The 57671-nt window shown below is 48.2% G+C and carries 53 protein-coding genes (2 of these 53 only partly in view); 18 read left to right on the forward strand and 35 right to left on the reverse strand.

Annotated features, from left to right (window positions below; all coding sequences use genetic code 11):
* From ACVA58_RS01235 to ACVA58_RS01250, 4 genes are all read left to right on the forward strand, one after another.
* Positions 1-186, forward strand: partial view of a hypothetical protein gene (locus tag ACVA58_RS01235; RefSeq protein ID WP_446508650.1) — the 3' portion only. Its footprint begins 54 nt before the window's first position; only the last 186 of its 240 coding nucleotides appear in the window; the start codon falls outside the window, past its left edge; it ends in the stop codon at positions 184-186.
* A gap of 102 nt (positions 187-288) precedes the next feature.
* On the forward strand, positions 289-1689 hold the full coding sequence (gene asnS / locus ACVA58_RS01240; protein WP_446508651.1) for an asparagine--tRNA ligase: 1401 nt from the start codon (positions 289-291) through the stop codon (positions 1687-1689).
* 269 nt (positions 1690-1958) lie between these two features.
* Positions 1959-2477, forward strand: a complete 519-nt coding sequence (locus ACVA58_RS01245) for a DUF2937 family protein (RefSeq protein WP_446508652.1) — start codon at positions 1959-1961, stop codon at positions 2475-2477.
* Between the two features lie 139 nt (positions 2478-2616).
* Entirely contained in the window at positions 2617-3195 is a 579-nt protein-coding gene (locus ACVA58_RS01250) for a hypothetical protein (RefSeq protein WP_446508653.1), read from the forward strand.
* Positions 3196-3295: 100 nt separating this feature from the next.
* Here ACVA58_RS01250 and ACVA58_RS01255 read toward each other — a convergent pair whose 3' ends face one another.
* Positions 3296-3766, reverse strand: a complete 471-nt coding sequence (locus tag ACVA58_RS01255; RefSeq protein WP_255040875.1) for a DUF1456 family protein — start codon at positions 3764-3766, stop codon at positions 3296-3298.
* 146 nt (positions 3767-3912) lie between these two features.
* Here ACVA58_RS01255 and ACVA58_RS01260 point away from each other — a divergent pair, with 146 nt between their 5' ends.
* Positions 3913-4134: a VF530 family protein gene (locus tag ACVA58_RS01260; RefSeq protein WP_107348391.1), complete on the forward strand. Its 222-nt coding sequence runs from the start codon at positions 3913-3915 to the stop codon at positions 4132-4134.
* Here ACVA58_RS01260 and thiE read toward each other — a convergent pair.
* From thiE to ACVA58_RS01275, 3 genes are all read right to left on the reverse strand, one after another.
* On the reverse strand, positions 4131-4754 hold the full coding sequence (thiE, locus tag ACVA58_RS01265; protein WP_446508654.1) for a thiamine phosphate synthase: 624 nt from the start codon (positions 4752-4754) through the stop codon (positions 4131-4133). The genes ACVA58_RS01260 and thiE overlap by 4 nt on opposite strands.
* A gap of 9 nt (positions 4755-4763) precedes the next feature.
* Positions 4764-5573, reverse strand: coding sequence for a hydroxyethylthiazole kinase (gene thiM / locus ACVA58_RS01270; RefSeq protein WP_446508655.1), 810 nt, complete (start codon positions 5571-5573; stop codon positions 4764-4766).
* Between the two features lie 97 nt (positions 5574-5670).
* Positions 5671-5865: a hypothetical protein gene (locus tag ACVA58_RS01275; RefSeq protein ID WP_446508656.1), complete on the reverse strand. Its 195-nt coding sequence runs from the start codon at positions 5863-5865 to the stop codon at positions 5671-5673.
* Positions 5866-6030: 165 nt separating this feature from the next.
* On the opposite strand from ACVA58_RS01275, the gene ACVA58_RS01280 reads away from it, so the two are divergent.
* Complete coding sequence (locus tag ACVA58_RS01280; RefSeq protein WP_446508657.1) at positions 6031-6780, forward strand: enoyl-CoA hydratase-related protein; 750 nt, start codon at positions 6031-6033, stop codon at positions 6778-6780.
* 91 nt (positions 6781-6871) lie between these two features.
* On the opposite strand, the gene ACVA58_RS01285 is transcribed toward ACVA58_RS01280, so the two are convergent.
* The gene (locus ACVA58_RS01285) at positions 6872-8218 is read right to left on the reverse strand and encodes an MFS transporter (protein WP_446508658.1); all 1347 of its coding nucleotides are present in this window, start codon (positions 8216-8218) and stop codon (positions 6872-6874) included.
* 589 nt (positions 8219-8807) lie between these two features.
* On the opposite strand from ACVA58_RS01285, the gene ACVA58_RS01290 reads away from it, so the two are divergent.
* Entirely contained in the window at positions 8808-9998 is a 1191-nt protein-coding gene (locus ACVA58_RS01290) for an amino acid aminotransferase (protein ID WP_446508659.1), read from the forward strand.
* Between the two features lie 83 nt (positions 9999-10081).
* Here the strand turns inward: ACVA58_RS01290 and ACVA58_RS01295 are convergent, their stop codons facing one another.
* Positions 10082-10387: a hypothetical protein gene (locus ACVA58_RS01295; protein ID WP_446508660.1), complete on the reverse strand. Its 306-nt coding sequence runs from the start codon at positions 10385-10387 to the stop codon at positions 10082-10084.
* A 305-nt stretch (positions 10388-10692) separates the two neighbouring features.
* The gene (locus ACVA58_RS01300) at positions 10693-11103 is read right to left on the reverse strand and encodes a MarR family transcriptional regulator (protein WP_446508661.1); all 411 of its coding nucleotides are present in this window, start codon (positions 11101-11103) and stop codon (positions 10693-10695) included.
* A gap of 406 nt (positions 11104-11509) precedes the next feature.
* Here ACVA58_RS01300 and ACVA58_RS01305 point away from each other — a divergent pair, with 406 nt between their 5' ends.
* Positions 11510-12184: a DUF2982 domain-containing protein gene (locus ACVA58_RS01305; protein WP_446508662.1), complete on the forward strand. Its 675-nt coding sequence runs from the start codon at positions 11510-11512 to the stop codon at positions 12182-12184.
* A 22-nt stretch (positions 12185-12206) separates the two neighbouring features.
* Here ACVA58_RS01305 and uhpC read toward each other — a convergent pair whose 3' ends face one another.
* The 11 genes from uhpC to ACVA58_RS01360 all read right to left on the reverse strand — a co-directional run bounded on the left by uhpC (position 12207) and on the right by ACVA58_RS01360 (position 26001).
* Positions 12207-13550, reverse strand: a complete 1344-nt coding sequence (gene uhpC / locus ACVA58_RS01310) for an MFS transporter family glucose-6-phosphate receptor UhpC (protein ID WP_446508981.1) — start codon at positions 13548-13550, stop codon at positions 12207-12209.
* Positions 13551-13601: 51 nt separating this feature from the next.
* Positions 13602-15128, reverse strand: a complete 1527-nt coding sequence (uhpB, locus tag ACVA58_RS01315) for a signal transduction histidine-protein kinase/phosphatase UhpB (protein WP_446508663.1) — start codon at positions 15126-15128, stop codon at positions 13602-13604.
* Positions 15128-15736: a transcriptional regulator UhpA gene (gene uhpA / locus ACVA58_RS01320; protein WP_446508664.1), complete on the reverse strand. Its 609-nt coding sequence runs from the start codon at positions 15734-15736 to the stop codon at positions 15128-15130. The genes uhpB and uhpA overlap by 1 nt, the downstream gene beginning before the upstream one ends.
* Positions 15737-15906: 170 nt before the next feature.
* Positions 15907-17307, reverse strand: a complete 1401-nt coding sequence (gene uhpT / locus ACVA58_RS01325; protein ID WP_446508665.1) for a hexose-6-phosphate:phosphate antiporter — start codon at positions 17305-17307, stop codon at positions 15907-15909.
* Positions 17308-17637: 330 nt separating this feature from the next.
* A complete protein-coding gene (locus tag ACVA58_RS01330; protein WP_446508666.1) occupies positions 17638-18291 on the reverse strand; it encodes an MBL fold metallo-hydrolase in 654 nt (217 codons plus the stop codon).
* Positions 18292-18477: 186 nt separating this feature from the next.
* Complete coding sequence (locus ACVA58_RS01335; protein ID WP_446508667.1) at positions 18478-19032, reverse strand: DUF882 domain-containing protein; 555 nt, start codon at positions 19030-19032, stop codon at positions 18478-18480.
* Between the two features lie 174 nt (positions 19033-19206).
* Positions 19207-20889, reverse strand: a complete 1683-nt coding sequence (locus tag ACVA58_RS01340; RefSeq protein ID WP_446508668.1) for a L,D-transpeptidase family protein — start codon at positions 20887-20889, stop codon at positions 19207-19209.
* A 193-nt stretch (positions 20890-21082) separates the two neighbouring features.
* Entirely contained in the window at positions 21083-22225 is a 1143-nt protein-coding gene (locus ACVA58_RS01345; RefSeq protein WP_446508669.1) for a DUF1513 domain-containing protein, read from the reverse strand.
* On the reverse strand, positions 22206-23213 hold the full coding sequence (locus ACVA58_RS01350) for an imelysin family protein (protein ID WP_446508670.1): 1008 nt from the start codon (positions 23211-23213) through the stop codon (positions 22206-22208). Before ACVA58_RS01350 ends, ACVA58_RS01345 begins: the two co-directional genes overlap by 20 nt.
* 10 nt (positions 23214-23223) lie before the next feature.
* Positions 23224-24657: a di-heme oxidoreductase family protein gene (locus ACVA58_RS01355; protein WP_446508671.1), complete on the reverse strand. Its 1434-nt coding sequence runs from the start codon at positions 24655-24657 to the stop codon at positions 23224-23226.
* 81 nt (positions 24658-24738) lie between these two features.
* The gene (locus tag ACVA58_RS01360) at positions 24739-26001 is read right to left on the reverse strand and encodes an imelysin family protein (protein WP_446508982.1); all 1263 of its coding nucleotides are present in this window, start codon (positions 25999-26001) and stop codon (positions 24739-24741) included.
* 235 nt (positions 26002-26236) lie between these two features.
* On the opposite strand from ACVA58_RS01360, the gene ACVA58_RS01365 reads away from it, so the two are divergent.
* Positions 26237-26728 carry a MarR family winged helix-turn-helix transcriptional regulator gene (locus ACVA58_RS01365; RefSeq protein WP_446508672.1) on the forward strand — a complete coding sequence of 164 codons (492 nt, stop codon included), beginning with the start codon at positions 26237-26239 and terminating at the stop codon, positions 26726-26728.
* Between the two features lie 22 nt (positions 26729-26750).
* On the forward strand, positions 26751-27596 hold the full coding sequence (locus ACVA58_RS01370) for a LysR family transcriptional regulator (RefSeq protein ID WP_446508673.1): 846 nt from the start codon (positions 26751-26753) through the stop codon (positions 27594-27596).
* Here the strand turns inward: ACVA58_RS01370 and ACVA58_RS01375 are convergent.
* Positions 27556-28326, reverse strand: coding sequence for a TSUP family transporter (locus tag ACVA58_RS01375; protein ID WP_446508674.1), 771 nt, complete (start codon positions 28324-28326; stop codon positions 27556-27558). The genes ACVA58_RS01370 and ACVA58_RS01375 overlap by 41 nt on opposite strands.
* Before the next feature lie 367 nt (positions 28327-28693).
* On the opposite strand from ACVA58_RS01375, the gene ACVA58_RS01380 reads away from it, so the two are divergent.
* A complete protein-coding gene (locus tag ACVA58_RS01380) occupies positions 28694-29995 on the forward strand; it encodes an anaerobic C4-dicarboxylate transporter (protein WP_446508675.1) in 1302 nt (433 codons plus the stop codon).
* Between the two features lie 85 nt (positions 29996-30080).
* Here the strand turns inward: ACVA58_RS01380 and ACVA58_RS01385 are convergent, their stop codons facing one another.
* Positions 30081-30971: a LysR substrate-binding domain-containing protein gene (locus ACVA58_RS01385; protein WP_446508676.1), complete on the reverse strand. Its 891-nt coding sequence runs from the start codon at positions 30969-30971 to the stop codon at positions 30081-30083.
* 206 nt (positions 30972-31177) lie between these two features.
* Here ACVA58_RS01385 and ACVA58_RS01390 point away from each other — a divergent pair, with 206 nt between their 5' ends.
* Positions 31178-31888, forward strand: a complete 711-nt coding sequence (locus ACVA58_RS01390) for an aspartate/glutamate racemase family protein (protein ID WP_446508677.1) — start codon at positions 31178-31180, stop codon at positions 31886-31888.
* A 15-nt stretch (positions 31889-31903) separates the two neighbouring features.
* On the opposite strand, the gene ACVA58_RS01395 is transcribed toward ACVA58_RS01390, so the two are convergent.
* Entirely contained in the window at positions 31904-32692 is a 789-nt protein-coding gene (locus ACVA58_RS01395; protein ID WP_446508678.1) for a TSUP family transporter, read from the reverse strand.
* Positions 32693-33228: 536 nt separating this feature from the next.
* Between ACVA58_RS01395 and ACVA58_RS01400 the strand changes: the two genes are divergently transcribed.
* From ACVA58_RS01400 to ACVA58_RS01410, 3 genes are read left to right on the forward strand one after another with little or no spacing between them, the layout of a single operon-like run.
* Positions 33229-33948: a (Fe-S)-binding protein gene (locus ACVA58_RS01400; RefSeq protein WP_446508679.1), complete on the forward strand. Its 720-nt coding sequence runs from the start codon at positions 33229-33231 to the stop codon at positions 33946-33948.
* 13 nt (positions 33949-33961) lie between these two features.
* Positions 33962-35386, forward strand: a complete 1425-nt coding sequence (locus ACVA58_RS01405) for a LutB/LldF family L-lactate oxidation iron-sulfur protein (RefSeq protein WP_446508680.1) — start codon at positions 33962-33964, stop codon at positions 35384-35386.
* A gap of 2 nt (positions 35387-35388) precedes the next feature.
* A complete protein-coding gene (locus tag ACVA58_RS01410; protein ID WP_446508681.1) occupies positions 35389-36132 on the forward strand; it encodes a LutC/YkgG family protein in 744 nt (247 codons plus the stop codon).
* Positions 36133-36142: 10 nt separating this feature from the next.
* On the opposite strand, the gene ACVA58_RS01415 is transcribed toward ACVA58_RS01410, so the two are convergent.
* The 10 genes from ACVA58_RS01415 to cmoM form a co-directional block, all read right to left on the reverse strand.
* Complete coding sequence (locus ACVA58_RS01415) at positions 36143-36583, reverse strand: group II truncated hemoglobin (protein WP_446508682.1); 441 nt, start codon at positions 36581-36583, stop codon at positions 36143-36145.
* A 228-nt stretch (positions 36584-36811) separates the two neighbouring features.
* Positions 36812-39301, reverse strand: coding sequence for a trimethylamine-N-oxide reductase TorA (gene torA, locus ACVA58_RS01420; RefSeq protein WP_446508683.1), 2490 nt, complete (start codon positions 39299-39301; stop codon positions 36812-36814).
* 23 nt (positions 39302-39324) lie between these two features.
* Entirely contained in the window at positions 39325-40509 is a 1185-nt protein-coding gene (torC, locus tag ACVA58_RS01425) for a pentaheme c-type cytochrome TorC (RefSeq protein ID WP_446508684.1), read from the reverse strand.
* 60 nt (positions 40510-40569) lie between these two features.
* A complete protein-coding gene (torE, locus tag ACVA58_RS01430) occupies positions 40570-40743 on the reverse strand; it encodes a trimethylamine N-oxide reductase system protein TorE (protein ID WP_428651848.1) in 174 nt (57 codons plus the stop codon).
* A gap of 214 nt (positions 40744-40957) precedes the next feature.
* Entirely contained in the window at positions 40958-41743 is a 786-nt protein-coding gene (locus ACVA58_RS01435; RefSeq protein WP_446508685.1) for a tetratricopeptide repeat protein, read from the reverse strand.
* 348 nt (positions 41744-42091) lie between these two features.
* Complete coding sequence (locus ACVA58_RS01440; RefSeq protein WP_446508686.1) at positions 42092-43096, reverse strand: membrane lipoprotein lipid attachment site-containing protein; 1005 nt, start codon at positions 43094-43096, stop codon at positions 42092-42094.
* A 296-nt stretch (positions 43097-43392) separates the two neighbouring features.
* Positions 43393-47856, reverse strand: a complete 4464-nt coding sequence (gene mukB, locus ACVA58_RS01445; RefSeq protein ID WP_446508687.1) for a chromosome partition protein MukB — start codon at positions 47854-47856, stop codon at positions 43393-43395.
* Entirely contained in the window at positions 47856-48584 is a 729-nt protein-coding gene (gene mukE / locus ACVA58_RS01450; RefSeq protein WP_446508688.1) for a chromosome partition protein MukE, read from the reverse strand. Before mukE ends, mukB begins: the two co-directional genes overlap by 1 nt.
* Positions 48565-49887, reverse strand: coding sequence for a chromosome partition protein MukF (gene mukF, locus ACVA58_RS01455; protein WP_446508689.1), 1323 nt, complete (start codon positions 49885-49887; stop codon positions 48565-48567). Before mukF ends, mukE begins: the two co-directional genes overlap by 20 nt.
* A complete protein-coding gene (cmoM, locus tag ACVA58_RS01460) occupies positions 49884-50705 on the reverse strand; it encodes a tRNA uridine 5-oxyacetic acid(34) methyltransferase CmoM (RefSeq protein WP_446508690.1) in 822 nt (273 codons plus the stop codon). The genes mukF and cmoM overlap by 4 nt, the downstream gene beginning before the upstream one ends.
* 120 nt (positions 50706-50825) lie before the next feature.
* On the opposite strand from cmoM, the gene elyC reads away from it, so the two are divergent.
* The 3 genes from elyC (at position 50826) to ACVA58_RS01475 (ending at position 54434) form a co-directional block, all read left to right on the forward strand.
* Positions 50826-51617, forward strand: coding sequence for an envelope biogenesis factor ElyC (elyC, locus tag ACVA58_RS01465; protein WP_446508691.1), 792 nt, complete (start codon positions 50826-50828; stop codon positions 51615-51617).
* Positions 51618-51953: 336 nt separating this feature from the next.
* Positions 51954-53342 (forward strand): L-cystine transporter, encoded by a 1389-nt coding sequence (locus ACVA58_RS01470; RefSeq protein WP_446508692.1) that lies wholly within the window; start codon positions 51954-51956, stop codon positions 53340-53342.
* 216 nt (positions 53343-53558) lie between these two features.
* On the forward strand, positions 53559-54434 hold the full coding sequence (locus tag ACVA58_RS01475) for a DMT family transporter (RefSeq protein ID WP_446508693.1): 876 nt from the start codon (positions 53559-53561) through the stop codon (positions 54432-54434).
* A 77-nt stretch (positions 54435-54511) separates the two neighbouring features.
* Here the strand turns inward: ACVA58_RS01475 and kdsB are convergent, their stop codons facing one another.
* The 4 genes in view from kdsB to msbA are tightly spaced (each overlapping or abutting the next) and all read right to left on the reverse strand, a layout consistent with a single transcriptional unit that may run on beyond the window.
* Positions 54512-55258, reverse strand: a complete 747-nt coding sequence (gene kdsB / locus ACVA58_RS01480; RefSeq protein ID WP_446508694.1) for a 3-deoxy-manno-octulosonate cytidylyltransferase — start codon at positions 55256-55258, stop codon at positions 54512-54514.
* Positions 55258-55437 carry a Trm112 family protein gene (locus ACVA58_RS01485; RefSeq protein WP_107348429.1) on the reverse strand — a complete coding sequence of 60 codons (180 nt, stop codon included), beginning with the start codon at positions 55435-55437 and terminating at the stop codon, positions 55258-55260. Before ACVA58_RS01485 ends, kdsB begins: the two co-directional genes overlap by 1 nt.
* Positions 55418-56434 carry a tetraacyldisaccharide 4'-kinase gene (lpxK, locus tag ACVA58_RS01490; RefSeq protein WP_446508695.1) on the reverse strand — a complete coding sequence of 339 codons (1017 nt, stop codon included), beginning with the start codon at positions 56432-56434 and terminating at the stop codon, positions 55418-55420. The genes ACVA58_RS01485 and lpxK overlap by 20 nt, the downstream gene beginning before the upstream one ends.
* A protein-coding gene (gene msbA / locus ACVA58_RS01495) for a lipid A ABC transporter ATP-binding protein/permease MsbA (RefSeq protein ID WP_446508696.1) crosses the window boundary here: on the reverse strand, positions 56434-57671 show its 3' portion. The gene runs 520 nt beyond the window's last position; the window shows 1238 of its 1758 coding nt (coding positions 521-1758); its start codon lies beyond the right edge, outside the window — the gene reads right to left on this strand; its stop codon occupies positions 56434-56436. Before msbA ends, lpxK begins: the two co-directional genes overlap by 1 nt.

A 57671-nucleotide genomic window follows, 5' to 3' on the forward strand; every position in this document is an offset into this window, starting at 1 on the left:
AGCGCAAGCCAAGTATCATTGGCTGACAGGATCCGTTTAAAAGTCGACATCATCACCCAACACGCAGACGATACCGCTACTCATGCCCAGGCTTCGAAAGAAATTAGTGTAAATCTTGAGCACTTAGCAGAACAATTAGAGCGATTACTGCATCAATTTACCCTTTCAGGCAATAACAAGGGTTGATGCTAAACGTAAGACAGGTAATATGGTCTCCTTGGACTGTGTATTGGGGTAAAATACCCAGCAGTACACTAATAAAGTGCCTTAACGGAGAATAATTTACACATGACTTACGCGCCTGTAACAGACGTACTTAGCGGTAAGCTAGCGGTTGACAGTGAAGTCACTGTTCGCGGCTGGATCCGTTCACGTCGTGATTCCAAAGCTGGAATCTCTTTCCTTGCCATTTATGACGGCTCTTGTTTCGACCCGATTCAGGCCGTGGTCCCTAATGAGTTAAATAATTACCAGGAAGAAGTGCTTAAGCTGACAACTGGTTGCTCTGTTGAGGTCACAGGTAAGATTGTTGAATCACCAGCTAAAGGTCAGGATTTCGAACTAGCAGCAACCGACGTTAAAGTGGTTGGCTGGGTTGAAGATGCTGATACTTACCCAATGGCGAAAACTCGTCACTCTATCGAATACCTTCGTGAAGTGGCACACCTTCGCCCTCGCACCAATGTAATCGGTGCGGTTGCACGTGTTCGTAACTGCTTGTCTCAAGCAATTCACCGTTTTTACCACGAGCAAGGCTTCTTCTGGATGTCTGCACCACTGATCACTGCATCTGATGCAGAAGGTGCTGGTGAAATGTTCCGTGTTTCAACGCTGGATTTGGTGAACACACCAATGACAGACGCTGGTGAAGTAGACTTCGACAAAGACTTCTTTGGTAAAGAAACCTTCCTGACGGTTTCTGGCCAGCTGAACGCTGAAGCATACGCTTGTGCCCTTAGCAAGGTTTACACATTTGGCCCAACGTTCCGTGCTGAAAACTCGAACACTAGCCGTCACCTGGCTGAGTTCTGGATGGTTGAGCCGGAAGTTGCATTCGCTGATCTTGATGATGCAGCAAAGCTTGCAGAAGACATGCTGAAGTATGTATTCAAAGCTGTTCTTGAAGAGCGTCGTGATGATCTTGAGTTCTTCGCTCAACGCATCAACAAAGAAGCAATCTCTCGCCTAGAAAACTTCGTTGAGTCTGACTTCGCACAAGTTGACTACACCGACGCTATCCAGATCCTAAAAGATTCTGGCCGTGACTTCGAGTTCGACGTTGAGTGGGGCATCGACATGTCTTCTGAGCACGAACGCTACCTAGCTGAAGAACACTTCAAGGCACCGGTTGTTGTTAAGAACTACCCGAAAGACATCAAAGCGTTCTACATGCGTATGAACGAAGATGGCAAGACAGTTGCTGCAATGGACGTTCTTGCACCGGGTATCGGTGAGATCATCGGTGGTTCTCAGCGTGAAGAGCGCCTAGAGCTTCTAGACAAGCGCATGGTTGAAATGAACATCGACCCTGAGCACATGAACTGGTACCGCGATCTGCGCCGTTACGGTACTGTGCCACACGCTGGTTTCGGTCTGGGCTTCGAGCGTCTAGTCACTTACGTGACAGGTATGGCTAACATCCGTGATGTGATCCCATTCCCACGTGCACCACGCTCTGCTAACTTCTAACTTAGCGTTAGAAGTTAAACCTATTTCGATATAGGTAAACATACCCCACAGGACGAGCTTTATGCTCGTCCTGTTTGTTTTCAGCCTCATAGTAAACCCCCGCTCACTATCTCCTGCTTTTACTGCTCCATCAATCCCCAGCACTTTTGACAATCATCGAACATCGCTACGTCACAATACGCTATAAATAACATATTCAACGGCTTGGCTGCTTTTCTCAATACAGCAGATTGGTATAATTTCAGAGCAATTTACAGCAAGGAGTGCACATGTTTAAACGGATATTTGATAGGCTCATTTTCGGTGGGATCTTGATAGCAACGTTGCAAATACCGATGCTGGCTGACCATTACCTGCAGTACCTTTCCGGCTTTTATGATGCGACCAAACAGCAGGTTAGCAGCTACGAAGACAATGCTCGCCAGCACGGTTTTGACAGTGCCGAGAGTCTGATCAATGCACTGTTACAGGAAAAAAGCTCTATTGTCCGGGTCGATGCAGAACAAAAGCGTGACGTTCTCCAACGGCACCAGATACTTGAACAGGCGATGGCCACCCTTTCAAAAGGCCATCTGTACGAAAAAGCGCTTTATATGTTTAATCCTCTAAGGGGCGACGAACTTCAGCGGGTATTAATCCATTTCAAACCCGGAATTCCGGTTGATATGGAAAGTATTGCTATCTGTGTGGCCATTGCTTTTGGGCTCAACGCCGTGCTGTATTTACCCTTGATGTTATTTCAACGCCGTTGGAACAAAGCCTCTCGCCTAGCTTCGTCACATACCTAACTGCTGGTGAAAACAACAAATATGGGGTTAATGATACCAAGGAGGCACGAGCCAATAGACTTAGTTATTGGCTTCGCATAAGCTTATGCCAATCCGCTTGAACCTCTCAAGCCACAGCCAGATACCCAATGAGCCTACTATGATCAGAGATGTCACCCTAGCCCCTGCCAATCAATGGAAAAAACCCTTCGTTTCCGAGGTGGCTGAAATTATCAACCTGCTCAAAGAGTATGGTTACGATGGCGCTACCCTTGCACGATTAACGGGTCTACAAGAAAAAAAGCTCTCTGCCTGGATGTCTCGCTACAAGCGTGAACCTGAGAATATGTCTGATATCCCTTACCCTTGCTGGTGTTTCCTCGCCGCTCTGGTTGGCCGACCAAATATTCAAAATAATGGTCAACCGCTTGAAGTCGATGCAAGAAAAGTGATGCGTGCGTTCAAGCCAACCGCATTTAAAAGTAAAAGTGCTTTCGAGATGCCGACGGAAAAAGAGTTCAAACGTGTTATCGGTGACAACACTTTCACAGGCATCACAATCGACAGCCTGTGCGATACCTTCCAGTGGAAACCGGCCCAGCTAGCCGAGAGTATGACAAAAGGCACGCTGCCGTTCTTGAACTGGTGTCTGATCTTGATGCTATGCGGCTTCAATGTTCAGAAAATGCTGCTGAATCAGCATGACGGTGAAATTAGCCTAGATGAGCAAACCAGCTAACAAACATAAAAAAGGCTGCTCACTAGCAGCCTTTTTTTCATCGTTCAAAGCTTAACCAAATCAGGTTTAATCAAACTCGTCGATAGATTTAATATCAGAACTACTCAGCCGCTTCCGGGCGGAATTTATTCTGCACACCTAGCAAAAAGTTGCGCAGAATTTGATCTTTACACTCACGGTAATGCTTATTGTCTGGCTTTCTGAAGAAAGCGCTAAGTTCATGCTTGCTCAGATTGAAATCAGTACTCTCCATGATTTCAAGAATATCTTCCGCTTTATAGTTCAACGCAATACGGAGTTTCATGAAGATCATGTTATTGGTCAGACGCGACTCTGGCTCAGCCTGTGGGCCTTCTTTTTTGCCACGTTTTTCATTGATCAAGCCATTTAGAAAAATAGCTAATTCACGATCTGTGCATTTTTTAAATGCAGGATCGTCTTCTTTTTTCAACCAATCACTAACTTGCTCACGTGTCACCTCGTGTTCCGCTGCAGCAAAAATATTGATCATCGCTGAGTCGTTGAAGTCGAAGGTGTAGCGGATACGTCGCAAGATATCGTTATTGAGCACAATAAATCCTAAAAATAATGCAGCCTTGCCAATATGGCTCGCTGCGAAGTTCTTCTATAGTCTAACAGATATTAATCGTTGAAGATTCAATCGTGCACCCCAAGCTGGTATAGTGCCACTCCCAGATCAAACATGAAGCAGACTCAATGAACCAGCACCAACCAAACAACCCATTACACGGCCTAACCCTGCAAAACATCGTGCAAGAGCTCGTTGACCATTATGGCTGGGAAGAGCTTGGCAAAATCGTCAAAGTGCGTTGTTTCAACAGTGACCCGAGTATCAAGTCGAGCTTGAAGTTCCTACGCCGCACTGAATGGGCTAGAAAAGAAGTCGAGCAACTGTATCTCGATACCTTTATTATCTAGTTGCCTTCGCCGACCAGAGCCAATAACTGCTGGCACGCTTCCTTTGGCGAGTCAGCATGGCAAATAGCCGATACCAGCGCAATCCCATCGGCACCCGCTTCAATTACCGAGCGGATATTCTTCTGGTTAATCCCGCCAATAGCCACCAACGGCAGCTGGCTAAACTGCGCGGCTTTTGCCAGGCCATCTATCCCCCACGCATATACCGTATCGGTTTTGGTTGGCGTCGAAAAAATCGCACTTAAGCCTAGATAATCCACCGGCAGTTTTTGTGCCGATTCTAGCTGCTGTTCATTTTCTACCGACAAACCCAAAATTTTCTCATCACCAATCAAGCGACGTGCAATTTCTGCAGGCATATCTGACTGACCAAGATGTACACCATCTGCATCAACAGCCAAAGCAACATCCACCCGATCGTTGATGATCAGCGGGATCCCAGCCTGTTGCAGTAGTGTCTTGATCGATCGGGCACGCTGAATGAAAGCCCGGATATCACCATGCTTTTCACGCAGCTGAACCATAGTGACACCGCCAGAAATCGCTTCTTTAATCACAAACTCGAGCTGCTTGAGATCTTGATGCTCATCGGTGACTAGATACAATCGATAGTCATACATGGCAAGCCCCTAGCATTCTCGGATTTTCAAACGTGATCTCAGCGTGTCTTCATCAAGCTGAAAGATGGTATCCAGCAAGTTCATCTGCAGACTGCCTGGGCCAGCCGATTTTGCAGCCGCTAACTCACCGGCAACACCCAAAATAGCCGTAGCAGCCAAACCCGCATTAACACCGACTGCCGCAAATGCACCTGTCAGTGCGGTATGCGAACACCCCATTCCCGTTACAAATGGCATCATTTCATGTCCATTTTCCAGTACAATGACCTGCTTGTTATTCACGACATAATCAGTAGCACCGGAGATCACAACAGTACAGTTATAGTTTTTAACTAATGCTTTAGCAGCATTCACAGCAGCATCGCTGCTATCAAGGGCATCAACTCCCTTGCTCTGGGCCGACTCCCCCGCCAGTGCGATCACTTCAGAAGCATTAGCGCGAATAACCAAGTTATCTGCCAACGTTGCCAACTGACGGGAAGCTTCGGTACGAAGCTGGCTAGCCCCGCAACCAACCGGGTCAAGCACAACAGGTTTGCCATTGGCATTGGCTTGCTCGACGGCATACACCATGCGAGGCAACCACTGACTATCCAAGGTACCAATATTGATGACTAGGGCACCGGCAAAGCCCATCATTTCAGCCATTTCATCACGGCTATGGGCCATGATTGGCGATGCGCCAACCGCCAATAAAGCATTGGCGGTATTGTTCATCACTACATAGTTAGTCACATTGACAACCAAAGGCTTGTTCTCGCGTATCTTTGCCAGTGCATCGCAAACTTGCTGGACGAAATTTTCAGTATGGGTATCCAAAGCGGCATTCCTTTATCAAAATCATAACCACCAGATTATACCTAAGTTGTTACCCGCTATGGCCTAAAAGTCTGAAACAAAACATCATTAACTCAGGTTACAGTTTATTTATCGCCTCAATATCCTCTTCGGGCAATACAATGGCATCGGGAGCCATTACCTCCCCACTCGAATTGGTCTGGATTTCATCACCCGGTGACCAGTCATAACCACTCTCTGTTGATTGACACCCCACCAGAGTAATACCGGTGGATATATACAACACTAGCAACAAACGACAAAGCGCAGACATAGGTATTCCCTATTTTTATACAATTCGGTTAAATATAGCTGCTAATTGACCATTGCCTTCCCATCGTTGGATCTCACTTTTCGTGCTATAGATTGGCATCCCGCTAAACCTTGACCATGATTAATAGAAATACACAACTCCTCTTACCACTTAAGGAACGCTGAAATGGATATTCACATTACACACAACGGGCTGATTCTGGATATTCAACTTACTCGCCCAGAGGCCAAAAACTCCCTGAATCAAGCCATGTATCACACCTTGGCAGATACTATTATTCAAGGTAACAATTCCTCAGAAACTCGAGTTATTGTATTGCGGGGATTACCAGAGATCTTTTGTGGAGGAAATGACATGCAGGACTTTGTTGCTATTTCACAGGGCATGGCTGACTTTCATGGCGAGCGATTTATGAAATCACTGGTAGAGTGCGAAACACCGATCATTGCCTCTGTCTCAGGCCCTGCAATCGGTATCGGTACCACTATGTTGCAGTTTGTCGATGTTGTGTATTGCTCGCCATCCGCCGTATTCAAAACACCATTTGTGCAATTAGGGCTTTGTCCAGAGATGGCTTCAAGTACCGAGTTTTCCAAGCTAGTCGGCCCAAGAAAAGCCAAAGAAATGTTATTGTTAGGGGCACCTATGGCCGCCGAAGAGGCGCTGTCACTTGGCTTTGTCAGCCAAATCAGCAACACACCAGATGACGCCGCTCTTCAATGTGCCAAGCAAATTGCGCAACTCCCTCCCAAAGCGATGCAGATCAGTAAAAGCATGCTTGGGCAGCAAGATAAAGAACGTTTGTTGCGAACGATTGAAGATGAAAACATCGAACTTATAAAAAGGATTAGAAGTGAAGAGGCCAAGGAGGCGGTCAGTGCCTTTTTGGAAAAAAGGCCGGCTCAATTTAGCTAACTAAGTAGCTACTGGCTAATTACTCATCATGTCGAAATAAAAAGGCCAGCATTAAGCTGGCCTCTATATCGTTTCAGTTCACTATTTCAAGTTAAACGGTAACAGGTTTTACCGATACACCTTGTTCTATCTTATTAGGCTCATCTTCATCTTTCACAATACAAACGACTAGCCCGGCGAATATCATTGATACCCCTCCCAGAACAATCGCCATCATGGTATTACCATCAAACGCCCAGCGGGTGAAGAAGCCCAGAATACCAGCAGCCAAGATTTGTGGCAGTACAATAAAGAAGTTGAACACGCCCATATAAAAGCCCATTTTGTGTGCAGGTAATGCACCGGCAAGAATAGCGTATGGCATACAAAGAATACTTGCCCAAGCCAAACCAATACCGACCATATTCACCATAAGCATTGCTGGGTTGTCGATAAGAGAGATTGATGCAAGGCTCAAACCACCAATGATCAACGACAAACTATGAACAAACTTGCGGCTAGTACGTTGTGCCAACCATGGCAGGGCAAAGGCGGCCAGTGCCGAAATACCGTTGTAGGCGGCAAAACACAGTCCTACCCAGTCCGCCCCCTCGTTATATAAGGTTGTACTGGTATCTGTCGTTCCGAAAATTTGCGAGGTTACCGCTGAGGTGGTGTAAATCCACATTGCAAAGAGCGCAAACCAAGAAAAGAACTGTACCACTGCCAACTGCATCATAGTCTTAGGCATTGTCTTGATATCTGAAAAGATAGCTTTAAGACTAGCCTTTTCTTCCTGCTGTTCAGGCTCTGTATTATGAAAAGCAGCCAACTCTTTCGGCGAGTACTCTTTGGTTTTGAATACGGTCCAAAGGATAGATGCCACAAACACCAAAGCACCGCATAGGAATGAAATCTTCACTGAGGGCGGTACTTCACCTGCCGGTGCAGTATTGGCCACATTAAAGACATTACTCAGCAAGTAAGGCATTGCAGATGCGACCACGGAGCCAACACCGATAAAGAATGTCTGAACGGCAAAGCCTTGGGTACGTTGCTCGGAAGGAAGGTTGTCGGCCACCAAGGCACGAAACGGCTCCATTGAAATATTGATTGACGCATCCAAAATCCACAGCATACCAGCGGCAACCCACAGGTAGGGTGAATAAGGCATGATGATCAATGCCAATGATGAAGCAATGGCCCCACAGAGAAAATAAGGGCGACGGCGGCCGAGTATTGTCCACGTGCGGTCACTGAAGTAACCGATGATCGGCTGGACGAGCAAGCCGGTTAACGGTGCAGCTATCCAAAGGATCGGGATTTGATCAATGCTTGCTCCCAGAGTTTCAAAAATTCGGCTGACATTGGCATTTTGCAACCCGAAGCCAAATTGAATCCCCATAAAGCCGAAGCTCATATTCCATATCTGCCAAAACGTAAGGCGTGGCTTTTCCATTGAGTGTTCCCCGATAATTCCTGCTACAAAACTCATTGATACTGCAGCAGATTTACAACAACCGGACAAAACGGATGATCGTTTTTTTATTCAAACCCAGGTAACGTCAAAATATGAAGCTTTGAGATAACTTGGATATATTAGTATGTTTCTGAACTAACCAAGACGAAAACAGGATTTTTCTATGTTTACATTGCTAATTCAGACCGTGATCATCACATTTGACCGATTTCCATCGGGAAGCAATGCTATGACAACCCTACCCCTACCAACTGTGATCAGTTTCACATAGGGTCACACTTGCATATTTGATTTATAATAAAATTACGTTTTTAGATGAAATTTATACAGATTTCATGAGATTTGGCGCACAAAACACCAGTATTTTTTTGTCTTTTGTTGTAATTTTCTTGCAAACAACATTGATGAGACTTTGGCCATTTTGTTCAAATGTTAGTGAAAACTAGTAACAATTCACTGCTGTCATATTTTATTTGGCCAAGATGTTACAATTTCTTGTCAACCGCCAGCGATAAAAGGTATAAAGAACATATTAACTTTTTACCATTACCAGCATGGATGATTGACAATGTTTGAGAAAATTTCTGCTGCACCCGCCGACCCAATTCTTGGTCTAACTGAAGAATTTAAAAAAGACACCCGCCCTGAAAAAATCAATCTTGGTGTAGGTATCTATAAAAATGAATCAGGTAATACACCGGTTTTAGCTACAGTCAAAAAAGCAGAAGCGATTTTACTGGAAAAAGAAACCACCAAATCTTACCTAAGTATTCCTGGCACGGCAGAATACGGTCTAGCAGTACAGCAACTGCTGTTCGGTGCCGACTCGCCAATCATTTCATCCAAACGTGCACAAACAGCACAAGCCCCAGGTGGTACAGGTGCTCTTCGTCTGGCCGCTGAATTTATCAAGCGTCAGCTTGGTGAGGTGAAAGTCTGGATCAGTAACCCAACGTGGGCTAACCATAACGGTGTATTCACCGCTGCTGGTCTGGAGACAGTTCAATACAGCTACTACGATGCACAAAGCAAAGACATGGACTTTGATGCCGCGCTCGCTGATCTAGCCAATGCCGCACCTGGTGATATCGTGTTACTTCATGGTTGCTGTCACAACCCAACGGGTATCGACCCGCAAGCACCACAATGGCAACAACTAGCTGAGCTATGTAAAGAGAAACAACTACTGCCTATGTTTGACTTTGCCTACCAGGGCTTTGCCAAAGGGGTAGAAGAAGATGCTCAAGGACTTCGTATTTTTGCAGACCTGTGTGAAGAACTTCTTATCGCCAGCTCATTCTCGAAAAACTTCGGTCTGTACAACGAACGTGTCGGTGCGTTCACTCTTGTAGCTAAAGACAATGCTGAAGCAACGACAGCATTTAGCCAAGTGAAGAGTATTGCTCGCGTGATCTATTCCAATCCGCCAGCACACGGTGCCGCAATTGTGACCGAAATTTTGAACGATGCAGACCTCCGCGCAGAATGGGAAATTGAAGTGGCTGACATGCGCGACCGTATTCAGGAAATGCGCACGCTGTTTGTTCAGACCCTGAAAGATTTCGGCGTCAACGCTGACTTCAGCTTTATTGAACGCCAGAACGGTATGTTCTCTTTCTCTGGTCTGAATAAAGACCAAGTGAACCGCCTGAAAGACGACTTCGGTATTTATATCGTTGGCTCTGGCCGTATCAGTGTAGCCGGTATGACCAAAGCAAACATGCAGCCGTTATGTAAAGGTATTGCCGCGGTTCTTTAACCCTAGCCATAACCTCACACGCTGAGACTATAAACGGGCGCTTTTGCGCCCGTTTTTTTATACTGATGTTCAGTAATATCGATTTAACCTGACTTGTCTAACGGTAGCACGTTACAGAACAGCTCTCGTTCGTATTGATGCTCCAACTGTTCGCGCCAAGGTTTGTTCGACACGGGAACCAAATAGAAAGTCTCTCGCGATGTATCAGTGACAAATGCCATACCATGCTGCATGAGTTCATAATGGATGTCGTTGACAAATCCTAGCGAAAAGCTCTGGCGTCCTGTTAATTGATTGATGTCATCTCTTGTTAGACTCACGCCTTGCTCATCGTTAGCGAATCGAACGCGTAACCAATCGGCGAACTCTCTAGCACTTATCATTGTCATAAACTCGCCTCCGCATAACACATCTTGAAAACCAAGACGTTACTGATAGGTGTCTATTTATAATAAGTTATAGCAGAGATGAGACATAACGTCAGGAGAATGCAACACGTTTATCATTGAGATAGAAAATAACGCAAATTTGAGACAGTTTTACAAACGTTGCAGAGTGACAGTTTTAACGGAAAACCATGCGAATAAAAGGAGGGTTATACCCGCCCCTGACAAAATCAGGAACGGGCCTGGCTGCAATTTCAAAACAGTCAAGAATCGCCCTGCCTTAAGCAGCGCGCTTCGTCATTTTGAAATTAAAGTGCTTTGTAAAGCACCTTGTTGCCTGCCAGTTGGATGCGCTCAACCAAACCTTCTTCGGTCAGTTTTTTCAGCGCACCAGTGGCCCAAGAAGCCGCTTTTGTGTCTTCTTGGCCTGCTTCAAGACCAATACCTTTCGGATTGATGCCTTCAGCATTCTTAACAACAATATCTAGCACTTGCTGCTGCTTTGGAGTCAAAGACACTTTTACAGCAACCGGTGCCGCTGCTTTAACTGGCTTCTGCTCTTCAACAACAGGTTTCGCCGCTGGAGCAGCTTTTACTGTTTCTGCAGTTGGTGCTTTTTTCACAACAGCCTTAACTGCTGCTGGTTTTGCTTCAACTACAAGACCTTTAAGGCGTTTTTGTAGTTTCAGCTGAACTTTACGTTTGTGAGAGATTCTCATTAAATTTCCTACTCCGTTGCACTACTTTCAGTCACCACCATTCATCAACCTGAAAACATAACAGGCCGATACTTCCAGCGGGAAAAAGTAAGCGCGTGTTATACCAAGGATGTCAGAGAAATACCAGCAAACGGTTATTTCATCCGCAACAAAAGGTGATTTAACTCAAAAATAGGCGACTTCCTCTCATTTTTGATGTTTTACAACTGACAGAAAAAAACTCGAAATAAAAAGATGTTATAGAAAATTGCAGGGATATTTCTGCATCTTCGCCAAACATCTGGATAAAACCCCATATGCAATTAAAGGGTCATCAACAATGACGGAATATTAAAATGACAACTTCAGTGATCGTTTTGACCATTTCGACAATACTTAAGTTGATCAAAACAGATCGGTATTGGCTATGCGTTACAGTTTGAAAACACGGTATATCACCACAGGCATCACCCCATACCAGGCTAACCTGTTTATTGCAGGTATTGCGGGATTCGTTGTTGCCACACTTATTGGTTTAGTATTCCCCGCTGTGGCTCCACCTGTTGTCGCCATCTTGCTGATTGGCGCGTGCATTACGATGCTCATTGGGTACAAGTATTCACAAGGTCCAGAGCTGTCTTTCACCCTGACGTTTATGCATCTCCAGTTTCACAGCCATTGCGGTGGTTGGCTGGCTCGCTGGAAAAATATCGATACTATCTCCCAAGCCAGTATTGCCAAAGACGGCTGGCACCAGCCCATTCCTTGGGTTGGTGTTAAACTTAAAGACTACGAAGAATTTATTAAGGCAATTTGCCCTAGGGTCGCCACCAAGCTTCTCATCGATCAGCGGATCCTGTTAATCATGGCCCATAAAGGTATCGACAATCCACATTTCGAAATCGAAGACATCATGTTTGATGATAATCACTACATCACCCAATCGGGTAATGTGCTGAAGGGCTTACAAGCAATGCTGGCCAACCGGATGCGCTATAACCGTGAGCTCATTGGCTATGACTTCTTTATTTCAGAAGACTTCCTTGACCGCCCTGCTGCCGACTTTGCTGGCTTGGCACGGCGATATCTAGCAGCAAGCTAAGATAGGCCAGTACAGGCCAAATTTATGGTGTAGCACTTTCCGGCGTTGCCTGAGCTTTAAGGAAGGGTAACAACAGCAGCCCAATAACCCCGGCAGCGACAGAAATAACAACAAAGAATCCAGTCCAGTGGAAATACTCCATCACAAGAGCCAGTGGGTACCCTGCCAGCGCAGCGCCCATATAAGCAAACAAGCCGACAAAACCAGTCGCGGCCCCTACCGAATCTTTGTGCGAACATTCCGCCGCAGCCATGCCGATCAACATCTGTGGACCAAAGACAAAAAAGCCGATCGAGAAGAAACATCCTGATAGCAAGGCAAAGTTTTTAACTGGCATCAGCCACAACGCCGCAACTGACAAAAAGATCCCGATAGCGAAAATGACATTCATTGGCCCTCGGTTACCGCCGAATAAGCGATCCGAGCCCCAGCCTGCCACAAGCGAGCCAACAAAACCGCCAACTTCAAATAAAGACAGTGCCGTATTGGCCTGGATCAATCCATAACCCTGCTGCTCGCTCAAGTACAAGTTACCCCAGTCATTGATTGCAGTTCGTACCACGTACACCAGCACATAGCTAAAAGCCAGCAACCAAATATACTTATTGGTCAGTACATATTTACGTAGGATCTCTTTGGTACTCAAACCAAACCCTTCCCGCTCATGGGTCAGTTCGAGCCGGTCCTGACGCCACTCACCCACAGTAGGTAAGCCGAGAGTCGTCGGTTTATCCCGCAATCGCCAGCACAGTACCAATCCAATCACCACCGCAATAGCACCGGGAACAATAAAACCTAGCCGCCAGCTGTAGTGCAAGGTGAGGTAACCCACTAACAAGGGGATCAAAGCACCGCCAACATTATGGGCCGTGTTCCAAATAGACCACCAAAAGCCACGCTCAGAACGGGAGTACCATGTTGTCATCAGCTTCGAGCATGGTGGCCAACCCCAGCCTTGAAACCACGCGTTACAGACCCACAGTGTCATCAGCCACCACAGTGAATCAGCAAAACCGAACATAATATTCACCACACCGGTCGCCATCAGGCCGATACCCATAAAATAGCGAGGGTTAGAGCGGTCAGAGATCACGCCAGAGAGGAACTTCGAGGCACCGTAGGTAATGTAGAACAATGTGCCCATCATGCCGATATCGGACTTATCCAAGCCAAGATCCACCAACATGGTTGGCATGGCGTAATTGAAATTCTTGCGGGTAAAGTAAAATACCGCGTAACCGACATACATAGTTAGCATGATATGCAAACGCCAGTAACGATACTGCTCATCAACACGCTGGCCGCTGCCGGATAGCTCTGGGTTAACGACTGCCTCTGAGCTTAGTGAGGACTCTGAATTCCCCAGCACTTGCGTTTTCACTATAATGTCCTCACAACAATTCTTTCCAGCCCGTCTTTACAGAATGGGCAGTTGGATCGCGATGCAGGTGCCTTTATTTACTCCTGCAGTATGGCTGTCCACATTGATCGAGCCACCAAGAGCTTCAACCCGCTCTCGCATGCCCTGCAGACCAAAGCCATGGGAAGACATCTGCATCACCTGTTCGACACTAAACCCCCGACCATTATCGCGAACAGTCAGAGCGACCGATTCTGCATCCAACACAAAAATCAGCTCAAGCTGGCTGGCTTTCGCGTATTTGACCACATTGTTCATTGATTCCTGACAGAGGCGATACAGGGTCACACTCAGGGTATCGCTTAAATCATCGGGTTCATATCCGTTACAGTGCCAATCGATAGATGCTGAAATCCCCTGTGCCTCGCACTCCAAATCCCTTATCAGTTGCTCCAGGGAGTCGACCAACCCCATGTCATCAAGTGATTTCGGGCGCAAGCGGCTCAGCAAACCCTTGGTAGTGTCATAGATATTCAGTGATAAATTTTCAATCATGCCGGCACACCCCGCGCCCACAGGCGTGGTTTCTACCCGCTGGATAATAGAAGCCTGGGTGCGAATTGCCGTAATATTCTGGCCAATCTCATCATGGAGCTCACGGGCAACGTCACGCCGCACGGATTCTTCTGCTTTGACCAACTGACGAGATAAACTGTGATTGCGGTTGAGTTGTAGTCGCAGTTGCTGATTCAGCTCACGCTGACGTTGGATTCCCATCCCCAGCAAAATACCAGTCAGGCTTTGTGCCGACAGCGAAAGCAATAGGTCGGTCACTTCCAAGTTGCTACCTGTACTTCGGGCTGCGATCAACACCACACTATTGAGCAGAGTCCCCAACAAAGCCCCCTGCCAACCATAACGGAAAGCTAACAAAATGATCGGAATAGCCAAACAAAAAGGAGCGAAGCGGCGCATTTCATCCGGTAGACCTAACTGCAGAGCAATGCTGGCAATAAACAATCCAGCATAGAAAAAGATATGCCTCACTCGCAAGGCCACAGGGCGGGACACCAAGTCTACCGTCAACGGGATCCAGGCCTGCTGGAATAGATAACTCCAGATAAGATAGCAGCTCGGCACAAGCATCAGCCCGCCAGTAATACTGACTAACAGTACCATCCAACTGTGATCGCTAAACCAGCCTGATATAGCCACATTGAGCAGCGCTGCCAGGCCAATCACAGTGCCCATCACACATAATCGGCGAAGCTGGGTGCCATAATATTGGCCGTGTGCCACCCACAACAACGGCACACTGGCAATACTCGCGCACAGTGCTGAACCCCATAGGGGATTACCCACCTGCGGCGCCAATGCCAGCATCAAAGCCCACTCGGCGCCATATACTGCGCCCCAGTACTTTTTAGGGCAATGCAAGGCAATCCCCATTCGAAGTGCGAAAGGGAATAGGAAAACGGCCAATTCCGGGTCGAGGGTGAAATAGGAAGCAATGGCCCAGAGACAAAACCAAGCGCAGGCGATCAACAGCCACCCACCTAACGTGGTAAGGGCAAAATTGCGCACTACAACACCTCGGTATTGAAATGCTTGGCTAGCTCAACGTTGTTTTTTGCACCGAGTTTATCCATCGCATTCGCCCTATGGACATGGATGGTCTTGTGGCTCAGGCCGAGTTCGACCGCCACGGCTTTGACATCCAAGCCAGTCGCCAGCATTTCACCAATTTGACGCTCACGTTTGGTTAACTGGGACAGAGACGCGGACGATTTAGCGGTTGTTGCCAGCTTGATCGCAATATCCGGGGTGAGGTAACAGCCACCTGCAGCCGCCGTCCTGACGGCTTGAACCAGTTCATCAGGGCTACAGCGTTTGCTCAAGTATCCTCTGGCACCTGTCTGTAATGCTTTTTCCACCACAGCAGCGCTGTCGTGAACGCTAAGCATGATGCAGGCTATGCCCTCAGGAAGATCCGACAGTAACGACAAGCCGCTTTCATCCGGCATCGAGATATCGAGAATACAGACATTCGCCTGGCTACCCGGCAGACCTTGGCGGGCATCCTTGGCCGAGCCAAATTCACCCACCACATTGATGTCATCTTCCAACATCAGTAACTGTGCGAATCCAGAACGTACAATGATGTGATCATCAACCAAAGCAACGTTGATCATTTTTTATCCCCCAAGGCGAAAAAGAGGCATAAACTACCTGTTCGGCCCTTCTGAAACAAGGCTGAAATGTAATTAATCAAAAATAGTGATTTTGCAACTAAGCACTTATAAAAAGCAGGTATAAAAAAACTGCCCGCAGGCAGTTTTTTAAAAGCATCTCGTTATAGCGATCAAGCCATTTTTAGCTCAAGCTCTTTTTGCAGGCGCTTTTCACGGCGGATCTTCTTCTCTTCCGCAACGGCCACAAAGAGAAGTAAAACAATACAGATAGCGGCTGAGGTATCTAGGGCAGCAAATGTACCTTTCCAACCCGTCAGACCAAAGATTGGCGTACCATCTGCAATCATACCCAGACCCAGTTTCGCGAAGCTGTCACCAATCAGGTAAGCAAAAGTACCTTTAACACCATCAGCTACACTGATTGCTTTCTTAGGAACAAAACCAACCGCAGCAACACCAATCAGAAGCTGAGGACCGAACACCAAGAAGCCAAGTACAAACAGTGAACCTAGGTACATGTACTCGTTCGTTGCATGCTGGTAGAACTCAAGGGAGAAGATAATCAGTACCAAAGAGACACACGCTACGATTGCACGGCGGCCATTTGCCAAGTCAGACAGGTAACCCCACATCAGCGTCCCCACTAGAGCCCCCACTTCAAACAGGGTGAAACCTGAGATAGCGGTTTCTTTCGACAAGCCAAGCTCTTGGTAAGCGTATACGGTTGACCACTGGTCGATACCAATACGGACAACGTATAAGAAGATATTAGCGAAACATAATAGCCAAATAACTTTGTTCTTCAGTACGTATTCCATGAAGATTTCGCGTTTGGTCATCTGGTTTTCTTCAGCGACGATATCTTCTTCACTGATCTCTTCACCAAATAGCTCTTCTGCTTTACCCAGACCGTATGCTTCTGGTGAATCACTACCAAAGCGCAAACACATGAAACCCACTACCAAGGCAATGATCGACGGGAAGATGAACATACCAATCACATGCCCGTCGAACAGGTAGTTTGCACCGAACAATGCAACACCAGCAGCACCGGCACCACCTACGTTATGGGACATATTCCACAAACCTAGGTAGGTACCACGCTTGTTACGCGGCGTCCACTTCGTGATGGTTGAATAGCTCGATGGACCACCGGTACTTTGGAAGAAACCGCTCAGTGCATAGAAGCCTACCATCATGAACAGGCTGGCGCTTGAGCCGCCCAGACTGACACTAAAGCCCAACATTGCAATACCGGAAAGAATCAACATGAAAGGAAGAAACTGTTTGGTATTCTTTCCATCGGCATAATAAGAAACAACAGTTTTACCAATACCGTAGGTAATGGAGAAACCCAGACCGATCAGACCCAGATCTGTCATCGACAGGCCGTAGGTTGAGATCATGTCGTTCTGAGCAACGTTGAAGTTTTTACGAATCAGATACATGGTCATGTAACCGATAAATACAACCAAGTACGATTGCATAAACGGCTTGAACCACATTTTACGGCGTTCTTCTACAGGCAGATCCAACGTTGGCTTTCTGACCTGATCAAGAAGTTTAAGCATGTGTCACCCTCAATACTTTTTCGACGTTATTTACAGCGCAAGCTGTACGTTCTGATCTTCTTCTGCCGAATAGGGCCTGTTGAAACTTCAAAGCCTCTTTTGGGCATAAAGCTTCAACAGCCCCTACTCGCCAGATCAGCAAACAGAGCAAAAAGACCATTGGCAGGCATTGTAGGGAGACAAGTAGTGTGTGGCTTGAGAACCGGACTTAGGACAATTAGGAAAATTTCCTAATTCCAGTCCAGCGGAGGTAGAAACGTGAAAGTAGTCACAAAATTTAAATGGGAATAAAACAAAAACAGCCCAGATAAATCTGGGCTGTGAAAGACATTAGTACAGCGGCATTTCGTCGGCAACAAACGGGTTTGATGCACGCTCACGGCCAAAGGTCGAAAGCGGACCGTGACCCGGAACAAAGGTCACCTCATTACCTAATGGCCATAGCTTTCCCTTGATAGAATCAATCAAAGTCTGGTAATCGCCCTTAGGGAAATCGGTACGGCCAATACCGCCATTGAACAGCACATCACCGACAAACGCCACGTTTGCTTCATCGCTGTAAAGCACCACGTGACCAGGTGTGTGGCCAGGCGTATGCAGAACAGAGAGCGTTTGGTTACCCACTGTGACGGTATCGCCTTCTTCTAGCCACTGATCAGGATCAAACGCTTCAGTTAGCGGAAAACCAAACATTTCACTTTGGCGAGGTAAACCCTGTAGCCAGAATGCGTCTTCCTTATGCGGACCAATCACCGGAATATCCAACTCTTTTGCCAATGGTGCAGTGCCACCAACGTGGTCAAGGTGACCGTGAGTCAAGATCAGTTTGGTAACAGTCAACCCTAATTGCTGTGCTTTTTCTTTAAGAAGGTGAATATCACCTCCCGGATCAACCATTGCTGCTTCTTTAGTTTCATCACACCAGATGATCGAGCAGTTTTGCTGAAATGGGGTGACCGGCACAATTTCAAATTGAAGACTCATTGATTTTCCCTAGCGGTTTCAGTTCTTGCCGCAGGATAGCATATACATAAGTGACTTCAAATTGCAGGATTCAGCAGAGCAAAAATGGGAGTACAGAGACAGCAAAGCCGACAGCTACCAAGAGAGGGAGGCAGTGTCGGCTTTGTAATTATTCAGTTTGCTTCCAAGCGTATGCTGACAGGGTAATCACCCATTCCAGCGACGTACAGGACCCGTATCAATATGGACGAATCCGCTACGAGGATAATATCCTACACCACCGAGGCGCATTTCAAGTGCGGCATTACGGATCCGTGACAGAGAGACACCTTCTAGATTGAAGTCGATGGCCTGACCTTTCATATGATAGCTCTTTGTCGCAACACCGCCATTTTTCTGCAGCGCTTTATTGGTCGCTGGAGAACGGTAGCCTGAAATGACCCGTACCTGCCCTTTGTGGCCTAGACCAGCTTGGATCTCGGTGATCGCATCAAATAAACGGCGGTCCATATGCGCGACTTCATTACGCCTGAAGTCTCGGCAAATATGGTTAATTTTCTGTAATTCTTCTTTGACATATAACTTACCGTTGAAGTACTCGGTTTCGAGATCTTCACTGGTATGTATATTGTGCAACGATATCTGGCGAGCACTCCCTGCTTTATACGGACTTGCTACCGCCCAACTTGGCAATAAACATGCCCCAAGCGCTACTCCACCAGCAGCCAGTAACTGACGGCGCTTGTAATCAATTTCAGACATAACTCAACAACAACTAACTTCTTGCCTTTTTCAGGCTTTGTCACGCAACCCCAGCCGGGCTCCCTTAATGGAGAAGCAAGATAACGTTCAGATATTGTTCAGTCAAACCTTGAAATGACAAAAAAACGGCAGCTTTTTATCCAAAAGCTGCCTAATTATTGACGTAAAAGCATTTTATTCAGTGTAAAGAGATGTAAATAATTCTTGGTTTTGCGACATGGCGATAAACTTGTCATAGTCGTAAACATCGTTCCGATAGTTTACCAAGCCATCATTATCAACCCATGCGGTCTGGTAGATCACCTGTATTTTCACCTTATTGGACAGGCCAACTGTCTTGGTTTTCGTACGTGCCTTGAGCTGATTTACCCGCTGCTCCGTCACGCCAGAATGATTGAGTAAAATCATTGCTAAGTTTCCAGCCTGCTCTACCCTGACACACCCCGAACTGAATGCCCTCGTCTCTTTGGCGAACAGGCTCTTGGAAGGCGTGTCATGTAAATAAACGGCGTGATCATTGGGCATGTTGAACTTAAATCGACCCAGTGCATTTCTATTACCCGGTTTTTGCCGTAACCGGTATGGAAAAGATTTGGCATTAACGATACGCCAGTCAATAGTATGGATAGGGATCTGCTCAGAGCTTTGCCAGCTTCGGATCACCGCGAAACCATTGCGGTGCAAATACCCTCTGTCTCTTCGTGCCTTCGGTAAAATGTCCTTGCGCATTATCGACATAGGAACATTCCAGTACGGATTGAATACCACAGATGACACATTGGTTGTCATTAGCGGTGTTCTACGACTAGGCCGGCCAACAATCACTTTACTATCAAGTACATGCCTATCATTGAGCCACAGGCTTAACTCGTAATTAGGAATATTGACCACCAGCAGTGACGAGGCGTCCGAAGGCCATAACCGGGTACGCTGGGCATTAAGGGCTAGAACACGAATACGGGACTTAGGTGATATCGCCAGCCATTGACGTGTTTGCGGGCCAATTGCCCCATCGACTTTCAGCCCGTGACGGCGCTGGAAACTCTTCACTGCATTGGCTAGGTCTACGTTATAGGTTCGCACCCCTGCAGCACGGATCTGATCAGCTTCGAAGTCACGTAAATCCCCCAAAGTCTCCAATGTGGTGATAAGCGAATCCGGGTTTTTCAACCGAGTACCAAGTCGGATAATCCCTGGTTGATAGAACCCAGGCCAGTTATCGTTAGCTGCTGGCTCGAGTGCATCGATAGCCAATAACAAGCGGGTGTAGTTTTCGTCATCAGGTTTGAGGCTATTGACATAAAAACGCAATCGCTCGGTATCAATTGCATTGTACAACCGGGATAAGGTCGTTTCAGACGGCATTGGTAATTGGGGATCAACCCCTGCACCAAATAACCACCCTTTACCGTAAGATGGGATCCCCTCGACGTAACTCATATAGGCAAACAGCGTATCGGTAGCCAACAGATCATACTGCCGCCAGTCGTTTGCTTGTTTGTAATGCTGGAGAAGTGAATAGCGGCGGTTGAAATCACTACTGATATTCGACAGCACCACCATGCGTAGCTGCTGCTCGAAATCACTGGCAGTAAAGGTATCCTGCCACAGCGGAACAAAGCCAATACTCTGGTACAGGTCTGCCAGCTCATCAATATAACGAATGGCCGCTATATCGTTGGCAACTTCATGTACCCATTGACGGGCTTTCTTCTGCTGCAGGATATCATCGGAGAACTGCTGCTCCAGTTGATCTCTTGCAGATAATGGCTGTACCGGCCAGGCCTCTTCCTCAGCATGGTTCACCTGAGAGAAGACACACATTAGGACAAGCCCTACACGACTGAGCGTTAACATTACCAACTGACTCCTCATTGCCGTTATCATAATTATGGCAAGTTTGATCTATAACGGACTAAATTTAGCCGTCATTACCAGTTGGTAATGTTTCAAATCCTGACAGTTGTCAGGATATTTGACATATTTTGCTATATATAGGACAACAATCTACCAATTGTACTTAGATGGTTAAATTGCCGCCCCTTTCATTTCAGATAATATTCCAGTGGTTATCCCACATTACACGACTTTGCATCATGGTTACCTCCTTCGGAGGATTAATCGATAAAACTTTTCCTGCGCCCGAGCCAACTAACCATTTCCCGCTCTGGACACCGACCCCAGAAGCATCAACCAAAGGGCACAACTCAATCAGCTCACGACTGGCCTCATGCCAAATCCCATAACAATTACCGCGGGGAGAGGTTGCCAATAGATAGCCATCCAGACTAGCAATGCTGGCAATATAATGGTTGAAGCGCAGCCACTGCTCTTCTCTGGCCAACAACGATTTAAGCGTTTCACCCTCCCCCTTGCGATGGAGCGCCACTAGCGGAGCGGCATCGTCAGAAAGACCTCGATATTGTTGCCCGCAAGCGATCTCACCACTATCGGTCACACTCAAATGGCGAATGCTTAGCTGCTTATCGGCCAATACGGCCCTATCGACCTCTTCCCCGGTTATTCGGTCCAGATAGACAAGCGCGGGTTGCATGCTGTCTAGATTCAGCGGTGTCCGGCCGCGGGTGTGAACACCACCGACACCAATGGCCAACGTTTGATCATCAGCCAGTACCACTTCGTGTGGCCCGATCCCGAACCCACTAAACTCTGCAACCTTCTCAAGCCGTCCTGATACCAAGCTGCCCACCTCGTAGATTCCAATGATGCCTTGACTGGTTTGACGAACCCCTTCAGTGGCGTAGAGGTACTTGCCATCAGGGGAAAATACGCCATGCCCATAAAAATGGCGATTGGCAGGAGCAACGTAAAGCGGCCAAGCCCGACCTTGACGATAATCGAAGACCTGTAAATAGCTGCCCGGCCGACGACTAAATGCCGCCGCCAAGGATCCGTTCGGTTGCAGGGCCACCCCATGACCGCGATCAGGCAGCGGCATTTGATACAGCGCTGAGCCATCATCACGAGCAACTACCACACTGTAGCTACCAGTGGTTTGGCGGCTACAACCGATAATTGCAGCTTGCCCTGCATTGGCTGAATTGACGGCACTCGTACAGCCACCAAGCAAGGGACTTACCGCCACGATGGCAGACAAAGGCCGGAGAGCGACACCACCCAATGCGCCGAGTAACAACCGGCGCCGCGTTTGATCAGTCACCATCGGTTGCATTGAACCCCACTACGATACCCAACTCAGGAGCGACCTCGTCTTGCAGCGTTAGCTGGATATACTCCAGTCCATTAAAAATAGCGATCAGCTCACGGTAACCCTCACGACTTTTGAGCATGCTGGTCATTGAAGGTTCTTGGGGCCAAGCGGCCAGCAAATTGGTAAATTGGTCAACGAGGCGGTCAGCTGTTTCTGCATAGCCTTTGTGACGTAACAGCTGATCCAGACCGTGCCCACCAGCAAGATACAATTGCTGCATGGCGGCTACACTGGCCTTTAGGTTCACCATTGAGGTACCAGACCGCCATGACTCAGCCTGATAGGGCTTAGGGCTACCAGGCTGACCCATTGGTCGTTGCAACTTCTTAATGCTGTAATCAAGCTGATTGTTCAACGACCCAAGATACTCCCCTAGAGCAAGCTCAGGCGTCATGGCTTGCCATGGATTTTCTTGCCATGCCCTCACCAATGCATCACCGCTCTGTTTGATATGAGCCGTCACCGCCTCGGCCAACTGACAGCCTTCCGTTGACTGCAGTACTTGCGGGTTGTCATATAAAAACCATTCAGCAGCACCCAGCCCCTGAACCGCAACACTTTGGCTGGTAAGATCATCGGCTGCCCACGCATTATCCTGTTTCAACAACTGATCCAGCTTGCGCCCTGTGGTGTTTTTCTTATCTGGCCAAAATTGGATTTGCCAACTGAGCGCCAGCGCCGCTTCACTACCTTTTTCTCGACCTTGAAACGACATCCAGCTCTGCATGGTATGAATCCAAGCCTGCTGTACCGTTTCCAACGATGCGGTAACGTCTTTCTGGCACAGCGCAGTCATCGAAGTGTTCAGCCCACTCGCCGTAGCATAAAACTGATTGGCGGCGGCTAGGTGTTGCTGGTGAATGGTTTGACTCGTCTTGTTGGCATCACTGTTACAGCCAACCAACAGTGCTGTCGACAAGAACGCTAATGCAAAAGCACAATTATTCACACCACTCTCCTTATAATGAATGAAGAAAGGCAACCAATGCCTCTCGGTCTGACTTGGAAAGTGCGACGACCTGTTCACGGCTTTGCTGGGCTTCACCACCATGCCAAAGAATCGCTTCCATCACATTGCGGGCACGACCATCATGAAGCAAGTTGGTATGACCGTTAACTTCCTGGGTATACCCTAAACCCCATAGTGGTGCTGTTCGCCACTCTTGGCCATCGGCAAGGTATTCTCCGCGGCTGTCTGCCAACCCTTCCCCCATATCATGGAGTAGCAAATCGGTATAAGGATTAATTAACTGTTCAGATAATGCAGGGGAATCGGTCGTCGTCGCTGTTTTGATTTGAGTGACATGACAGCTTTGGCAGCCCACCTCGGCAAACAGCGCTTCACCTTTGATCACCTGTGGATCATTGACATTGCGACGAGCCGGCACGGCTAAATGACGAGAGTAGAACTCAACAAATGTCAGGACATTACGACTCACCTCTGGCTTACCACCATTAGGCAGTTCATCACATACCGATTGTAGCGACGAACAATTCTCGACCGGAAACAGTTCACTCGTCAGGCCAAGGTCGCCATTGAATGCCGCCGCATTCTGCTGCATCAAGCTTGGCTGCCCGGCTTTCCAGCCAAAACGTCCTACAGCAAATGTCTGTGCTTCGACATCCCAAACCCGATTGAGTTTTCCTGAAATACCTTTTGCTTCAGCTCGTTGCTCTTTGGCAATCTGCTCTAAGGTATGCTCAGGGATAAGCTCAAGTAAACCAAGGCCAATCATCGGTGGGGCTACCCGGGCTGACATCATCACTTGCGGATGCATTGGGCCATACTGCAAATCGGCAATCGATAATTGCGGCTGACGCAAGGTAACGACTTCACCATCAGCCATTTTTATCGATATCTCTTGATAAATAAGTTGGATTTGCCCTTCTGGCTTGGCGCCAGATAGTGAGAAGTCTTGTAACTGACCGCCATAAATCGGCTCAGGAATCACCCCGTTTTTAATAATGGCTTGCTTCTGCTCAGCGGTTTGGGCCGGAATACTCAAACGGACCAGCATCGACACCGCGTTGGTATCCCCATCTTGCGGCGGGTGGCCACGGCCATCTTTAATATGGCAGTTTTGGCAGCCATTAGTATTGAATAGCGGACCCAAGCCATCACGGGCATCGGTTGTTGCCGGCGCTTGTACCCAAGGGTTACGGAAAAAACTGTTACCGACGCTGAAATCTAACCGCTTTGAGAGAGGTAAGTTGGCCGCTGGAAGGGAAAAGGCATTGGCACCGTTTTTTCTGACGGTCGTCTCCCCACCAGATTTCATCGCCAGAATATCTTCTGCCGACAGAGGAGTCTCTTTCGTTTGGGCAAACACCGAAAAAGAGAATACGGTTGAGAGCAGCACTCCCGCTGCAAATATATTGAAGGACAACGTCATTTTCATCGCTCAAAGTATAATTATTATGATGACGAAAGGGCTCACCCGAGCCCTTTGTCTATGGTGATATGCGTTTCCACATTAGAACTGGTGATCAGCCGTATCAGGGTTAAGGTTGCTTACTCCGATAATTGACGCTGCCTGCTCGATGCTCTCGGTCTGCTTAACCAGTGCCATGATTGATTCGTTCACCAACGCGTTACCCGCCTGGTTACCCGCGGCGATAAGTTGATCAAACGCTTGATCTTGTTTCTCTGCAGATTCAACCAAGGTATAAACCTGACTACGAGCGCGATCGAACTCAGCCTGAATAGCCGCTGCCGCTTCTTTGTCTTTATTAGCGACGAGGTCATGGATGCTCGGACCTGATACCAAGGTGCCATTCACACGCTTGTAGGTACCGGTATAAACGTTGTAGATCCCCTGCTCGTTATAGTAGTGAGAGTTGTGGGTATTGTCCGAGAAGCAATCATGCTCATCTTCGGTAGAGTTTGCTTCCAGAGCCACTTTCATCCGCTCACCAGCCAGTTCACCAAGTGATAATGAGCCCATACCAAACAGCATCTTACGCAAACCGTTATCCGCCGAATCAGCCAACAACTCTGCACGATAATTATCGTCAACTTCCGCAGACCACTGCTGGGTCATCCAGCTCAAATCATTTTGCAGCAGTACCGATGCCGCTTTGAGGTATTCACGACGGCGCTCACAATGACCATTGGTGCACGCTTCACCATAAGCAAAATCAGTGTACTGCCGCTGACCGGCCCCCGATTTAGTACCGTTGAGATCTTGGCCCCACAACAAAAACTCAATCGCATGATAACCCGTCGCCACATTGGCTTCCGAGCCACCGATTTCGTTGAGTTCAGCCAATAACTCAGGCGTGATCTTAGCGGTATCAAGCTGTTGATTACCTACTTGAACAGACTTGCTGGCCACAATATTAGCCTTGGCACCTTCATTACCGAGTTCATACTGGTAATCATCCGCCACATAATCGATCAAGCCCTCATCAAGCGGCCATGCGTTAAGCTGACCTTCCCAATCATCAACAACCGAGTTACCAAAGCGAAACACCTCAGATTGCTGATAAGGCACACGCGCGGCCTTCCAAGCTATACGTGCCTTATCTAGGCTTTGTTGTGTAGGAGACGCAATAAACGCATCAATGGCTTTATCCAAGCCTTGCGCAGACGTTAGTGAGTCACTATATACACTGTGAGCGAGATCAGCATAGTGGGATACAACCTCTTGCTTGGAAACTGTCGTGGCGCTAACCATCGCTGGCGTTACCAAAAATGTAACCATAATTAAGTTACGAGGAAATTGAGTCTTCATTATATTTATTCATCCATGTGAAAGCTGTTTTATAACCACAAACAATAATACAAGTGATAATTATTATTGTTACGATAATGATAACTAAGTTTGTAACTGAATGTAAATTTTTTTTATTAAGCGACACATTGCATCTATATCCAATAACAAATCAGATCGAGACAACATTATGAAAAGTAAGGCTTCCAACTTTCGTCCGTTTGATGTAATTTCGCCGAGCACTAATTAGGAGAGTAAAATGGATAAGCACGAAGAGGTCTTGATTGCCCTGCGACAAATCATCCGAGCGATCGATCTGCATTCCCGCAAATTGAACAAACTGGCTGGTTTGACAGGCCCGCAGCTGGTGTTGATGCGCGCGATACGCGACTCCGGCGAAGTGACTATCCGTCAACTTTCCAATAACACCAATATGAGCCAAGCAACGGCAACCACTATTCTGGATCGGTTGGAAAAGCGTAATTTGGTGGTCCGTGAGCGCAGCAAGCTGGACAAACGTAAAGTCCATGCCTACCTCACCGAGGAAGGAAAAGAATTGTTGGCAAAAGCACCGCAACCGCTGCAAGAAGATTTCGTTGCACGCTTCCATCGCCTGGAAGAATGGGAGCAATCATTACTGCTATCTTCTGTACAACGCATTTCATCAATGATGAATGCCGAACACCTTGACGTTGCCGCCATGCTGGAAGTTGGTAGCATTACCAAGCAAGAAACAGAACGAGAATCGTGACAGTACGGCATAGGATTTTCGATTGTTACTTGAAGGTATAGAAACGCTGCTGGTACTGGCGCAAGAAGGTACCATGAGTAAGGCAGGCAGCCGTTTGTACCTGAGCCAAAGCGCCGTCAGCAAACGTATCGCCAAACTGGAAAAGCGGATCGGTAAGAAGCTTATTGAGCCTGATGGGCGACGTATCAAGCTTACTGCCGATGCCCTTCAGTTGATCGCTGCTGTCGAGCCGGGTTTCAAGGCATTAAAAGGGCAGATTTTTGATCAACTCGATGTTGATGATCATACCCTTATTCACATCGCTTGTTCGGAAACCCTAGTTGCCGGCTATCTGGCCCCCTTTATGGGTAAGTACATCCAACAAGATCCGTACCTTGCCATAAGCACTCACCATACTCCGGTCATTGTCGAGAAAGTACAATCTGGGGATGCGGCTGTCGGGTTCTGTGCTGGCCACTTACCGCCGCAACACGGGCTGGCTGTCACCCATTTGTTCGACGAACCGTTTTCTGTTGTCAGCCACCAACCGCTTGAACAACAGCCCACCCAGTTATTGGTTAATGACCTAAAAAATCCGGCCAATGCCAACCAAGTGAGTACGTTACAAAAAGCAGGAATTGCTCCGCTAATGGAAATGGATTCCTATACCGCCGCCGCTCAGCTTGCATTAGGCGGAGTCGCAGCAGCATTGGTGCCTATTTCAATTGTTAGAACCCTTAAAATAGCGCCTCACCACTGCCACCAGTTCCCTTTCCTTGATGAATTAACCCGTCCAGCCCAGCTTTGCTATCGCCAAACGAGCTTCCAATCCACTCGGATCCGCCGACTTATTGAAACCATTGCGGATTCTGTTCGACTAGCAATTTAGCCGCCATACACATCGAGGTGATCACCACCATCGGTCTAATTAGCTTACGCCCCTTGGATATGACAACTTTAGCGCCCATTCTCGCCCCGATAAACCCACCGACAGCCATGATAATCCCGATTTCCCAAACAGGCAGACCAGCAAAAATAAAAAACAGCAAAGCCGCAAAATTCGAGGTAAAGTTCAGAATTTTAGTTCGCGCGGTCGCTTCTACCAGACCAAACTGAGCGATAGCAACAAAACAGATGGTATACAGTGCACCCGCCCCTGGGCCAAAAAATCCATCGTAGAAACCGATACTGGTACCCACGGTCAAAGCAAAAACATTCTCCGACAATTTCGGCGTACCGCCTCCCTGTCCGACCTGCGGTGCGAATAAGAAATACAGAGAGATGCACACCAGCAAGATAGGGATTAGCTGAGTCAATAGCCCCGCATCAATACGTTGGACTAACTCAGCCCCGACAGCTGCCCCAATGAAGGTAAACACTATCGCATTGCGCATTTCACGCAGACTGACCAACCCATTACGAACGAAGTACAGCGACGCCGAGAAACTGCCAAATGACCCCTGTAACTTATTGGTTGCCAATGCTTGAGTTGGTGGCACTCCCACCGCGAGCAACGCAGGTACCGTTAGCAGCCCGCCTCCTCCGGCGATGGCATCGATAAAACCCGCCAACCCTGCGACAAGAAACAGCAGCCCTAATACTTCCAATGACAATTCCATTTACTCACTTCTCTTCGTTACTCTTTGAGTGCAGGAAAATACCACTCACACCAAACTCGGAATAGCGAAACGTCGGACGACAACTCATTCCAGTTTGGAATCAATCAATTCGATCTCACAAATTACCGATACATGTCGTTGTCTCTAACTCCGTAAAACGCATAATTTATCATCAATTCTTGGTATTATTTTGTGCAACTCTTAGAGTATTCTCGCCAGTCTGTTAACTCAGTCTCAATTTCAAACTTGCCGCTATGCCGATTCGTTATGGAAAAGCAATATTTGGCATTTAACAGCTTCAATCCGTTTCAGCACTATACCCGCAAAGATTTTATGGTTTAACTCTTCCAAACGGACAGGAAAAATTATGTTAGTAGCATTAGAGCTGATAGTGGTATTAGGCTGTATATACTGGGGATTGAAGATGGGTGGGCTTGGTGTCGGGCTCGCAGGAGGTCTGGGGTTAGCTATTTTAACCCTCGGCTTTGGGCTTGAACCCAGTGCCCCCGCCGTCAATGTTATTCTGATCATAATGGCGGTTGTGACCGCCGCTTCAACCATGCAGGCTGCAGGCGGTATGGACTGGCTAGTGCACCATGCCGGTAACCTTATGCGCCGTAACCCAAAATACATCTGCTTTCTGGCTCCGATGATCACTTGGCTGATGACCATCATGGCAGGAACCGGATATACCGTATTTTCGACCTTACCGGTTATTTCAGAAGTGGCGAAAGAGATAGGCGTCCGCCCTTCCCGCCCGCTGGCCGGTGCTGTGGTCGCCTCGCAAGTTGCCATCTCTGGCTCTCCTATCTCGGCGGCAATGGCTGCCATGATTTCCATCATGGAACCGATGGGCGTGAGCTTCCTTGAGATCATGGCCGTTTGCCTTCCAGCCTCATTTATTGCCGCTATGGTCGGCGCTTTCGTTGCATCACGCCAAGGCTGTGAGCTTAAGGATGATCCCGTTTACCTTACTCGCATCCAGCAAGCCCATGAGCAAAAACAACAGCAGAGCATTACCTTAGCACCGAAAGCAAAATACTCTGTCATGCTGTTTCTTCTCGCCACCATTGCCATTGTTGTCTACGCCGCTTTTCCTACACTACGCCCGCATTTCGCCGACGGTAGCATGATGTCGACCCGCGATATCATCATCGTTTCGATGTTCGCCGTCGCTTGTTTGATGGTCCCGCTGTGCAAAGTTGACCCGGAGAAAATCATCCGCACCACGACATTCCGATCCGGCATGAGCTCTGTGGCGGTTATTCTCGGTATCGTCACCATGGGTTCAACGATGGTGAATGCATATTTGCCTGAAATCAAAGATTTCGCCGGCTCCTTGTTACAATCCTACCCAATGCTGTTGTCATTGGTACTATTCGGCACCTGTACTTTGTTACTATCACAAGGCGCGACAACCCCACTGATCATTCCTTTGGCATTGAGCTTACAGGTACCTCACTGGGCTATCCTAGCTTCATTCGTCGCGGTAACTGGGGTATTTGTGCTGCCGACCTACCCAACCTCTTTGGCGGCAATCGAGTTCGACTCGACAGGCTCAACCCGGATGGGCAAGAATATTTTTGACCACCCATTCCTGATGCCGGGTTTAGTTGGCGTCGCCATCTCGACGGTTTGTGGTTTCCTGCTGGCACCGATGATTGTGTAATACACCTATAAATAAAATAGAAAATGCCTAATAAAAATAGCGAAGTACCGGACAGGGCTTCGCTATTTTTATCAGCCTTCCTACTTTACATCTGCTTTTCCGCATGTAGACGCAACGCTTGCCATACTTGCTCCCCAGCAGGGTGCAAACGGGCTTGGTAACGGTAAGCGTAATAGGTAATAGGAAGTCGAAGTGAGTCATCGCCAACAATAGCGACTTTCCCGCTTTCCAGTTCGTGCTTTATGGCGTAATCCGGCAACCATGCTACACCTAATCCTTGCAGTACTAATGACTTCAGCAAGTCCGTCATTGATGACAAAAAAACAGGTTGCAAGTTGACTTGCCCTCTAATTGCCTCAACTTGACGCCCCATGTAAGAGCTCGGGCTGTACGCCAACCAAGGCACTTCCTTATTACTGATGATCCTATAGAGCGGTTTACCTGCACAGTCGCAGGCACATACCGGCAGTAGTTCAGCTTGGCCAATTTGCAAAGACTGGTATGGCGGCAAACGTAGCAATTCATCATCGAACGCGAGCAGTAGGTCACACCCTCCCTCTTGCAGCTCTTCTATCGCATCATCGACATCGATCGCTTCAACACTCAAAACAGGCTTATGTTTGCCTGCCAGTAGTTCAGATTGGATGGATGGAACAAGGCTGGTTGCCAATGAATGGGCAGCCGCAACACGGACATTGTTTCCCCCCAGTTTTGACAGGTCTGACAGTTGACCCACGCCATCCATCATCTGGTTGATCAATGTTCTGGCTGTAATTCGGAACAACCGGCCACTGGGTGTAAGTGCTACCGGTGTCTTGCTGCGATCGATTAACTCAGCACCAACCGTCTGCTCCAGTGCTTTGATCCGACGGCTGAATGCCGGCTGGGTAACATTGCGTTTTTCCGCTGCCAGCGAGAAGTTCCTCACCTCGGCTAACGCCAAAAAATCTTCCAACCACTTACTTTCAATATTCATAACAGTACAACACGTTTATCCCTAACCAGAAGCAACCGCAGTATAGCGAAACACATTGCGTATACAGAATTATTTCAAGCTATGGGGATCACAATTTTGACACATCACTATACTGATTTTGCATGACAGGCTCAGCAACGGCATTTCTCACAACGACAGCGCTCCCCTATAGTGAAGTCAGTGGAAAATACTGTAGGAACAATAAGATGAGCAGGAAATTAGGTATATTGGGCGGAATGGGGCCACTCGCCACTGTCGAGTTCATGCAAAAAATTATCGCGCAGACACCTGCCAGCAGTGATCAACAACATATTCCTATGCTGGTTAGTAATAACCCTCAGATCCCCGACCGTACCGCATTCCTGATCAGTAACGGCGATGATCCCTATCCAGCACTGAAACATGGTATGGAGCAACTCGAACAAGCAGGGGCGGAATGTATCGTCATGCCTTGTAATACCGCGCACTACTGGTATCCCCGACTAAGTAATTCCAGCCGGGTACACATGATCAGCATTCTTGACAGTGTTGTTACTGAAGCCCAACAGCGTGGCTACCGTAAAGTCGGTATTCTTGCCACCACGGCGACTATGACGACCCGAATGTATCAAACCAAACTGGCGCAAAAACAAATTGCGGCCATTGCCCCAGATCAAGACCAGCAACAAGCAGTAATGGCAGGGATCTATGCCGTAAAAGCCGGTGATGTCGAACAGGGGCACCGTTTAATGAAACCGATCTTCGATACCTTGCTCGCACAAGGCGCTGATGCCGTGATCTTGGGGTGTACTGAAATCCCAGTCGCTCTTGCAGAAACGGTATTTCACCAGCCAGAGCAATGCTTGGACTCACTCAATATCTTGGCAAAAGCGTGTATTGATTGGGCAACAGCCGACTCGGCCGAACTTGTTGCCTAACAGAGCACAATAAAACTAAACAAAAGAAACGATAGTATCAACCCATTGGGGGTTCTGTTCGGCCAGCAGCTTGACGGCCATAACCATCGATACCATCACCACTAAGGGGCGGATCAATTTCCGTCCTTTGGTAACCACCACTTTCGCCCCCAACCGTGCGCCCATAAAGCCACCCAACGCCATCACTAAACCGATTTCCCAAATGGGCAAGCCGGCAAAAATGAAAAACAGTAACGCCGCAAAATTTGATGTGAAATTTAATACCTTGGTTTTCGCGGTTGCTTCAACAATGCCCAACTGGGCAAACACGACAAAACAGACAGCAAACAGTGAACCTGTACCCGGTCCAAAAAAGCCATCATAAAAACCAATACCAGTCCCTACCGTCAAAGCAAACCCCACCTCGCTTAGTTTGGGATGGCCGCCCCCCTCACCCGCATCAGGAGCAAACAGGAAGTAAAGTGCAATCACCACCAAAAGGCCCGGAATCACCTTGGTTAACGTTCCGGCATCCATATACTGAACAAGCAGTGCCCCTGCCGCAGAACCAACAAACGTACACCCTATTGCCAAACGCATATCATTGAGCTTGACCAACCCATTACGGACAAAATACAAGGTGGCTGAGAAACTGCCGAATGAACTTTGCAATTTATTGGTCGCCAATGCCTGAGCCGGAGGGATCCCAGCGGCTAATAGCGCCGGCACAGTAAGCATCCCTCCGCCGCCAGCGATGGCATCAATAAAGCCCGCGAGGCTAGCAACCACAAACAGGGCCCCAATAATTTCCCAAGAAAATTCCATACTATTCCCAACACCCAAGTTAAAACACAGCAACCAGCCAGCACCTATAAACGCTCAACTGCGTCAGAGGCCCGATAGAATACGGATTTTCATTCAGTAATTAAATTTCTTTTTTCAGCCTATAGCACTGATTTTGTAGTTAACTTACAAACATTGGTATCAGTGATAGATAAAGAGGATTTCTGTTTCGTACACAAGGGTAGGAATTTCACACCAAAATTAACCATAAGATTGGTGCAGGGATCTACAATCATTATTTCCAAAAGTTGATTAATCGAATATCACCCTTTTAGCCTAAGTAAACATAAGTCTTTATTTTAATTAGTCATAGTGATTATCTATCAAAACGAGCATTCCCTCTAACGGTGTTAATTGTGTTGTTTTTTGCATTAATGCTGACAAAAAAACGTAGCGCATAAGCGACGATTCCCTACAATATTCTTCCTACAACAACATTTCGTTACACCTTGTAAACAAAATTACAAAGAGTGACGCGTAGGTTCGCTAACGACGTCACCTCAAGCACTGGAGCCAGTATGAAGGTCAATCTTTTCGCCACCTGCCTGTGCGACACCATCAAGGCAGAAGTCGCCAAAAAAAGTGTTTTACTGCTGGAGCAACTCGGCTGTGAAATTGTATTTCCCGAACAGCAAGGCTGTTGTGGCCAACCTTCACTCAATAGTGGCTACATCAATGACAGTAAAAAGGGTATCAAGAATCTGATCATGGCTTTCGAAGCCAACGATTTTCCGATTGTTTCCCCTGCAGGCTCCTGTGTTGCCTCCATCAAGCGCTACCCGGAATACTTAGCTGATGAACCAGAATGGGCCATCCGCGCTCAGAATATTGCCGATCGTTTTTTCGAGCTCACCCAGTTTGTCGTCAACCAACTGGATGTCACCCAAGTCGGTGCCAAACTTAACGGCCGCGCCGTTTACCACCCTTCATGCAGCCTGATCAGAAAACTCAATGTCCGTGAAGAGCCCCTCAAACTGCTAGAGCAAGTTGAAGGGCTGACCCTACTCCCGATCAACCACCAAGAAACATGCTGCGGATTCGGCGGGACCTTCTCGGTAAAGATGTCAGAGATCTCCGGTGAGATGGTCAAAGAAAAAGTCAGCCATATTTCAGCTGTTGAACCCGACTATCTTATCGGTGCAGATATCAGCTGCCTGATAAATATCGGGGGGCGTATTAGCCGCGAAGGCAAACCCATCAAGGTCATGCACATTGTTGATGTGTTGATGAGTCGCTGAGGGAGAAAACACCATGTCGATGAAAACCAGTACGACCCACTTCAAGCAGCGTATAGAAGTACAAATGCAAGATACCTTTATGCGTGAATCGGTCGCCAATGCCCAAACCCGGATGTTCACTAACCGCCAACTCGCCGCAGAAAAGCTCGGCCAATGGGAACAATGGCGTGAAATGGGCATGGACATTCGAAACCATGTGCTTGAACACCTTGATTACTATCTTCAGCAACTGAGCGAAAGTGTCAGCCGTAACAGCGGCAAGGTGTTCTTCGCCCAAACAGCCGATGAAGCCACGGACTATATCGAGACCATCATCAAGGACAAGAAAGCCAAGAAAGTCGTCAAATCAAAGTCGATGGTCACTGAAGAGATCAGCCTCAATGCAATGATAGAACGCAACGGTTGTGATGTTGTTGAAACAGACCTCGGGGAATATATTCTGCAAGTCGATGATTACGATGCACCCTCGCATATCGTGGTCCCGGCGCTGCACAAAAACCGTTATCAGATCCGTGATATCTTCCGCGATAATATTGGCTACCAAGGCAGCGAAGAGCCTGAGGCACTGACTCGCTACGTCCGGGAATATATCCGCCACGACTTCCTGGAAGCTGACATCGGTATTACCGGTTGTAATTTCGCCGTTGCCGAGTCGGGTACCGTGACACTGGTTACCAACGAAGGGAATGCCCGTCTTGCCACCAGCTTACCCAAAACCCATATTGCGGTAATGGGGATGGAACGGATCGTACCGACCTTTGAAGAGTTGGATATTGTTATCAGCCTGCTATGCCGAAGTGCGGTTGGCCAACCTCTTACCGGCTACGTAACGGCGTTAACTGGCCCTCGCGAAAGTGACCACCTCGACGGTCCGGAAGAGTTCCATTTAGTCATCGTTGATAATGGTCGCTCTGATATTTTAGGCTCTGAGTTTAAAGACATCCTGCGCTGTATTCGCTGCGCTGCATGTGTTAATACCTGCCCGGCCTACCGCCATATTGGTGGACAATCCTATGGCTCGATTTATTCAGGGCCAATTGGTGCTGTGCTATCGCCACTGCTCGGAGGGTATGACGATTTCAAAGAGCTCCCTTATGCCTGTAGCCTGTGCAAGGCTTGCCATGATGTATGCCCAGTCAAGATCCCATTATCCGACCTACTGTTGAAGCATCGTCAGAAAATGGCAGAGCAAGGTATCACCCCACTATCAGAGCGAATGAGTGTAGCGGCATTTAACATCATCAATGCCCGGCCACTGTTGTGGGATAAAACGGTGAGGGTTGGGGCAACAATGGCCAGCGGCCTGATCCGAAATGGCAAATTACCACTGCAGGTCGGTGCAGTTGGAGAGTGGACGGAAGCGAGGGACCTGCCTCAGCCTGACGGCCAATCATTCCGCAGCTGGTTTAGAAACAGACAATTTACCCCGGAGTCTTGAACATGAGCGATATCATCAACCGCGAGCGCTTTCTCGATAACATCGCCGCCAAACTGGGGCGTCCACGACAAATCAAGCCTGTTGAACGTCCATCACTGCGCTATACGTGCCACCACGAGGTCATGGCGGGAAAAAACAGTGACCAACTAAAACATATCCTGATTGATTACACCCGCAAGGCACTAGGGGCCCAAGCCCTGGTCACCACTAAGGAAGGCCTGACCGAGTCTTTACGCCAAGTGTGTGCCGATTATTGCAATGATGAAACCACTATCAGCCAGTCAAAGGCACCGAATGAAACCTTGGTTTCTGCCGATCCGCGATTACTTGAATTGTTTGAGCCCGAACAACTCGATACTGATGATCATATTGTCCATGTATGGAATACCCAACTAGGCTATGGACCGAATATCGAGATCGCCGAGCGAGCAAAAGTAGGGATTGTCTATGCTGAACAAGCGTTAGCGGAATCTGGCACCATGGTACTGTATAGTCAACCTGCACAAGGTAGAGCGATTAGCCTACTGCCTGAATCCTCGGTGTTTGTGGTACCCAAAAGTGCACTAGTAGCCCGCTTAACTCAAGCAACAGCCGAGCTGCACAAGAAAGCCCAACAAGGGGAAAGACTACCCTCGTGCGTGAACTTTATCTCCGGACCGAGCTCTACCGCCGATATTGAGCTTATCAAGGTTGTCGGAGTTCACGGCCCGATCCATGCTACCTATATCATCATTGATGATGTGTAGCTATAAAACCTTACGTGCGATTACGGCACATTTCAGCAGGGAATGACAACTGAACCATGACATGACGAATGAACAGTTCGTCATACCCCTGCTCTTCGAGTGCCTTTTGCATACAGTGCAACCACATTTCTTTCTCTGAAACACCAATTGCAAGGTGACGATGTGCGCCAGGAAGGTTCATCCTGCCAAATTTTTCTTCGTACCGCGCAGGGCCGCCAATCCAGCCAATAAGAAAGGTAGTGAGCTTATCTATCGACTCACTGAGATCTTCGCCATGCATCTGCCTTACCTTGCTCGCTTGTGGCAAGGTATCCATGTGACGATAAAATGACTCAACTAGTGTCCTGATCCCCTCTTCACCACCAGCTGCGTTGAAAGCATTCTCCGCTACCGTGTAATCGGGTGCTGTTTTTTCTTGGACGATGTAATCATTGGGTCTGTATGGCTTCATGTCTATCTACAACTTACAACTATCTGACATATCAATAGACTAATTATACGGAATAATTGCTGACTAGTGCTGTGTTGTAGACGCTTTTTAAAAGAGAATGCCATTCCTGCAAATCTTCGCCTTGCATGAGCTGACAACCTCCTGAGCCCTGCACCTTGAAGTAACTTGGGTATACAGAAATAAGGCCACCTTATTGGTGGCCTTATTTTTTACACGGTGACAATTTTATCAAGACTCAATTATCGGCCCACCGAATGCGGTAACCGGCGGTACTTCTCCTTTGAATTTTTCGATATCCGCCACCACAGTATTCGCACTGGTTGCCTGAGCCAGTTCGGACGACCCCACATCCATGGTTAGGGTATTTGGATCACCGTAGGTATCAATAGCCCCTATTTTCTCATTAAGCGGCCCATACCAAGCCCCTTCATGAATACGGATCACACCAGGTGGGTAATCTGGGGATACCACCGCACCAGCCAATAACTGGCCACGGTCGTTAAATACCCTAACTAAGTCACCGTCGCTGATCCCTCTGGATTTAGCATCCTCTGGGCTGATATACACAGGTTCGCGGCCTTGTACCGCATAGGTAGCACGGTATTCGTCCGACTCACACATCTGCGAATGTAATCGCTTATCGGGGTGACAGGATTGTAACCAGAGCGGGTGCTTGTCTGAACCTGGACCACCATGAGATCTCTCGGCTTTCTCAAACCACATCGGGTGCCCCTGACAGTGCTCGTAGTTATAACTAGCAATCTTACGGCTGTAAATTTCAATAAACCCTGACGGCGTCCCCAACGGATTGATTTCTGGGTCTTCACGGAAATCAGCATGACGGACAAAGTTCTTGCCCTCACCAAAGTCGACCCAACCCGCTTGCCCCACTTCCCAGAACTCATCGAATTCCGGCATTTTAAAGTTGGCCTTATTGGCTTCACGGCATTCATCATAAAGTGAGCGAACCCATTCCATCTCGTCCATGCCGCGAGTGTATTCTTTATTGCGCCCAAATCGGCGACAGAAATCGGTAAAGATGTCGAAATCCGTTCGTGATTGGTAAAGCGGATCCACCAGTTTGTGCATGGCGAGGATCCCTGTACCCGAATACGCCCCATACAAGTCGATATCATTTCGTTCAAACTGGGTGCAGGCAGGCAACACAATATCAGAGAAGCGACAGGTGGCCGTCCAAGCAAAATCAATCGTCACCACAGTTTGCAACTTCTGGAACGCGGTCTTCATCCGGTTCCGATCTTGGTGGTGGTGCCAAGGGTTACAACCACTGACCACCAGCATCTTGGTATCAGGCAGTATCACCTTCGCGCCGTTATAATTGATCTCTTTACCCGGCTCGAGAATCGCATCGATCCAACGAGCAACAGGAATCGTCCTGCTATACCCCTTGAAGTCCGAGTTATCCCATTTCGGCTTTTTGCCTTCGTCAACATTACGTGGGAAACCACCCGGCCCTGCGGCTCCAGTCGGTGGAATCCCCACCCCGCTGTAATGATGAGAGTAGGAAATACCACCACCCGGCAAGCCAATCTGACCCAGCATGGTTGCGATCACCGCACCCATCCAATATGGCTGTTCACCGTGTTGCTGACGCTGCACCGCCCAACCAAAGATCAACTGGGTACGGTCACTGGCCAGCAAACGAGCAAACTCACGGATATCATCGGCTTTCACACCACAAATAGGCTCCGCCCATTCAGGGGTTTTCTCTACATTGTCCTTCGATTCACCCAGTACATAAGGGATAAATTCATCGAAGCCCAAGGCATAGGTGTCGATGAATTCTTTATCGTACAATTCTTCTTTATACAGGGTATGTGCGATAGCTAGCATGAATGGCACATCGGTCTGGGGATTGACATAAAGCTGATCGCAGCCAAAATAGTTTTGGCTTTTCGATTTCACCGGATCCACCGAGATCACTTTGATCTCCCCCTTGGCGATCTTGTCTTTGAGTTGCTCATAGTACATATAGGAGTCGTGGGTTTCGCACTGCCAACCTACTTGAGTGTTCTTAATTGGATCATTAGCCCACAGTACGACCGTTTTACTGTTGGTAAGAATATCAGGCCAAGAAGTCCCCTGGGCATACACCTCGGTTGAACCCAGTACATAAGGCATGATCGTCTGGCCGGCACCGGTCGAATAATCCCCGACCTTGGTCATGAAGTTACCGTGCATACCCACAGCACGTTGCATGTGGTTACCACAGCTATGGAACTGACCGGTTTGACGCCAGCCAGTCATCCCAGCATGCAGTGCCCAAGGGCCATAATCTTTTTGGATCCGCTCTAACTCATCATAGAAAATGTCTAATGCTTCATCCCACGTTACACGGACAAAGCGATTATTGCCGCGGGTATCACCGCTATACTTGTGCTTCTTGAGCCAATCTAAACGAATCATCGGATAACGGACCCGGGATGGGTTATAGATGATCCCTTTGACCCCGTTAATCATATCGGTCGGGTACTTATCTCGCTCTAACGGTTTGATTTCGGTAACCTTGCCGTTATAAATCTTAGCGCGAAATGCACCCCAATGAGACCCGGTTGTTTTCCAAATCCCATCTGCCGGGTAAGGAGACGACACCTCCTCGGCAGCACGGGCGACGGATGTAAGTAAACTGGGGCCAATAACACCAACGGCACTCGTTGTGACCAGCCCGGTTAGAAATTGACGTCGACTCAGAGACATGTTCTTACCTCGCTTCGCTTCTTTTAATGGCCACCATCAGAAAAATCTGACGAATGTTTCTGTAGGTATTTAAGCACTAAGGCTTCACTATCACGGTCTAGATTGACGAAAGCCAACATACCGTTAAACATGCCTGGCCATGTGTTCGCGTCGAAGTGATTTTCCGCAGGCTGTGTATGACAAGTACTACAGTTGTTGTTATAGGCAGGTCTCGCTTCAGACCATATTGTTTCCACATCATCAAGCAATGACTCTTTTGGCATCCACAGTTTCACCGTTACTCGCTGCCAGCCCAAACCGGTTAACTCATCTTCTTTCTCTTCAAATTTCTCAACCAATGTATCGCTCAACGCCGCATCTTTACTCAATGCAGCGGTTGGGATATTTAGGCCGAAGTCCTCATTAATCACCCGGCCAAAGCCCTTGGTTTTGCGCCAACCGGCGATTTCCACCTGAACCGCATTGTCTTTGACCTGCACTACCTTCACTTCGGAAGCAGGATTAAGCTCTCCGCCATCGATGGTCAGCGCTTCATCTTCATACATAGGGAGGTAACGGACACTGAAATAATTCTCCCCTTCTTTGAAGGAAGTATTGCCGGCTCTCTGAACCAACTGCTGGACCATACCGCCAGAGAGATTCATATTACCAGGCAGTTCGTGTGCTATCCCTTTGTGGCAATCGATACAGCTTTGATCCCGCTCAGCCGCTTGCTGCATCTGAGTACGAGCTAGATCAGACATTTCATCCCATTTCATACTGTCGTAGTCATGGCAGTTTTTACATTCTAGCGAACCATTGGATGCAAATCGCTCCCACTCGTGGTTGGCAAGTTCTAGACGTTTTTCCAAAAATTTTTCACGGGTATTGATCGTTCCAAAAATTGCGCCGTAAACCTCTTTACTGGCTTGCATCTTACGAGCGATTTTATCAGTCCAATTATGAGGAACATGACAATCTGGGCAGGTTGCCCTCACACCTGAGTGATTTGACCAATGAACCGTTTGCTGCAACTCCTCATACACGTTGTCACGCATTTCATGGCAGCCGATACAGAATTTCTCTGTATTAGTTAGTTCAAGGGCGGTGTTAAAGCCCCCCCAAAAAATGACCCCGGCGATAAACCCACCAAGAGTCAATACGCCCAAACTTATATGTACTGCTGGACGCCAAAATGTCGCCCACAGTTTTTTCAAAGCACTCATCATAGTGTTTACCTATATCATCCTTTGCTCATTGCCCTGGCGTTCATATTTCGGCAATTGATATCACCCGTGGCCTGGAGGCCCAAGCAAAAACACCTGCATCGCCCACACGATGAAGCCGTAACCACCGACGATGGCAACGGCTAATATGGGAAACAAAAAAATGGTGATAAACAAAAAAGAGCGCCATTCATATTTGGCTTTCTCTTTGTCACTGACGGATTCAGGGTTGCTCATTGCTTTTTTCCTTCTACCATTTTTCTTATCTGTCTCTTAAATAAGGCTATACCTAATCCTTAAGAGCTAATTTCAGTAAGTATAGTTAAGGATTGAAACTGGACCCATGATTGGTAATTAAAATGAAGGATTAGTGACGAGGGTAAAAATAAGCACAAAAAAAAGGTGCCACTTGGCACCTTTTTTTTATACTTGTTCTATATTTATCAGCCAATTACAATGAAGCACTGTAGATGGTTTGGTTTTGTTGGTATAGTTTCAAACGCTGTTCGAAGTTTGCATAACGCTGACCTTCTGGCTCTTGCAGTTTACCGATTGCCGTTTGCTGGGCTTCAATTGCGCGGCGGAATTCACCACAGGCGGCATAGGCAGCAGCAAGGTTATCGTAGTCACCGGCATCACCGGTACCGTTACGACTCAATACCTGCTTGGCCAATTTCAATGCACGATCACCATCACGCATACGCTCATCAGAACACGTTGCATATAGCCATACTAGGTTACGCTTTGACTCCAATGAACCGCCGTTTGCTGCTTCGTTGAACCACTTAATTGCATTGGCACAATCAGTTGAACCTGTTGCGCCTGACGCATAGTACATACCAAGCTCAACCATTGCAGATACGTCACCTTCATTGGCAGCTGCCGAGTACCAATGCAAGGCCTGCTCATTATCACGAGGCAGCACCTCACCTTTCTTAAACAAATCGCCAATCAAGGTTTTAACTTCTGGCATATCTACCGCGGCTTTTTCCAACCAATACATGCCTTTTAGCGGATCCGCTTTTAGGCCATTGCTGCCTTCAAGGTACGCGCGCCCTAAAAATAGCTGCATATTCTTATCACCCTGCTCAGCTTCAAGCTCTACATAGTTCAGGGTTGATAGCAGGTGGTGCTCAGGAGAAGTGGTAATTGAAGCATGGGCTGTGGTTGCGCCGAAAGCAACTAGGCCGAAAATGGCACCGAATACAACGTTTTTCAGGGTCTTAGTAGCTGGCATATCTCAGTCTCTTTCAAAGCGTTTGCGGTTTATGGTTAGGGAATTTAAAGAAATGGCGGTCAAAAAACAACCACAAGAAAGGAGACTACTGAGACCAGAAAGGGTGACATACGGGGTTAATATTACTGCTGTCAGCAACTTAACGCTGACAAATAAATATAATCAAAAATCAAAAATGAGATATAGATCCGATTTCTATAGGCTATAAGATACGGGTATTAGCTGAATAAGGGCTTGATAGCAGCACAATATGTGGGGACCCGTGCTTTATTGCCCTATAAATGACAACAGCCAGACATTGTCTGGCTGTTGTTCATATTGTGTCTGTTATATAAGTACTTACATCAATTACAGGTTACGATAATGCTCATCACCGGCTTTGATGTACTGGTTTTCATATTTCGTAGATTCACCATCAAGGTCAAGATCCAGATCGATTTGATTCGGTAAATCTAACAGCGCATCACACACCAGCACCACATCGTAGTTCCCTTCCGGCACATACTTCATTTCATAACCGTTGTCGTCACTAACCTTGGCAGTTTTAAACGGTGGATAATCCGAACCTAAATCGCCGTATTCTGGAGAGTCAGCTTCATATAGATAAACATATGCATCTTTTACCGAAGTGCTACACGATGACACATCGATATCACCAAACAAGGTTCCTGCCGTGATATTGTCTACCACCTTGAAACCTTCATTTTTCAGGTAATAGGCTTGCTCAATGAGCTGAATCATGCTCTTTAGGTCAAATGTCATGGTAAAGGTGGTTGGCACATCGATGTTAATATCCAAGCCGTCAAACGTTAGATCATCAACGATATCCATCTTCATTTTGTCGACCGGGTTGCCGACATAAGAATACGGTGTATCAAGGAAGTCACCGTAGCTTCCTTGCAGGATTGAAAGGGCCATGCCTGTGTATTCACCCACAGGTAATAGCTGTTCTGAAATCAGGTTGGCGAGATCAACGCCAGTGATATCATACAAATCGATAACGATGAACTTAGGATAACCATCGTTATCTACCGGGATTTCTGAGTCGGCCGGAATACACTGAGTAGAGTTAACCCCATAAGGGTCAGTCATACTCTTGGTCGTCCATTCCACGATAGTCCCGGCTAAATCCGTTACCTGCACCGCATCAATCGCCACACAAGCCTGAAGATCATCTGCCCCCTTTGGTACCTCTGTAGGTGGTATAGACACATCCACCGATACAGGTACTGTAGAACCATCATCCTGGTTCGGTGCTGCATCATTGTTTGCCAATGTTGAAGCAGCCCCATCTGAATCACTACACCCGGCCACAATGAGCGTGGCGAGCACTGGTAAAATTATTTTTTTCATGTCATCACCCCTACGACAAAAGAAAATCTGGCCTGTACCAAACCAATATGCTGGCCGCTTAATGTTTGGTTATGTATTTGTGCACCATACCGGAACAATCCGAGGCAGCTAGCAAAGCCCCGTCTCGTTCAAGCAGGCTAGTGGCCGAATCTGACAGTTAAAATTTTAGGCGGATATGAAAGAGTAAAAAATTTATCGTTAGGGTAATTAATTAATGAGAAAAAGTTCTTATGTTCAAGACGAAAAAAGCCGGTCGTTAGACCGGCTTTAGCATATCAAAAACAGCTTGTTTGCGGTTACACCGGATCTAACTCCAGCATGGTTTGGACATTGGCTGGGGCTTTTGACTCCTGACCAAAACCTCGCAGACCGACCACGTGGACGTGCTCACGGTCTTTGAAGATCTTCCTCACCAGCTTATAGGTCGTTCCTTTCTCAGGGCTGATATTCTCCGGCGCAGCAATGAGTAACTGCATATCCAGACGATCACACAGCTCGAACAAGGTCGCAATTGACTTGCCATCCAATCGTGCAGCCTCATCGAGGAACAACAAGCGACACGGGATAATATCTTTACCGCGCAAGCGGCGAGATTCTTCTTCCCAGCTTTGTACAACCATCAACAAGATTGCCTGACCGGTACCAATCGCTTCACCTGTTGACAGCGCACCCGACTCGGCCTGTAGCCAGCCATCCGTACCACGATTAACCTCGATGCTAAGCTCAAGGTAATTACGGTAATCCAGTAGTTCTTCACCCATGATCTGCGGTGAACGCTGGCCAACATCAATATGTGGGTTCAGGCGCTGGAACAGCTTGGCAATCGCTTCTGAGAATGACAAACGGTGATTGCCGAACAAGTCCTGGTGTTGGTCTTGCTTATCAGCCAAACCTTCCAGCAACTGCTCGTGAGTGTCGCGCACTTTCACGTTCAGGCGCACGCCCTTGACCTGACCAAACCCGATATTCTGCAGACCTTGGTTCAGCATACGGATACGATTCTGCTCACGCTGAATCGTCTTGCGAATAATGTTAGCTACTGAGTCTGAGCTTAGCGCCAAACGCTGTTCACGGGCTGTCAGTTCTTCACTCAGACGTGCCAACTCTACTTCCATCTCTTCAATCGCTTCGACCGGATCGTCAGTGCGAATGATATCGTGGCGGATACGCTCACGCAGATGTTGATAGACGGCAATGTAGAACAGTACCTTGCGCTCTGGACGGGAGACATCTTCCGATGCACGCAACGCATCACGCAGATTCTCATTGTCCGCGACAGCTAAACGAAGCGCACCTAGCGATTTATCCGATAGCGAACGCAGTTCATCAGCCGACATATAAGCCATTTCACGGCGGTGTAGACGACGTTCAACATCGCTCTCACGTGCCAAGCGCAATACCGCACACCAGCCTGCTTTCGCAGTCACAACCAACTTACGGATGTCTTGGTATTCTTTACCCACTTTACGCAGGCGCTTCACCAACCCTTTCATCTCCAGCTCTACCGACGTGATGCCTTTTTCCAGCTGACTACGACGGGCTCGAGATGTATGCAAACGCTCATTCAATTCATCACGACGGAGACGCGCACGCTCTTCGGCTTCAACATCAGCACGGACACCCAACTCCTGAAGCTCACGCTCGAATTCTTGGACTGTTTCCATTTTTGCCTGATGAGAACTCTTCAACGACGCCAACAGCTGGTTATACTGGTTAACCTGCGAGCGAGTCTGCTTTAGAGTGTCACGGCAACGATTACGCTCACGTTCCGCCGATGCCAGTTTGGCTTTCAGCTGCTCGTTAAGCTCGGAGCTCTTGTTTAGCATGTCGATTGAATCGGCATAACCAAAATGGTGACGGCGCTCTGCCAAATCAGCCACAGCGAAGATCTTGGCTTTTAGCATCTGCAGCTGCTTGTCAGCATCATCATAGCTGATTTGCAGTGCGTCAAATTGCTGCGGGTCAGCATCCAGTGCGGTCACCAAGGATTCCAGCTCAGCAATCGCTTTACCGTGACGGTCTAAGTAGTGGCGAGCCTCATCAAGCTGTGACAACTGCTGCTGCACTTCGTCAAAGCGAGCCTGTAACGTGTCATCTTCCAGCAAGTTAACCAATGGGTTGATTTTACCCAACAGGCCCAACGCTTCACGCGCTGCAGATAGCTGGCTGCGTTGCTGCTGCTCTTGTGCTTGGGAGTCTGTCAACTGGCGACTCACTTGATTGCGCTTGTCACGCGCCACTTTCAAGCCTGCTTCAGGGTCATCGTTAAATGCAACGCCCATGTGGGTTGCCACAAAGCTGTTAAAGCTCTGGTACAAGCGTTGCAGTTTCTGCGAATCAAATGCGGCCTTGGCGTGATCTTCAATCAGCTGTTCACGCTCTTCACGCAAGTGTTCAAGGCGCTGTTCACGCGCGGCACGGCCAAATAGCGGTACTTTCGGGAAACGGGAATAACGCAGCTGGCGATCATTGAGGTGAACACAAACTGCCCCTTCCATCTCGTCAACATCAAAACCGCTGTCGTCGAAAGAGTCGACATCACCCTCGATGATATACAAGTCGTCCGGACAGTCATCCAGCGCAACCAACTTTTCTTTGATACCTTTTAGATCCGGCACCACAATGGCATGACGCGAAGGACCGTACATGGCACTGAAGTAAGGCGCATCGGCCAAGGTAATGTCGTCGTAGATTTCCGACAACAAGCTACCGCCCAAAGTATCGGCCAGTGCGCGCAAGCGGGAGTCGTCGCTACCACCTGGCTGGGCAAGGCGCTCGATATCCAATTCAATGCTCTGCTTGCGAACTGCCAACTTATCGCGGGTCGCAGAGGCTACGCGCTCTTTGTCCAGCGTAAGCTGCATAGCATCCATCACCGCCTGGCTATCGTAAAGCTCTCGCTCAGATTGCTCAGACAGTTTTTCCAGTGACTCAGAGGCTGCGATCCACGCAGGAGCTGCCGCTTCTAAGGTCGCAATCTGGCTGGTCAGTTGCTGCTCTTGGCGACGCAAATCATTACGCTGCTCGACCAGGTTCTCCTGCTGGTGTTCAAGCTCTTCCAGTGTTGCTTCATGGCGGGCCTGCTCTTCAGCCAGCGCCAGCTCACCGTCAATCGGAACAGCAAAACGCTTGGCATAGGTCTCTGCCAACTCTGTGGCCTGGCGTTGATTGCGCACGGCACGCTCAAGGTCACGGTACTGAGCTTTGAGCTGATCGCTGCGCTCGGTGATTGCACCCAGTTGTCGGGCTTTGGCTATCAGTTCACGGGCTTTGCCGCCAGCTTGTGAACGTTCAATGCTACCGGCAATGGTGGTAACGATCTGTAAGCCTTTTTCGAACTGCTGTGCGGCAGCCGATGACATATCCAGCTTGTGCTTGAGAGCAAGCAAGGCTGTTGTTTGGGTTTCCTGATCCTGCTTTAGCTGAGCAAGATAAGGCACCGCCTGATCGGCCAGCATCTGGTGCTCGCCAGTAATATCACGGGCTTTTTCCAGCGCCTGTACCGCTTGCTGATATTGCAAGGCACGGGTTTGCTGCATGTCCAGCGCCTGCTGGTAGTCAGCAAGCTGGGTTTTCAGACTATCGACTTCTTCCTCGGTCAGCAGCGACTGCTCTTCAGCCATGGCAAGCTGTTCAGCGGCTTCTTCAACCACCATCACCTGCTCTTCAAGGCGTTCGGTCAGCTCTTCGAGATCTTCACGGTAGCGTTCAATCTTTTCCTGCTGACGCACCGCGGTTTGTACCAACTGCAAGTGATCAGATGCAGCTTGGTGATCCTGCTCCAGCGCACCTTCACGCTCGGTCAGCTCATCCAGTTCTGCTGTCATGTTAGTCAGTGACGTCTGCTGATCATCCAAGCTCTTGCGAGAGCCCATCAGTTCACCACGCAGACTTAGTGTTTTCTCCAGCTTCTGACGACGTTCGTTGGCATGACGCATGTAATCCGCCGCCACGTAATGAGTCGCTTCGGTGATCAGGTGCTTGAACAGATCACGGTCACTCTGAGTCAGCTTGATTGCTTCCAGTGTCATGCGGTTTTCGCGCAACGCCGCTTCCATGTCTTGGAAAGCTTTTTTTACACCGCTATTGTGTGGCAACAAGTAGTCACGCAACGAGCGGGTAATGGCACTGGAAATACCGCCGTAAAGCGAGGCCTCAATCAGGCGGTAGAACTTCGAGCGGTCGGTACTGTTACGCAGTTTCTTTGGCAACACGCCGAATTCGAACATCTGGACGTGATAATCAGTAACAGAGTTGAAGGCTTTGAACACCACACCTTCATATTCACCCGTCACCAGATCTTTGACTTCATTGATCTGACGAACACGTGCCTGGTTATCAGACAGCGTCTCAACCAGTACTTCCGTCGGTTTAACATGCGATGGCAAGCCCTGGATAATAAATGGCTTGATATCCACCTTCTTATCCCGGCCAGCAACCTGCTGTAGCTTCACCGCAAAAATAATGCGTTGATTCTTTGAGTTCACCACATCCAGTGCCGAATAACAGGTACCAGGCTTCAACTTACCGTGTAAACCTTTGTCACGAGAGGCATTCGAGCTACCCGCTTCGGTGGTATTACGAAAATGAAGCAGACTCTGATCCGGAATAAGTGACGTAATAAATGCCGCCATGGTCGTCGACTTACCGGCACCATTACCGCCAGATAGCGTGGTCACCAAGTTATCGATATCAAATGTACGGGCAAAGAAGCCATTCCAGTTGACCATGGTCAACGATTGATACTTACCGCGTTCCATTAGGCTTCACCCTCCAAACCGGCTTTGTCTAACTCTGTTTCTGATGCATCATCAGCGTCAAGCAAGCTTGACTGGCTTGGCTCCTGCTGGTGAACAACCACCGCTTCACCGTCACGGATCAGACGGATTTGAGCTTCACGAACATCATCCCCAACACGGACATCAGCACCGAAACGAAATACCGCTTCGCTGATACGGAATTTACCGTTTTCACCGATTGGGATGATCATACCAAGGCGGCGTAAGCGTCGCAGAGAGGTTTTGGTTTTGTCGAATAGCTTTTCCCGATCAAGATCAGAGCCTGTCGCTCGGTGAGTAACCAGCTTCATTAGCTTCTTCTCATCGGCTAACTGCATAAGCTCGTCAAACAACTCTTGGTTGGAAAATATGCCTTCATGCGCCAAACGCTCAGGGCTAAGGTAAAGGAAACACAATACCTTGCCCACCAGCATATCCAACTCAGTCAATACCGAGCGGCTGATCAATGACGTCGAACGCGGGCGCAGGTAGAAGAACCCTTCCGGCGCACGAACCAGTTCGGCGTTATAGCGCTTGTAAAACAGTACCAGATCGTGCTCGAACTCAATCAACAGCGCGTGGTTATCCAAATCTTCGCTGGAGATATGACGACCAGAACGAAGGGCATTATCCAGAGCCGGGAAAAGCGGGTTGGCAATTGCCTTGGCCAGCTTTTCAGGCATAAATTCTTCAATATTTGTCAATGACATTTGCTTGTACCTTGGCTCCATACTCATTAATAGCTTCCCAATCAGGCTGAATGGCATTGAAATCTGACTCGGAGTAACCCAGTCGTACCGCCTGATCAATCACCAAACGCGCCATATCAAAATGCTGGGCGTATGGGTGCTGAGCCAAATAATCTTTAAGAAGCAAACTCAAGTTAATTGCAGCACCGGTTTCTTTATGGGCCTGCAACATGACGGCAATTTGTTCAGCCAGTTGGTCATTGACCAGATCCAGCTCTTCAAATTCCATTTCCTCCGGTACGATACCGGTCACTTCGTCATCACGTAGAACCAGTGCCTCATCACGCATGTCGAGCAAGCGTTCGGCATCGGCGTAAGTTAGCACCCATGGCGCATCGAAGTAGTCTTTTACCGACTGGCGCAAGCGCTGGCTAAAGGCACGGTTCTTATCCATGTCGATAGCAGTACGGATAAACTTGTGGACGTGACGGTCGTAACCTATCCACAAATCAATCGCCTGCTGGCCCCAGTTAATGATGCGATCCAGCTTGGCTTGCAAGTTGAATACCATTGCATCGACAAACTCCAGTTCAGAGTTACCTTGGATTTCTTCCTGGATAATCAGCAGCTGGGTTTGCAATTGGTCACCCGCCGCCTGCAAGGTGTCTTGCAGCTCACGCAGGGTGCTTGAGGTTTCATTCAGCAACACTTCACAGCTACTGATCGCCGCTCGCCAGTCTTGGTTCAGCAGCTCGGCAATATCTTGCTTCACTTGTTGCTGCTGTTCATCCATGGTGCGTTGGTTGAGATCAATGCGGTCAAAGATCTCGGCAACTGAGTATTTCAGTACCGCATGCACATTCTGGCGCCAGTGTCGTTCATCGCCCCCTTCTTCTGCCGCTGTAGCTGCCTTGTTGATCTCATCGGCAACCATGGCAAGCTGAATGGAAAGTTTCAGCGTTGAATACTCGCGGTGGCGGGCATAGTAATCGGTGATCCCGAGTGCCAATGGGGTCAATCGGTAAATACTTGCACCGTCGGTGACCTCACTGGTAAATCGGGAAATCAGGCGTTGGCGAACCAACTCATTAATGGCGTTGTTGGCACGGAAGGCCACGGTTTCTGGTGTCTGCTCGAACAAGTCGCTCACAATGCGAAATGCATCGATCAGTTCACCTTCCCCTAATTCTTCATCAAAACGATCGCCGCTCAGCACAGCAATCGCCAACAGGAACGCCAGCCGCTCGGTTGGCAGGTTAAGCTCGAATTCATGCTGCTTAACCCAACTGACCAACTCGGGAACGGTCTGGGTTACTTCACTCATCCGTTGTCCTTATTGCTTTTGTATTTCTCAGCCCCTGGGCCTGCTAACGGCTTTTGGGCGTAAACATGAATATATCGGCCCAGAGACAAATAAGGTTCCTGGCGGCAAAGTTTCTGCTCCATCGCCAGTACCTGTTCAAAACTGTAATCCCCAACCATGGTTGTCTGCATATAGTCGTGGAAAGTACGTACTCCGGTCTTACCCAGAATGTTGAAACCAGCATCTTCAAGCCAGCTATATACCTCATCGGGTTTGATCCCTTGCAAAGGCTGTAGCTTGAAGCGCTTTCTATGCGGCATGCCTTCTTCGATATGGGTCAGGTTGCCACAAATCAAATTCTTAAACAGCAGGCCGTTATAGTTGTAGAACATAACAGAAATAATACCGCCCGGCTTCACTTGATCCAAAAGGTATTCCAGCGCGGCTTGCGGATCTGCCAACCATTCCATCACGGCATGAAACAGAACCAAATCCACCTTACTGTCTAGGTGTTCACCAATCTCCTGTACCGGGCTGTGAACTAGACGATACTGATTAAGCAAGCCGTTTTTAGCAATATCTTGCTCCGCTAGCTTCAGCATTTCGCTAGAAAGATCACACAAAGTAACGTGATGCCCTAGCTCTGCCACTTTTTGCGACAGCTGGCCAACACCCCCACCTGCATCTAGGAGATGCAATGGTTTAACGCTCTTCAATAGGGCTAAAATTTGCTCAAGATCTTCCCAAACTACAGTTTGGCGGATCTGGCCTTTGCCAGTGCCGTAAATATTTTTTGCAAATTTTTGCGCTAAGTCGTCAAAATTTCGATCTTCGATCACGGCTGCTTTACGTTATGATAGCGGTTCTAAAAATGTGGCTTATTTTCTCACAAGCGATAAAGGAATAAAGGCTTGTGGTGCTTTTTCGAGCTCAACTGCTGATTTTTCGGACGACATTGCATGTTTGAACTAAAAAAAATTGTCTCTGCTTTACTCATGCCCCTGCCTGCCATGCTTATACTTGGCTTGTTTGGGCTGCTACTACTATGGTTTACCCGCCGCAAGGGGCTGGCGACCTTTATTATTAGCTTTGCTTTCTTGGGGATCTTTCTCGTATCTTTCCAACCGATAGCAACCAGCTTACTCCGTCCACTCGAAAAGGCCTATCCGCCTTATGTGCCCTCTGGCAAATCGGTGGATTATGTCATGGTACTGGGGAGTGGCCATGTGATTGATCATGCGATGCCGATCACCTCGCAGCTCTCACGCACAGCATTAATGCGCTTAAATGAAGGCATGCGGATTCACCGCTTGTTCCCGGGCTCAAAACTGATTCTATCCGGTTATGGCGGTGGCACCGATATCAGCCAAGCACGTATGATGGCGAAAGTCGCTCTGGCGCTTGGGGTCAACAAAAATGATATCTTACTGCTAGAGACAGCGAAAAATACCTGGGAAGAAGCTTTCCAAGCGGCTACTGTTGTTGGCGATGACAAATTGGTTGTCGTTACGTCAGCCAGCCATATGAAAAGAGCCATTGAAGAGTTCTATCAAGTGGGATTGACCCCAACAGCCGCCCCAACCAACTTCCTTGCCAGTAACAAGGTAGAGCAACCTTGGGAGCGTTACCGCCCTCAGGCCAAATACCTTGAACAGACCGAACGCTACTGGCATGAAACACTCGGTCGTTGGTGGCAGCAATTACGCACCCTTACCAGTGAGAAAAACAAGCAAGAAGCCACTGCGCAATAGCCTTCCCCACTCCGCTGGTTCACCTTGCCAGCGGTGCTAAACCTCATACCCAAGCGACTCCAACGTGCTTGGGTATATCAATATTCTCCCCATATCTCAGCGACCAAACCTTCTCCCCCCTTAAGACTACGAGCTGTTTTTTGCATAAAAACGGTCATTTTGTTTACCTTTTAACCTTTATTCCTTTTGGTTTTATTAAATACCAATTGCCCATATGTAAATCAGCCAAAACCGGTTCAGGTTTTGCGATTCACATCATACTATTGCTGCCAATTAGTGATTGATGACTCAGCAAAACGGAATTGCGGGTTAATAACAACGGTAGGATTAGGTTCGATGTTCCAGATACTCAACTTGGCGGTCTTCGCCATTATTATTGCCCTGTTGGTGAAACAGCAGAAAGCAGAGCAAACCCTTTCAAAGCGTGTCTTTACTGCTCTGGGTCTTGGTGTTCTTTTCGGTGGCGCACTCCAGCTTATTTATGGTGGCGGCAGCACTGTCATCGCAGACACACTGGAGTACATCAATATTGTGGGTGCAGGCTACGTCAGCCTATTGAAGATGATCATCATGCCGTTGATCACCGTCTCTATCATTGGCGCCATCCTCAAGGTGAAGGATTCTGGCTCGCTGGGTAAAATCTCTGGTTTGAGTATTGGTATCCTTCTTGCCACCACCGCCGCTTCCGCGCTGATTGGTATTCTGGTTAGCAGTATGTTCGGCCTGAGCGCTGAAGGTATCGTTCAGGGCGCACGCGAAATTGCCCGTGGTGAAATGCTGGAAACCCGCCTGACCTCGGTAGAAGCCATGTCTTTTGCCGATATGATTATCTCTTTCTTCCCAGCCAACCCGTTTGCAGATCTTGCTGGCAGCCGCCCAACCTCCACCATTGCCGTAGTCATTTTCTCAGCCTTTATCGGTGTTGCAGGCCTCACAGTGATCCGCACTCAGCCTGAGCTAGGTGCGAGCTTCGAGAAGTTCATCAACGTTGCCCAGGAAGTCGTGCGTACCTTGGTTCGCATGGTACTAAGCCTAACACCATATGGTGTACTGGCGCTGATGACCAAAGTTGTTGCCGGCTCGAACTACGACGATATCCTGAGCTTGATTAACTTCGTGGTAGCCTCATACGTTGGTCTTGCCCTGATTTTGGTCATGCACCTGGTACTGGTGGGTTTCGTGGGCGTGAATCCAATCCGCTTCCTGAAGAAGATCCTGCCGGTACTAACCTTTGCGTTCACGTCTCGCTCAAGTGCCGGTACAATTCCACTAAACGTTGAGACGCAAGTGAAAAAGCTGGGTAATGGCGATGCGGTTTCAAACTTCTCGGCGTCTTTCGGTGCGACTATGGGCCAAAACGGCTGTGCGGGTCTTTACCCTGCGATGCTGGCCGTCATGATTGCCCCGACGGTGGGTATTAACCCGCTGGACCCTGGCTTCATGCTGACTCTAATTGCCATTGTCACTATTAGCTCATTCGGTATTGCCGGTGTGGGTGGCGGTGCAACCTTTGCTGCCCTGATTGTCCTGTCTGCCCTAGATATGCCGGTTGCCCTAGCAGGTCTGCTTATCTCGATCGAGCCATTGATTGATATGGGTCGTACCGCAGTCAACGTGAGCGGCGCAATGACGGCTGGTACCATTACTTCTCGAGTGTTAGGGCAAGCTGACAACGCCGTGTTCGACTCTGACGCAGATATCGAAGAACAACCTGTGAAAGCTTAAAGCTAGGCGCTAGGCGCTAGGCAAAACATCAAAGGCCACCGTCATTATTGATCGGTGGCTTTTTTTGTATGAATAATCAATAAGTAATACTCCTTTCTTAGCGATAGATAAAAATACTCAGTGAATTTTCATCGTTGATCGGTAGAATACGCCTCTTGCCATACAATATGGCATAAATCATTTTTATACTTAGCCTATTCTTTCCACTGAGTCTCAATGCGTAATCCAGTTAATCAAGCGATTGTTCTTCTCGTTGCCGCCAATTTGTTAGCATCTTTTTCGGATGTTTCCCTGAAAATCCTCAACGGTGAAGTGCCCACTTTCCAGTATGTTTTCATCCGGCAATTACTCAGCGTTATTATGCTACTGCCATTTTGGCTGACACTGCCACAGGAAAAACGCAAACAAGGCTGCTGCAAAATCGCTTTTTGGCGAGCCCAGCTCATTCTAATGGGCAGCGCCTGTGCCATGGTTGCGATCACTTTCCTACCTTTAGCAACGGCCAATGCCATGTTCTATGTCGGGCCGCTACTGATGCTGCCTTTATCTGTCTTTTTACTCAAAGAGACACCACCGAAAGCCAAAGTCATAGCGACTTGCATTGGTTTTGCCGGTGTTTTGGTTGTACTGCGCCCCGAACACTTCCATTGGGCGGCTATCATAGGCCTTGGCAGTGCACTGGCCATGGGGCTGGGAAATATCTTGATCCGCAAGCTACCGGAAGATCAGCATTTGGTATCGACCTTGTTCTGGACCGGAGTAATGACTCTACCTTTATCGCTAGCGCTCGCTGTCCCGCAATGGGCTGCTATCGAGTGGCGCCATGTTGGCTGGATAATGGCGATCAACCTCTTCGTATTGGGTTACCACGCCTTGGTGGTGATCGGCTATAAAAAGGCTGCAGCAGGGCAAATTGCTTTGGCTGAGTATTCAGGGCTAGTGTTTGTTACCGCCTTCGGCGTGATGTGGTTTGATGAAATCCCCGATTTGCTCTCGGTGATTGGGATCTTACTCATTGTGGTGCCGATGATGCCAGTCAACTGGAAGCGTTTGTTCAGACACAAAACCAGCGAAGCATTCAGCGAGTCATAACAACACAATAAACAACAATACAAAAACGGGAGGCATTTGCCTCCCGTTTCAACTTGGTGTGTCTTCAGCCTGTTAGGTTATCCAACTAACTGACGCACTTTTTCCAAATCTTCTGGTGTATCAACACCAGCAGGTGGTGCATCAATGGCAACCTCGACATGGATCTTCTCGCCGTACCAAAGCACACGAAGTTGCTCCAGCGCTTCGATTTTCTCCAGCGCACTCGGCTCCCAATTGATGTAAGTATTGATAAAGCCAGCACGGTAAGCGTAAATACCAATATGACGCATCAAGTTCTGGTGGACTTCCTGCGGACGCTTGGCGAAGTTATCACGGTCCCAAGGAATCGATGCGCGGCTGAAATACAGCGCGTAGCCATCTTTATCTGTGACCACTTTTACTGCATTGGGGTTAAACACTTCATCAGCATGATCGATCTCGACCGCCAACGTCGCCATCGGTGCGTTGCTACCAGCAAGATTGGTAGCAACCTGACGGATAATGCTTTCCGGGATCAGTGGCTCGTCACCCTGAACATTAACCACAATATGATCATCAGCCAGTTGATATTTAGCAACCACTTCAGCTAGGCGCTCGGTACCTGATTCATGGTCATCACGGGTCATACACACTTCACCACCAAACGCCTTAACCGCATCAGCAATACGCTGGTCGTCAGTGGCGACAATGACTTGCTCGGCACCCGCTTTGCTTGCCTGCTCATAGACCCATTGGATCATTGGCTTGCCCGCAATATCCGCCAGCGGCTTGCCCGGTAGGCGTGATGACTGGTAACGAGCCGGAATAATTACCGTAAAAGACATTACTTCACCTCTTCCGAGCTCAGAGTACGCGCCTCAGGCTCAAGCAATACAGGAATACCATCTTTAATAGCATATGCCAGACGATCAAACTTGCAGATCAGCTCATTTTTGTCTTTATCGAAGTTCAATTTTCCCTTACAAACAGGGCATGCAACGATTTCAAGCAGACGATGATCCATACTCTTCCTTTACCTTAATAATCCGGTTAATCAAGCTATCAGCCTTCTCGGCGGGCATCTCGGCATCGACCGGTAAATACCACCAATTAGGCTGGGCGAAAGTGTGGCATTTCACCGCATCTTTCTCTGTCATGACGAGGTGCTGGCCTTGCTCGGACAGCTGTTGTAATTCTTGCTCGGCAAATGCCTGATGATCAGCAAAAGGCTGGCACTTCACCGGTATGATACCGAGCTGTTCTAGTGTATTAAAAAATCGGGGCGGATGGCCAATCCCCGCCATGGCGACGACATCACCTTGCAATTTGGTCACGTCTAAGCGCTCACCGGTCTTGAGATTAACCAAATCGGATGGAACCAGTTGCATTGGGATTTCATTCTCTTCGGCATTGCCGCCGTTACAAATTAGAAAATCCACCTCTTGCAAGCGGCCGCAGCCTTCACGCAGTGGTCCCAGCGGGATCAACTGTTGATTGCCAAACCGGCGCTGGCCATCAATCACGACAAGTTCAATGTCCCTTGCCAGTGCATAATGCTGCAGACCATCGTCGGTAATGATCACGTCAACATCAGACTCAATCAATTGTACTGCGTCAGCCCGCTTGGGCGACACGGCGACAGGCACACCAGTACGGCGATATATCAACACTGGCTCATCACCAGCTTCAGCCGTGGTGCTCTGGCTATCAACCCGGTACGGGTAATGCGGTGCTTTAGCACCATAACCTCGGGAGACCACACCGGGCTTGAGCCCCACAGCCTTGAGCTGTTCTACCAACCAAATAACAACAGGGGTCTTACCATTACCACCTGCTGTGATATTACCCACGACCACAACCGGTACAGACGGGCGGTATACCTCCTTCTGACCAGTTTGATATTGTAAACGACGACGCTGACTCACTGCGCCAAACAGTTTACTCAGTGGCCACAGGATCGGCTTCAACACCGCTCCTGCCGGGTGTCCTTCAAACCAGATTTTTTCGATAACCGAAGTCATTATTCACCAAACTGGATACGGTGCAATTGGGCATAAGCGCCACCTTGCGCCAACAGTTCTGCATGTACACCACGCTCAACGATTTCACCGTCATCAACCACCAGGATTTGATCGGCATTTTCAATCGTCGACAAGCGGTGGGCAATGACCAATACCGTCCGGTCTTTCTGCAGTTCATCCAATGCGGACTGAATAGCACGCTCTGACTCGGTATCCAAGGCTGAGGTTGCCTCATCGAGAATAAGAACAGGAGCATTACGCAGCAAGGCACGGGCAATTGCGATACGTTGACGCTGACCGCCAGACAGGCTCACACCGTTCTCGCCAATCATGGTATCCAAGCCATTCTCCATGCCTTTGATGAAGTCCATCGCATAGGCCAGCTCTGCTGCTTTTTCGATATCCGCTCGGCTGTATGTTTCACCGCTTGCATAAGCAATATTGTTGGCGACGGTATCGTTAAACAGGTGAACGTTCTGCGATACAACAGCAACCTGCTCACGCAGATTAGAAAGCTTGTAGTCACAAATGTCATGGTTATCGATTGTAATACTCCCCGAATCAATGTCATAGAAGCGGGTGAGCAAGTTGGCAATGGTGCTCTTACCTGAACCGGATCGACCGACCAAGGCGAGTGTTTTCCCCGCAGGCAAGTCAAAATTCACATTTTTCAGCGCAGGGGTATCTTTAGTCGGGTAAGTGAACGTAACGTCGTTAACACGAATATCCCCGTTCACACGTTTGGCTTCATGCTGGCCTTTGTCTTTCTCTGTTTCCAGCTCCATAATGCCAAATAAGGTTTGGCAGGCTGCCATACCACGCTGGAACTGAGATGTTACGTTAGTCAGAGACTTCAGCGGACGCATCAAGCCGAACATAGAACCAAAGATCAGGGCAAAGGTACCCGGAGTCAACGACTCTCTCAATGCGTCGGTATTTGCAAGGATTAGCACCACAACCAGTGCTAGTGAGGCAATCACCTGAATAACTGGGTTAGCAATCGCTTGAGCTGATACCAACTTCATCGTCTGCTGACGCATCCGGTTACTTACTTGCTCGAAGCGCTCTTGCTCAACCTGTTGGCCGCCATAGCTCAATACTACCTTATGGCCTTTTAGCATCTGCTCTGCGGATGAGGTCACAGATCCCATCGCATCTTGCATATTCTTGGAGATACGGCGAAAACGCTTTGATACCACACGAATACTGATCGCAACCACGGGTGCAATCACCAACA

It is taken from the genome of Photobacterium sp. DNB22_13_2, from assembly GCF_052873915.1.

Excerpts from the sequence above, each read along its gene's own strand:
- asnS (WP_446508651.1), top strand. The coding sequence starts at position 289 with ATGACTTACGCGCCTGTAACAGACGTACTTAGCGGTAAGCTAGCGGTT.
- ACVA58_RS01245 (WP_446508652.1), top strand. The coding sequence starts at position 1,959 with ATGTTTAAACGGATATTTGATAGGCTCATTTTCGGTGGGATCTTGATA.
- ACVA58_RS01250 (WP_446508653.1), top strand. The coding sequence starts at position 2,617 with ATGATCAGAGATGTCACCCTAGCCCCTGCCAATCAATGGAAAAAACCC.
- ACVA58_RS01260 (WP_107348391.1), top strand. The coding sequence starts at position 3,913 with ATGAACCAGCACCAACCAAACAACCCATTACACGGCCTAACCCTGCAA.
- thiE (WP_446508654.1), bottom strand. The coding sequence starts at position 4,754 with ATGTATGACTATCGATTGTATCTAGTCACCGATGAGCATCAAGATCTC.
- ACVA58_RS01275 (WP_446508656.1), bottom strand. The coding sequence starts at position 5,865 with ATGTCTGCGCTTTGTCGTTTGTTGCTAGTGTTGTATATATCCACCGGT.
- ACVA58_RS01280 (WP_446508657.1), top strand. The coding sequence starts at position 6,031 with ATGGATATTCACATTACACACAACGGGCTGATTCTGGATATTCAACTT.
- ACVA58_RS01285 (WP_446508658.1), bottom strand. The coding sequence starts at position 8,218 with ATGGAAAAGCCACGCCTTACGTTTTGGCAGATATGGAATATGAGCTTC.
- ACVA58_RS01290 (WP_446508659.1), top strand. The coding sequence starts at position 8,808 with ATGTTTGAGAAAATTTCTGCTGCACCCGCCGACCCAATTCTTGGTCTA.
- ACVA58_RS01295 (WP_446508660.1), bottom strand. The coding sequence starts at position 10,387 with ATGACAATGATAAGTGCTAGAGAGTTCGCCGATTGGTTACGCGTTCGA.
- ACVA58_RS01300 (WP_446508661.1), bottom strand. The coding sequence starts at position 11,103 with ATGAGAATCTCTCACAAACGTAAAGTTCAGCTGAAACTACAAAAACGC.
- ACVA58_RS01305 (WP_446508662.1), top strand. The coding sequence starts at position 11,510 with ATGCGTTACAGTTTGAAAACACGGTATATCACCACAGGCATCACCCCA.
- uhpA (WP_446508664.1), bottom strand. The coding sequence starts at position 15,736 with ATGATCAACGTTGCTTTGGTTGATGATCACATCATTGTACGTTCTGGA.
- uhpT (WP_446508665.1), bottom strand. The coding sequence starts at position 17,307 with ATGCTTAAACTTCTTGATCAGGTCAGAAAGCCAACGTTGGATCTGCCT.
- ACVA58_RS01330 (WP_446508666.1), bottom strand. The coding sequence starts at position 18,291 with ATGAGTCTTCAATTTGAAATTGTGCCGGTCACCCCATTTCAGCAAAAC.
- ACVA58_RS01335 (WP_446508667.1), bottom strand. The coding sequence starts at position 19,032 with ATGTCTGAAATTGATTACAAGCGCCGTCAGTTACTGGCTGCTGGTGGA.
- ACVA58_RS01340 (WP_446508668.1), bottom strand. The coding sequence starts at position 20,889 with ATGTTAACGCTCAGTCGTGTAGGGCTTGTCCTAATGTGTGTCTTCTCT.
- ACVA58_RS01345 (WP_446508669.1), bottom strand. The coding sequence starts at position 22,225 with ATGCAACCGATGGTGACTGATCAAACGCGGCGCCGGTTGTTACTCGGC.
- ACVA58_RS01355 (WP_446508671.1), bottom strand. The coding sequence starts at position 24,657 with ATGACGTTGTCCTTCAATATATTTGCAGCGGGAGTGCTGCTCTCAACC.
- ACVA58_RS01365 (WP_446508672.1), top strand. The coding sequence starts at position 26,237 with ATGGATAAGCACGAAGAGGTCTTGATTGCCCTGCGACAAATCATCCGA.
- ACVA58_RS01375 (WP_446508674.1), bottom strand. The coding sequence starts at position 28,326 with ATGGAATTGTCATTGGAAGTATTAGGGCTGCTGTTTCTTGTCGCAGGG.
- ACVA58_RS01380 (WP_446508675.1), top strand. The coding sequence starts at position 28,694 with ATGTTAGTAGCATTAGAGCTGATAGTGGTATTAGGCTGTATATACTGG.
- ACVA58_RS01385 (WP_446508676.1), bottom strand. The coding sequence starts at position 30,971 with ATGAATATTGAAAGTAAGTGGTTGGAAGATTTTTTGGCGTTAGCCGAG.
- ACVA58_RS01390 (WP_446508677.1), top strand. The coding sequence starts at position 31,178 with ATGAGCAGGAAATTAGGTATATTGGGCGGAATGGGGCCACTCGCCACT.
- ACVA58_RS01395 (WP_446508678.1), bottom strand. The coding sequence starts at position 32,692 with ATGGAATTTTCTTGGGAAATTATTGGGGCCCTGTTTGTGGTTGCTAGC.
- ACVA58_RS01400 (WP_446508679.1), top strand. The coding sequence starts at position 33,229 with ATGAAGGTCAATCTTTTCGCCACCTGCCTGTGCGACACCATCAAGGCA.
- ACVA58_RS01405 (WP_446508680.1), top strand. The coding sequence starts at position 33,962 with ATGTCGATGAAAACCAGTACGACCCACTTCAAGCAGCGTATAGAAGTA.
- ACVA58_RS01410 (WP_446508681.1), top strand. The coding sequence starts at position 35,389 with ATGAGCGATATCATCAACCGCGAGCGCTTTCTCGATAACATCGCCGCC.
- ACVA58_RS01415 (WP_446508682.1), bottom strand. The coding sequence starts at position 36,583 with ATGAAGCCATACAGACCCAATGATTACATCGTCCAAGAAAAAACAGCA.
- torA (WP_446508683.1), bottom strand. The coding sequence starts at position 39,301 with ATGTCTCTGAGTCGACGTCAATTTCTAACCGGGCTGGTCACAACGAGT.
- torC (WP_446508684.1), bottom strand. The coding sequence starts at position 40,509 with ATGATGAGTGCTTTGAAAAAACTGTGGGCGACATTTTGGCGTCCAGCA.
- torE (WP_428651848.1), bottom strand. The coding sequence starts at position 40,743 with ATGAGCAACCCTGAATCCGTCAGTGACAAAGAGAAAGCCAAATATGAA.
- ACVA58_RS01435 (WP_446508685.1), bottom strand. The coding sequence starts at position 41,743 with ATGCCAGCTACTAAGACCCTGAAAAACGTTGTATTCGGTGCCATTTTC.
- ACVA58_RS01440 (WP_446508686.1), bottom strand. The coding sequence starts at position 43,096 with ATGAAAAAAATAATTTTACCAGTGCTCGCCACGCTCATTGTGGCCGGG.
- mukB (WP_446508687.1), bottom strand. The coding sequence starts at position 47,856 with ATGGAACGCGGTAAGTATCAATCGTTGACCATGGTCAACTGGAATGGC.
- mukE (WP_446508688.1), bottom strand. The coding sequence starts at position 48,584 with ATGTCATTGACAAATATTGAAGAATTTATGCCTGAAAAGCTGGCCAAG.
- mukF (WP_446508689.1), bottom strand. The coding sequence starts at position 49,887 with ATGAGTGAAGTAACCCAGACCGTTCCCGAGTTGGTCAGTTGGGTTAAG.
- elyC (WP_446508691.1), top strand. The coding sequence starts at position 50,826 with ATGTTTGAACTAAAAAAAATTGTCTCTGCTTTACTCATGCCCCTGCCT.
- ACVA58_RS01470 (WP_446508692.1), top strand. The coding sequence starts at position 51,954 with ATGTTCCAGATACTCAACTTGGCGGTCTTCGCCATTATTATTGCCCTG.
- ACVA58_RS01475 (WP_446508693.1), top strand. The coding sequence starts at position 53,559 with ATGCGTAATCCAGTTAATCAAGCGATTGTTCTTCTCGTTGCCGCCAAT.
- kdsB (WP_446508694.1), bottom strand. The coding sequence starts at position 55,258 with ATGTCTTTTACGGTAATTATTCCGGCTCGTTACCAGTCATCACGCCTA.
- ACVA58_RS01485 (WP_107348429.1), bottom strand. The coding sequence starts at position 55,437 with ATGGATCATCGTCTGCTTGAAATCGTTGCATGCCCTGTTTGTAAGGGA.
- lpxK (WP_446508695.1), bottom strand. The coding sequence starts at position 56,434 with ATGACTTCGGTTATCGAAAAAATCTGGTTTGAAGGACACCCGGCAGGA.